Raw genomic sequence first — 57,671 nt, 5'->3', positions numbered from 1 at the left:
ACCACCATAAATCTGACCATCATGTTTAAAAAGACATTTTTCCAAATCCACTGGTTTCTGGGGATTACTGCAGGTTTGATTCTCTCAATTATGGGAGTCACAGGTGCTATTTATTCTTATGAGCCGCAAATCTTAAAATGGATGAATAGCGACAGTTATACTGTACAGGTTCAAGAGCGAGATAAGCTTAGCCCTGCCCAGCTGTATCAGCATTTCCAGACCCAAAACCCTGAAATGAAAATTAACAGTATTACCGTCGCACAGGATCCAAGTGCCTCCAGTACGGTCAATATTGCGAAAGAGGGAGCACGTCGTGGTTATAACATGATGGTCAACCCCTACACGGCTGAAGTATTGCCTGAAATTAAAGGCCGTGAATTCTTCCAGTTTGTACAGCAGTTACATCGTAATTTAACAGTAGGTCCCGTTGGTAAACAGATTACCGGTGCCTGTACCCTGATGCTGATCTTTTTCGTCCTGTCTGGCCTGTATTTACGCTGGCCAAAACGTCATTCAATTAAGCAATGGCTGGCAGTGAAGCCGCAACTGAAAGGCCGTAACTTTATCTGGGATCTGCATGCAGTGGTGGGTACCTGGGTGGTGATTTTCTACCTGATTCTGGCTTGTACCGGTCTTACCTGGTCTTATGGCTGGTGGCGTGATGGTATGTATAAAGTTCTGGGCGTAGAACGTCCACAACCAGAAATGCAGGCCAATGGCGGTCGCGGCGAAGGCGGGCCACGTGGTGAACGCGGTCCTCGTGGCGATGGTGAAATGCGAGGTGAAGGTCGCCAAGGTGGTGAGCGTGGACCTCGCGGTGAAAGTGAAATGCGTGCCGAAGGTCGTTCAGAAGGCGAACGTGGTCCTCGTGGTGAACGCGGACAACGTGGTGAAGGCCGTGAAGAAGCTAGCATGAGTCCAGAAAGTATTTCACGTGCACTGGATCAAAGCTGGGCTGGCTTCAGTACACAATTTACAGGCAAATATTCGACTGTGACATTTAACCTGCCGAAAAAACCGGATGGTGAAATGCAGTTGAGTTTTGTTGACCCTGTGGCACAGCATGAACGTGCCCGCAACAATGCGACTTATAATTATCGCAGTGCTGAATTTACCGAAGTCCAGCTCTATGAAGATAAAAAGCTCAATGAAAAAATCATGAGCAGTATGTTACCTGTGCACCGTGGCAGCTTTTTTGGTCCTATTTACCAGTTCCTGGTCATGATTGCCGCATTATTAATGCCATTGTTCTTCGTGACTGGCTGGATGCTCTATCTGAAACGTCGCAAGCAGAAAAAACTCACTTTGGCGGCACGCCAAGGCGCAACTGCCCTGCCTTTGGATCCAAATGCCAAGCCTTGGCTGATTGCGTATGCTTCACAAACAGGTGTCTCTGAACAACTGGCATGGCGCACAGCTACTGCCTTACAGGAAGCACGTCAACCTGTCAGCGTTAAAGCAGTACAGCAACTAAGCCTTGAAGATCTGCAACAAGCAGAACAGGTTCTATTTGTAGCCAGTACTTATGGCACAGGTGAAGCACCTGACCTGGCCTCCTCTTTCGAAAAGAAAATTCTGTCTGCCAAAGCAGATCTCAGCCATCTCAATTATGCAGTTTTGGCTCTAGGCTCTCAGGAATACCCGGACACCTATTGCAGCTTCGGTCATCGTATTGACCAGTGGTTACAGCAGAATGGTGCCAAGCAGCTCTTCAAGACTATCGAAGTGGATAATGCAAATAATGAGCATATCCAGCAATGGACCAATGCCCTTGCCCATGTGACTCAATTTGAATTGCAGGATATGGGTATCGATAAAACCTTTGATCAATGGACTTTGAGCAAACGTGAATTGCTGAATCCAGACAGTCTGGGTGCACCTGCGTTTAATATTGAACTGGTTCCACAGCATGAAGCCGTGTGGCAGGCAGGCGATATTGCCGAAATCCAGCCAGGAAACAGCCCTGAACGTATCCGTGCATTTATGGAGAAATACCGTATTGCAGCGGGTACACAGGTAGCCTCTCTGAAGCAAAGTATTGAACAGGCACTTTGGGATCGTGATCTGACTCAGGTTGATCCTTTTGATTCAGTAGATGAGCTATTACAGCAATTGCCGGCTCTGGCTACACGTGAATATTCGATTGCCAGTATTCCAAGTCAGCAAGTGCTACGTCTGGTCGTGCGTCAGCAATCCGATGCACAAGGCCAGTTAGGTCTGGGCTCAGGCTGGTTGACACAGCATACTGCCTTAAATTCACCAATTGCCCTGCGTATTCGCAAGAATGAATCTTTCCATCTGATTGCAGATAACCGTCCGATTATCTGTATTGGTAATGGTACGGGAATCGCAGGTTTGATGAGTTTGCTGAGTGCGCGTAACCGTCAGGACTATACTCAGAACTGGCTCATCTTCGGTGAACGTCAGCGCGCACATGATTTCTTCTTTGAAGAAACCATTCAGGCCTGGCTGCAAATGGGTACATTAAAACGACTGGATCTTGCTTTCTCTCGTGATCAGCAGGAAAAAGTTTATGTGCATCATAAACTGCGTGAGCAGGCTGAAGAATTGAAGCTCTGGGTCGCTCAAGGTGCCGTGATTTATGTGTGCGGTAGCATCAATGGCATGGCCAGTGATGTCGATCAGGCTCTGATTGAAATTCTCGGTGAAAGCACTGTAGATCAATTACGTCTGGATGGTCGTTATCGTCGTGATGTATATTAAGATCAGCTGATCTATAAAAGGCCGGGCTTCATGCCCGGTTTTTTATTAATAAGATAGAAGAAGAGATAAGAAGATTAATAAAAATATGAGCATCCGAATATCCAGCCAACTTAAACGAAGTCTCAGCCTGCTCTTTGGTTTGATCCTTGGCATAAACAGCCTCTGGTTAATGAGTCAGGGACAAAGACATTTCGGTGTGCTTTTGCCAATTTTCATTAGCGTAGCACTGGTCCTGTATGCTCTGCTCTTTTCAAGCATTCAACGCTGGAAACAGCATTCCAGATTTAGAATCTGGTTCTGGAATAGCCTCTGGGCCGGATTTCTACTCTGGATAATCAGTGTCGCAATCTTCTTCGCTTATATCCAGATGTCTATTCATTCAAATGAATCTACACAGTCTCCTGCCGCTATTCTGGTTTTAGGCAGCGGGATTTCGAATGGACAGCCGTCACCCATCTTAAAAAGCCGTCTGGATACTGCAGCAAAATATGCAGCACACTATCCAGATGCTTTAATGATCATGACAGGTGGGCGTAATTATCGAGAAAGGCAAAGTGAAGCTGAGGTCATGCAGCACTATATCAATACTAATTATCCGGAACTCATCAACCCTATCCAACTTGAAGATCGAAGCAGAAGTACTGCTCAAAACCTGATGTATTCTCAAGTGATATTGGAACAACAAAATATAAGTCAAAATGATCCGATTGCGATTGCAACCAGTGATTTTCATAGTCCCCGTGCACGTGCCATTGCCAGATACCAAGGCTATCCGCAAGTGATTAGTTTAAGTGCCAGCACTCCTCTTTATCTGCGCTATAACTCCTGGTTAAGAGAATATTTTGCATTTTTGAGTGGTTGGCTGCTCAATGAATATTCACTATTTAAATAAGTGACTTAAACACTAAATTAATTTAAACGGATATGCCTTGGCGAAGGGATCGCTGGATTTTTGAATAGTTCAGGTTTCTGTACATAGACCTGATACAGGTAATTTTTAAGATCCAGCAAAAGTTTTTCAGGCGCAACCAGAATATTCTGCCCTTCCGGTGTCAGATCCAATGACACAATAGTGCTTTCCTGACGTAAGAAAGGAATGACCTTTTCAACAAAATCTTTGAGGGTAATTTCCTGAATCTGGTAATTGGCCCAGTTATCTTTAATGAGTAGTCTGGCCAGACCTTTGCTTTGCCAGGTCGCGAAAGCACGCTGTCCTGTCGGCGTGGCACATAAAGCCCAGCCCTCTTGGTAAAGTGCAAAAATGCCACCTTGGGCAACAATAGCTTCAATAAAATTTTTATAAACTTGTAGCGGATCGTAGGCGGTATTTTGCGATTTGATCGCTGCCTTGCGCTGATATGGATTTCTCATAGTCTGAAATCTTCAAATTATTATAGACTTCGAATTCTATGAAATATTCAGGATTTAGGCAAGAAAGATATGGTGGGCGCTGACGGGATCGAACCGCCGACATTCTGCTTGTAAGGCAGACGCTCTACCAACTGAGCTAAGCGCCCTGAGGAATAAAAACAACACTGTTGTTTTTATGACGCAAGAAAGAAAATCTTGCTTGAAACACATTTTCCACATCAGGGAATGAAAAATGGCGCAGCGGACGGGACTCGAACCCGCGACCCCCGGCGTGACAGGCCGGTATTCTAACCAACTGAACTACCGCTGCATCGCGTATATCTTTAGAAGATATGGTGGGCGCTGACGGGATCGAACCGCCGACATTCTGCTTGTAAGGCAGACGCTCTACCAACTGAGCTAAGCGCCCTTAAAGGGTCAAACTGTTTGATTCTTAGGATGGCGCAGCGGACGGGACTCGAACCCGCGACCCCCGGCGTGACAGGCCGGTATTCTAACCAACTGAACTACCGCTGCATCACAAAAAATCTGGTGGGCGCTGACGGGATCGAACCGCCGACATTCTGCTTGTAAGGCAGACGCTCTACCAACTGAGCTAAGCGCCCTCAAAAGGTCTATCATGTAAATGGCGCAGCGGACGGGACTCGAACCCGCGACCCCCGGCGTGACAGGCCGGTATTCTAACCAACTGAACTACCGCTGCACTTACACAATGTCGCTATTGTGGCAAACGATTCATCAAGAACTTAAAGTGGCGCAGCGGACGGGACTCGAACCCGCGACCCCCGGCGTGACAGGCCGGTATTCTAACCAACTGAACTACCGCTGCACTATAAGTGTCTCAACTTTGAAAGAAGCTTGGTGGGCGCTGACGGGATCGAACCGCCGACATTCTGCTTGTAAGGCAGACGCTCTACCAACTGAGCTAAGCGCCCTTTCAAATCGACTTCATCGCTTGATGAGGTGCATTATAGAGAATCTTCACAGACTGTCAAACGCTTTTCTGACTGTTTTCTGCTTTTTCGGTGTGAGTGATTAAAAAATAGGTTGATTGTTAAAAAAAACAACACTTTTTGTTTATTTTTTAAGTCTATACCGATTTTTTAAGGCCCCTCTCTGAAATTAAAAGCCAGATTTTAACGGTTTTACTCATGAAAATTGAGACCAGAACATGCAACAGACTTCAGTATTGCTGAAAGATTATACAAAGCCTAACTCATCGCAACGTTGTGATCCTGTAATCTTTATTTTAAAAGCTTGCAGCCTTCTAAAAACAAGTTGATGACTTTTATTGGCAGACTATAAATCATGTTTCTAAGTCTATTTGTCTATAAAAGTAGAGTACATAGAGGATCGATGACCTCATATACTTTCCCTTATTTAAATAGAAGATATTTCAATTAATTTTAAATCCATTACAAATCTTCTTATGTCATTTAAACAGTCAGATTCAAAGGCTGTTCTGAAATATAGACCAGCGCATCTTCATTCACCAGTTCAAACAGCTCGGCCACATCCATATTCCGCATGCGGATACAGCCATGTGACATTGCAATACCCATCGGCTCAGAATCAGGCGTACCATGAATATAGATATAACGTTGGTAAGTATCACAGCCCTCGCCCTGGTTAAAACCTTTTTCAAGCCCACTTAGCCATAAGATCCGGCTGAGAATCCAGTCTCGCTGCGGGAACTGCTGTGCCAGTTCTGCATTATAAATTTCACCTGTCGCTTGACGGGCAATAAACACACTATTTAAAGGTGCCTGCTGGCCAAACTTTTCAGCGACTTTATGCCAGCCACGAGGCGTCTTGCCACTATTTTCTGCTTCGCCAATACCATTCTTACCCGTAGAAATCAGGTACTGCTTATTATATTTTGGCAAATATAGTTTTTGTTGGGCGAGATCAATCAGGATTTCTGCCTGATCCAGCTGCAAATGGCTCATGACTTCTCTCTCTCTGACTTGATGGTTTCTAGTTCTACTTTCTTTGTGGCCATGTGTTCTGGATGGATTATGTCCTGAACTGGTTCGGGTCGACGCCATAACCAGATCGCCACAATCAGCATGGTCACATCAGTAAAGATTTTGACTGCCAGCGGTGCTGTCGTAAATAACATGATAATGCCACTGATGAACATCATGATACTGGCCAGCCATTTGGCCTTGCGTGGCACAGTACCATTGGCACGCCAGGCTCTTAAAGTCGGACCATATTTTGGATGATTCAGCAGCCATGCATCCATCTGTGGCCAGCCTTTGGATGCCGCCCAAGCCGCCAGAATTAAAAATACTGTAGTTGGCATGCCGGGCAAGATTGCGCCGATAAAACCCAGTACGACAAATAGTACGACCAGGCTTCGCCAAAACAATATTTTCATAAATCGGTCCTACCCACAAAATTAGGGGTAGTATAAAGTGTTTTTAAAATCTGTCCGTTGTATTTGTGCACTTTTCACAGGATATGCTATGCCCTTTTCCAGTCTAAATCATCATCTTGTAGAAGCATGGCAATATTATCAGCATCCTTTGGTACGGCAACTGGCCTTTGCTGTTGGCAGTCCAAACCTTCTGTCTCAGATTCCGACCGAACTTGAAGTCGTCTATGCTTTCGAATTACATGATTCTGAGACTTGGCAACATCACCTGCAAAATTATCATCCACGTCTGAAATATCTGGACAAGCATCCTGAAGAGCTGGAGCAATTCGTGCAGCAGCTTAAAAGCACCCGGCTGGGTTTGCGCTTTGAAATGCTGGTCTGGTTCTGGCTGCTGGATGATGCCTATCACCCCTATAAGCTTTTGGGTCATAGCATTCAAAAAATTGACGGTGCTAAAACACTGGGTGAACTGGATTTTCTGTTACTCAATACAGAAACTGGTCTGACCGAACATTGGGAAGTGGCGCTGAAATACTATCTCGCAGAAGCTGATTTTAGCCTGCCAAACTGGTATGGCCTGAACCGTACCGATACTTTAATCCGTAAAATGAAGCATTTCACCCAGAAACAGTTTCAGTTTGATGAAGCTTTGAATCAGCAGATTGATCAGCGTTTCTGTATGTTAAAAGGCCAGCTTTATCTTCCACTGCATCGTGCAGATCAGACATTACCTGACTGGGTCAATACCCAACGTCGCATAGGCTTATGGGGTCAGCAGATTCCCAACCCAGCGGCTAATTTCTATCGTTTGCAACGTCATGAATGGATTTATCCCAATGCTCAGATCAGCAGTTCAAGTCCCTATTGGTGGACAAATGGACTTTATAAAAAGGCTGATCAAGAGGATTTTTATATGTATCGCAGCCCGCTTCTACTACCCTTTCCTGCGCATAAACCCTTTTAAAACATTACATTTATTAACCGAAGCACTATGAAAACCACATATTTTTTATGTCGTATATTTTCTAATCTTAGTTCCACATCATAATAATTTTATTATCGATAATACGGAGATGATGATGAAAAAAATTCTTGCTGCTTCATTGGTAATGGCTTTTGTTTTAACTGGCTGTAACACTGTCAAAGGTGTGGGTAAAGACGTTTCTAAAGCAGGCGAAGCTGTAACAGGCACTGCAGAAAAAACTTCTGAAGAAATCCGTCAAAACTAAACTCTTTCTAGCTTCTCCACAAACCCTATCTCAGATAGGGTTTTTTTATGTAGAACATTCACATTACAGGCCATATTCGCCTATCATAGAGCCGACAAATTTATCGACTTATGAATCCATCGTATGACATCTTCCGCGACTCTTGATTTAAGCCTGCAATTATTACGTCAGCCTTCTGTGACTCCTATTGATCATGACTGCCAGAATATCATGGCAGAACGTTTGAAGAAGGTGGGCTTCAATATTGAATCAATGCGCTTTGAAGATGTTGATAATATTTGGGCGCGTAAAGGTACTGAAGGCCCGGTTTTCTGTTTTGCTGGCCATACCGATGTTGTGCCAACCGGCAACCTGGATGCCTGGAACTCTGATCCTTTTGCTCCAGAAATTCGTGATGGCAAGCTTTATGGCCGTGGTAGTGCCGACATGAAAACCGCCTTGGCTGCGATGGTTGTAGCCACTGAACGTTTTGTCGAAAAATATCCAAATCATAAAGGCTCAATTGCCTATCTGATCACTTCAGATGAAGAAGGTCCATCGATCAATGGTACGGTAAAAGTGATTGAAACTCTGGAAGCCCGTAATGAGAAAATTACCTGGTGTCTGGTAGGTGAACCTTCGAGCACCAATAAACTGGGGGATATTGTTAAAAATGGCCGTCGTGGTTCATTAAATGCCAACCTGACTGTTAAAGGCAAACAGGGGCATGTAGCTTATCCGCACTTAGCAGTGAATCCAATCCATACAGCGTCTAAAGCCATTGCCGAACTCTGCGAAACAGTCTGGGATAATGGCAATGAATACTTCCCTGCGACCTCTTTCCAGATTTCAAATATCAATGCCGGTACCGGTGCAACCAACGTCGTTCCGGGCACCATGAATCTGCTCTGCAACTGGCGTTATTCAACAGAAGTGACTGCTGAAGAACTAAAGGCACGTATGCTTGAAATTCTGGATCGTCATGGTGTGGACTATGATATTTCATGGACTTTATCTGGTCTGCCATTCCTGACACCCGTTGGTGAGCTGGTGAATGCCGCTAAAAATGCCATTTTAACTGTGACTGGTACTGAAACTGAATTATCAACTTCAGGCGGCACCTCAGATGGTCGCTTTATTGCGCCTACCGGTGCACAGGTGCTGGAACTCGGTGTACTGAATGCCACGATCCATCAGATTAATGAGCATGTCGATATCGCGGATCTTGAACCTTTGGCTGAAATTTATGAGCAGATTCTAGTAAACCTATTAGCCAATTAATCACAAGATGTAAAAAAAAGGAACTCTTCTGAGTTCCTTTTTTTATGTGCTTTGTAATAAATTACAAGCCAATTGAAGACTGGATATAGCCCATTTGCGGGATGTGAAATAACTGATCCCCCATACGCACATACTGGAATACTGCTGGGTCAGTCACTTGCTGATCAGCATCGACGACTTCAGAAATACGCAGACGAATGGTTTTAGGCATTTCATTGCACATCAGGGCAAAACGCTGATGCACCTCGTCCCCTTCAATCACCAGCGCCACACCACTTTTACGTGTAGGATCATTAACTGCATAAACTGGTAATTGCGCATCATGCCATTCAACTACTTTAACCTGGGTATCACTATCCAGTGCAGACAAGACAATATTTTGTGGTAACAGCATTGGATCTTTGCCGTGACAGTCAATGATATAAGCATCAATAAATCCGGTAGATACCGTAATTAAATGCTGAAGTTCCTGCTGGCTAATCTGATCAGCCATTTTGGCATTAGTCGTATTCTGACTCATTTATGACCCCTGTTTTTCAGCAATTAACTGTTGAATGTTCGCCAGTAATTCAGCTTCCTGGAACGGTTTACCCATGTAGTGGGTTACGCCCAGACTAAAGGCACGTTCACGGTGTTTCTCACCGGTACGCGAAGTAATCATGATAATTGGCAGGTCGCGGTGAATATCGTGGTGACGGACCAGGTTCGTGACCTCGAAACCGTCCATACGCGGCATTTCAATATCCAGCAACATCAGATCCGGACGGACATTTTCAAGCTGCTCAATCGCATCGACACCATCTTTGGCGGTGACAATATCATAGCCCTGACGCTCAAGTAGACGCGAGGTCACCTTACGTACAGTCACCGAGTCATCCACGATCATTACCAGACGGCGAGCACTGCCAGAACGTGAACCATCACGCTGATCCTGCATGTGTTTCACACGCTGTGTACCATGGATCTGACGGGCAATATTCTGACCATCTAGAATCAGACAGACCTGACCATCACCAAGAATCGTCGCACCGGTGACTACACCAATATTGGCGAACTGATGGCCGATTGGTTTCACCACAATCTGTGCACGTGAACCTACTAACTGATCCACAAGTAAGGCAATGGTTTGACCACTGTTGCCTTTAATCAGCAATACTGGCAGTGAATGCGCCACATTATTCAGACGTGGAATTGGCTGATTCGATACGAACTCAGACAGGTAACGCAATTTGTAATTGACGCCATCAATCTTGAAGAAATCGTCTTTACTGTTGAAGTAAGTTTCCAGAGTAGATGGTGCAATACGTACAATACGGTCGATTTGCGCCAGAGAAACGGCGTATTGCTGATCGCCCACTTTTACCATCAAGGCATCGCTGACCGCTACAGTCGTCGGTACGCGAATGGTGAAGGTTGTGCCTTTGCCGACTTCAGAGCTGACAGATACGTGACCGCCCAACGACTTGATCTCGCTTTGTACTACATCCAGACCCACACCACGACCTGAAATCTGGGTTACAGATTTAGCGGTACTGAAGCCTGGATGGAAAATGAATTGCAGTAGCTCTTCCGAGTCCAGTGTCTGATCTTCTTTGATCAGGCCTTGGCTGAGTGCTTTCTCACGAATCTTCTCAGCATCGATACCTTTACCATCATCACTAAATGAGACGATGACATCCGTACCCTGACGGCTGATGTTCAACACGATTGAACCGACTTCTGGTTTGTTCAAGGCAATACGATCTGCCGTATCTTCCAGACCATGGTCAATCGCATTACGCAGCATATGTTCGAATGGCGTTACCAGACGCTCCAGAATATTACGGTCTAATTCACCTTCACTATTCTGAACAATCAGTTCGGCTGGACGGTTCAAGGTTGTAGAAGTCTGACGTACGATACGTTGTAAACGTGGCAACATCCGGTCAAACGGTACCAGACGGGTACGCATCAGACTTTCCTGAATCTCGGCCTGAATCCGTGATTGTTGTAATAACAAACCTTCAGTTTCACGAATCTTGTCAGATAGAGTGCTCTTGAAGTCAACCAAGTCCGAAGCAGATTCCGCTAGCGACTTGGACAACTGATTCAGGGACGAATATTGGTCCATTTCCAGCGGGTCAAAGTCTGCATAACGCGAGTTTTCTGAACCGTGTTTGGCAATAATTTGAGATTCCAGCTCGCCTTCCATTCGGCGCAACTGATCCGCCAGACGCTTGATTGCCAGTTCCATCTCGTTCAGGGTATTACCCAACTGGCCTAAGTCCATCTCGATACGCGAACGGTTAATTGCATTCTCGCCTGACAGGTCGATCATCTTCTCAACCAGATCAGCAGAGATACGGATCATTTCATGGCTGGTATCGGTATTACCGGTATCGATCCACTCACCCATCATACGTGGTGGCTCAGTACCATCACCTTCGACAAACTCGAAGCTATTTTCTGTGACCAGCGTTTCTGTTTTAGCCAGACGTTCCGGCAGCTGCGCAGTAACATCCACATAAGCAATCTTTTTCAGGCTGCTTTGGATCTGTTCAAAATTGCTATAGTCATGCTGGAAGATCGCTTGTCTTAACCAAGCCAGTGTTTTTTGCAGCAGGCCATCATAAGCATTCGAGTTAAAGTGATATACCGCAAACTGTTCGAATGTGGTTTCCAGTTCATACGCAATGCTGGCCACCTTTTCGTTTTCAACCATGCGCGCACCACCCTTGATACTGTGGGCAGCACGTTGTAATTGAAGCAATAAGCTACGGTCACTACGCTGATCAAACCATTGGTTCAGCAGTTTTTCGGTATTGTCGAGAATCTCTTCTGATTCTTCCAGGAAGGTTTCTTCAACAATCGACTTCAGTTCATCTTCTTCAGAGCGTTCTTGTGCTACAACTTCAACTGCTTCAGTTAAGGTTTCTGTTTCAGTAAGCTCAACTTGTTCATCTTCTAAGCCTAAAGCTGGCTCTAGATCTGAATCTGTATTTTCTGATGCAATCTCTTCCGGTGCATCATCTACTGTCTCTACAGATTCAGTAGTAGCTTCTGCATATTCAAATTCGACAACAGGAATTGATGCTTCTACTGGAGCTGCAACAGCTTGACCAGCCACCAATGCCTGAATATTTTGCAGAATCGAAATTGCTTCAACAGCCGGATAATCGATACCTTCATCACGGATCGACTGGATACGGTCAGAAACGTTATCTTGCACCAGACGAATGATTTGAATCAGCGCTGGAGTAACAGCGATCTGCTGACGGATGATTCGCTCATAAATACTTTCTAGTTCGTGCGAAATCGAACCGATATGAGAAGCGGTAATCATGTTTGCACCACCTTTTAAGGTGTGCAAGTGACGCATCAGGTTATTCAGTGAAGTCGTATCATCCTGCTTTTTACTCCAGGTATTCAGATCTTCATCAATACCTACCAGTAATTCATCCGCTTCTTCCAGGAAGATATTCAGTAGATCCTCATCGAAATCACGCTGAGTTTCTGCGCTGTCGATGTACTGGCGGTCAGAGGCAATACGCTGGCTTAAAGCAGCAAAGTCAATGCTGGCTGTGGTTGCAGCTTCAGGAATAGAAATTTCTTCTGATACTTGTTCAGCAGGGACATTGTCTTCGGCAAAGATTTCCAGATCCTGCTGTACGAATGCAGCCAGTTCGCTTAAGGTTTTTTGCGTATCATCATTTAAAATGACACGCTGGCCTGCTGCTAATGTATCGAATAAATGAATGAATTCCTGATGTGCCTGGGCAAACAGCTCATAGGCATAATCGCTGTTCAGCAGTACCGGTTTTTCCAGCAAGGCATCATAGGCAGATTTTAAATCTGTCGTAAATTCATGAATACCCAGTGCGGCACGGTTATCTGTATGTGCAAGCAGCTCGGCAGCCTGCTCGCTTAAAGCCTGAATATATTCCGGATAATCGACTTTAGCCCGTTTATCGAATTCAAATTCGGCATCCAGCAACAGGTCAATCTCCAGTTCAACCAGCTTAGTCACCAGACCTTGGGTTTCAACTGTTTCCGTTTCAGTGGCTGCGAAGCCATAATCATTCCAGACACGCTCAAAAGTCGCATACACTGCTGCCAGTTTGCTGCTATCACCCTGACGTAACAAATGCAGATAGTCACTGACAAATTCAGCATACTGGATTAATACAGCAGTTTCTTTTGAAGTGGATGCAATTTCATCCTGAAGCAGCGTTTTAAACAGATGTTCTACTTTAGAGCTGGCCTCGAAGATTTCTTCGATCTGAGCCATGGACGAACTGCCGCGCAAAGTATGAATAGCACGAATCAATGCATTATAATCCTGCACTTTTTCATTTTCGCTACGCAGGAACTTGGCAATCGTTTCGAGATGCTCTTCCGCTTCCTCGATAAAGATCGCCACGGTTTCTTCTACATCACTACGTGCAGCATCTTCACTATCAGCTTCTTCAAGCTCAAATTCTGTTGTGCTTATTTCTATTGCTGCAGTTGTACCCTGGTCTTCAACCGAATCACCTAGCTCAAGACCTGTGATCTGGCCTTCGGCAGTCAGACTGTCTGCCAGTTGCAAGAGTTCTTCTAAAGCCGGTTCAGGTGTCATTTGTTGTTGTAATTGCTGACCTAAAAGCACGACTGGGCGCAGGTCAACATCGAGTTCCTGCACCTGTTTGAATTTTGGATATAAAGTAAACTGGTAAATATTCAGTACAGCTTTGGCATACTGTTGAATCGTAGGCGTTAACTGGATTGAACCTGAAAGTACCCGGTTTAAGGTATCTTCCACTGCCCATGCAATTTCACCCGCAGATTTAGCCCCCACCATACGGCCTGAACCTTTCAGGGTATGAAAATGGCGGCGAATGGTTTTCAGGTTTTCCTGATGAGCCGGATCACTCAACCATTCTGGAAATAAAGCATTTAACTCAACGAAAATTTCTTCGATTTCCTCGACAAAAATTTCAAGAATTTCTGCATCTTGATCAAGATAACTGTCTTCAGGAAGCGTTGTCGTTTCAACTAAATTTTTTAATATTTCTTTCATAGCTAATGCTTCTTACGTTGTGCCGCCAAGAAGGGCGCTCAAACTTAATTGTGACCGTCACGCGAGACCTATCCTTAATAGTTAGGTCCATCTTGTCGAGGCTTTATCTGTATTTCTGAATGTGCCTCAACCTGGGTTAAGGCACACTCCCCTCATACTTTCTGACTTTATTCGGGTAGTTTAAAGTCAGATACAGATTCACGTAATGCATCGGCCATGTTCGCCAATTCAGATACCGAACGTGCTGTATCGAAGGTTGCACTCGTAGTTTGTGAAGTAATTTCCTGTACGACATTCATCGTGGTCGCAATATGACCTGCAGATGCTGACTGAAGTTTCGCAGCATCGGAAATGTTTGCAATCAGTTTTGCCAGGTTATTCGATACGTTCTGAATCTCATCTAGTGCCACACCGGCATCTTTAGACAGGTTCGCACCACGTACAACTTCGGCTGTGGTTTGTTCCATTGAAATTACGGCTTCGTTGGTATCCGTTTGAATGGTTTTTACCAGGCCTTCAATCTGTTTAGTTGCAGATGCAGAACGTTCCGCAAGACGCTGGACCTCATCCGCTACCACGGCGAAACCACGACCAGCTTCACCCGCCATCGACGCTTGAATCGCTGCGTTCAAAGCCAGGATGTTCGTTTGGTCGGCAATATCGTTAATCAGGGCGACGATGTTACCAATTTCTTGTGAAGATTCACCCAGACGTTTAATACGTTTCGACGTTTCCTGAATCTGTTCACGAATCGTATCCATACCTTCAATTGAACGGTGTACAACGTCTGCACCATTTGCAGCAATTTGTACTGAACGTTCCGCAACGACTGCAGATTCTTCCGCGTTGGCAGATACCTGGTCAATGGACATCGCCATTTCGTTAATCGCAGCAGATGCACCGGCAATTTCTTGTGCCTGGTGTTCAGATGCTTCAGCTAACTGGTTGGTAATGCTTTGAGTTGTCGCTGTATATTGCGCAACTTCCTGAGAAGTTTCGGTAATACGAGATACCAGGTCACGTAACTGGTCGATCGCGAAGTTAATCGAGTCGGCAATCGCACCAGTAAAGTCTTCCGATACTGTTGCATATGAACGCAAGTCACCATCCGCAAGGTCGGCAATCTCGTCCAGTAAACGTAAAATCGCATTCTGGTTACGGTCATATTCTTCTTGAAGACGGGTTACACGCTGTTTATCCGATGCACCACGTAGGGTTAACAGACGGAATACACACAGCAGGAAGCCGATCAATAACAGAATTAACAGAACTGCTGGAACGATTGTTTTCAGACCAGAGTTACCAGATAGTTTGTTCAGGTTATCGAGCAGGACATCCGATTGCGAGAAAATTGACGCAGATGCCTGACGTACTTTTACGATTTGCGCAGAGTTTTTCAGGATTGTCGCAGATGCTGATTCAAGTACATCATCATATTCTGCTTTAATGCCTTCAAGAGACTCGCGCAGGTTTGGATCAGTAATCCGTTGTACACCCAGTTCAGCAGAACCGTTTAACTGTGCATTTAAGTATGAACCGAAAGTTTCGGTATCGGCACTGAAGTCGTCCGCTGATTCACGTGAACCGTCGTTACCGGTCAATACCAAGCTGATCGAACGTAAAATACGTTCCGCAATAAATACCTGGTTTTTCGCAATGACCACCTGGTTTGACGGCATGTCTTGACGCGCCATCTGGTCGACCATCAAGTTATATTCGGCCTGAATCCCCGGGATGGCTTCACCAATTGCGATGTTGGTGTCATATAACTGGTTAATGATTTTTTGTTGCGATGCAATCAGGTCAATACTAGAAGACACTTCTGTCCATTGTTTATCTACTGCTTGTAGCGCTTCATTATTGGAGTGAATATTTTTTACAGTCTCAAGGTTTTCAGCAAAAGCTTTTTGAGAATCTGTCAGGTTTTTCATCGCCTCAGGTGTACCAGAAGCCGTTGCTTCAGTCGCCTGACGAGAAATGGTTTGTGAAAGCAGACGTAAATCACCCAGACTTTGTGTCAGCTGATTGGCACGTGGCACACTGTAGAAAAGATACAATAAAGTGATGGTTGCTGCTAACAGACAGCCGGCTGCACCATAAATAAACGGTTTAGACTTTTCACTATCACCAAATACACGTGACAACTGATCTGTTTGTGATTGAATCTTGGATAAAAAAGTATTGCCACTTTTGCGGCTACCTTCACCTGTATTTTTCTTTTTAAGTTTAAAGCCCATGCAGCCTCTCCCCGATTTACGTCTTTATTACTTTCGTGCGCGACGTTTAATTTATAAATTTTATAGATGCGTTCATAAATTTTGGATTTTGCAACAGACGACTGAATAAGAACACATGCCATTGCTGGTTATGCTGGTGGAAAAATCCCTGACAGTATTCTTGTAAGTTATTATCCAATTCAGTTGTTTTAGAAAAAAAACTTTTCTTATTAAAATGTTGTATACCCAAAACTTGATCAACAACCAAACCGACATATTGGTCATTATGGTGAATACATAATACTTTTTGAGTCGGTGAAAACTGGCTACTCTGTCCTGATACATATTGAGTCAAATCAGAAACTGATAATAACCTTCCCCGAATATTGGCCAATCCTAATACCCATGATTGAGTATTAGGAACTGGCGTATATTTTGGAGGATAGATCACTTCGGATACTTCCCCCAGCGGAGCAACAAAATATTGCCCCATCATCTCAAAAGCAATGCCTGACCATCGGTTGACTTCATTTTCATTAGAAACGTAGTTTTTATTTCCCCGTTTCGCAATGCGAAGCAATTCGATAAATCCATTTGCTGCCATAGAGCTTATCCTGCGTTGAGGTGGTGCTTAATCACTTCAATCAACTGTTTTTCATCTACCGGTTTTGTAAGATAATCTGCGGCACCCTGACGTTTACCCCAAACGCGGTCAGTGGCCTGATCTTTGGTACTTACAATTACAATCGGAATATGCTTGGTGGTTGCACCACGTGCAATTTGACGTGTTGCCTGGAAGCCATTCACGCCTGGCATGACCACATCCATCAATACCAGATCTGGCAACTCAGCCTGAGCCATGGTTACCCCATCTGCACCATTGGATGCTTCAATCACCTCAAAGCCGTGTTTAGAAAGAATCTCTCTAAAACGGAATGTTTCTGTCGGTGAGTCATCTACGATTAAGATACGCGCCATGCCAATTCCCCTAAAAAAATCAATTATTAAGCACTAATATGGTTACGGATTGCGTTAAGCAATTCATCTTTACTGAAAGGTTTAGTCAAGTATTCGTCCGAACCAACAACACGACCTTTGGCCTGATCAAATAAGCCATCTTTACTCGAAAGCATAATCACAGGAATATTCTGATAATTTTGAGAATTTTTAATCAACGCACAAGTTTGATAACCATCTAGACGAGGCATCATGATGTCTACAAATACGATGTCTGGATTGGCTTCTGCGATTTTTGACAAAGCTTCAAAACCATCTACCGCAGTCACAACTTCATATCCTTCGCGCTGTAGAAGAGTTTCTGCTGTACGACGAATGGTCTTTGAGTCATCAATGACCATAACTTTTAGATTTTGGAATTTATCGTCCATTTTGACCCTTCCCATTTTAGAAACGATGTGCCATAAGGCTCATAGGATTATTTTATTACGATCGATAAACATTTTTAACACAAATCTACTTGTATTATCAATGAACATTTTCTACACAAGTGTGCATAAATGGCGGATTTTCATTAACCATTTCACATTTTTATTTTGTCATTGCTTTTTTTTTGACTGTTGGTAGTTTTTAATTCGTGAATTTGAGTCTAATATAGCATTATTATTACTTTAAAATAAGTAATTTAGTCAACTTTCAATTGGGGAGCCAATGATGAGTCAGTTTTCAGAAAAACTTGCTTTCATTGATAAAAATAAAATGACTGGCCGATTCATATTTGCAGTGACACTTTTTCTTCAGGTCACCATTTCTTATGCCTCAACTAACCAGCCACCGAAAGCCACCTGGTACCGCTATTATGATAATAAAGGAGTGGCCAATATCAGTACTAATGTTACCCCCAACCATATCCGCTATGGCTATGAAGCACTTGACCAGAATATGCAGGTCATTAAACGTGCACGTCCTTATAATGTCGATAAAGATATTAAACAGGCACCGCAACGTGCCCAGCAGGCTCAGCGCATTGCAGAAGATCAAAAACTGAAACGTGCCTATACCAATAGCCATGTTGCTTTACAAAAAAAGAATGAAAGTCTGAGCCAACTGAAAAAGCAGATTGCCTTTCAGCAAGAGCAAATGAAACAGTTGCAGCAAGACCGGGTTATGTTTGTACGCCAAGAACGTGAATATTTACGTAAAGGCAATAATCCCCCGGCCTCTTTAAAAGCCAACCTTGAAAACAACCAGAAAAACCTGATTTCTCAAAAAGAAAATATTCAATCTTTACAAACTCGCTATCGAAATATGGAAGCGGAATACGACAGAATTATTGCCCGTTTAAAAGCACTTGAATAAACACAAATAACTTGTTGTTGCTTTAAACGACCACAAGTGAAAAGGATTAATATGCCATTTGCACAGCATTTTCATATTTCAAAGACCCCTTCTTCGCGCTCTGTATTGATGGTGAGTGCACTTTGCTTAAGTCTTTTTCTAAGCGGCTGCAATAAAAATGAATCTACACCGCAAGCCGAAAGTCCCAAAACAATTGAACTAATTCTTCAGGATCTGGTAGCTGTAAAAACAGGTACTTCAATCCAGAAATCCGCATTTACCGGCACTATTCGCGCAGTCAACCAAAGCAGTATTCAAGCGCAGGTTTCGGCCACTGCCACCAGTGTTAATGCTCAGGTCGGTGACAATGTAGCTAAAGGTCAGGTACTGGTTCGCTTAAATAATCAGGACAATGCCGCACGTCTGGCTCAGGCCCGTGCCAATCTGGCATCTACCCAGGCACAGGCCAATCAGGCGCGCAACATGATGCAGCGCAAAAAGCGCCTGCTCGACCAAGGCTTTATTTCTAAAGTTGAATATGAGCAAAGTCAGGTTGACTATCAGGCCCAGGTTGAAAATGTCCGCGCACAGCAAGCCAATGTCGATATTGCCGTAAAAGCCGATCGTGATGGCATTATCACCAGCCCGATTAGTGGCGTGATCACCCAGCGTCAGGTTGAGCCCGGTCAAACCGTGGCGATCGGACAAACCCTGTTTGAAATCGTAAATCCAAACCAACTGGAAATTCAGGCCCGTGTCCCGAGTGAGATACAGTCCAGTCTGCGTTTAGGCAGCAAAATTGAATATCAGATTCAGGGCAATCCAAATACGTATACCGCTGCTATTAGTCGGGTGTCTCCAATTGCCGATCAGGCCAGTCGCCAGATTGAATTCTTCGCCAGACCGAATGAAAGTATTCCCTCTTTAAGTATTGGCTCTTTTGTTGAAGGCAATATTCTGAGTTCTCAACAAGTTTCTGGTCAGATCATTCCCCTAGATACCATTCAGGATATCCAGAATAAACCTTATGTTTGGGTTATTCGTCAAAACAAAATTATTAAAGTGAATGTTCAGGTTCTGGAACAGCGCTATAACCAGAATACGGCAGTGATCCAGGGTCTGGAGACAGGTGATCAGGTCAGTCGCATTCCATTTACCGAGGCAGATCTCAACAAGCCAGTGACGCTGCGTTCCAACTAATCAGACAGGATCATTAATATGTGGTTTACCCGAATTAGTGTGAAGTATCCCGTCTTCACCATTATGATGATGTTCTGTTTGATGGTGCTTGGACTAGCTTCCTGGCAGCGCATGGGTGTAGAAGAATTTCCGGATGTCGACTTTCCCTTTGTGGTGATTTATACCAACTATCCAGGCGCTTCTCCAGAAACCGTTGAATCGGAAATTACCAAAAAACTTGAAGACCAGATCAATACTATTTCTGGTTTAAAACAGGTAATTTCACAATCCAGTGAAGGCCTGTCGATGATTACGGCCGAATTCAATCTGGAAGTTCCTTCTACCACGGCGGCACAGGATGTCCGTGACAAAATTGCCTCAGTCACCGCCGAATTCCGTGATGAAATTCAGGAACCAGTTGTCGAGCGTTATGATCCAACTGCCAATGCAATCATGTCGATCGTATTTGAGTCCGACAATATGGGATTAAAAGCACTGAGTTCCTATCTGGATCAGCGCATTGTTCCACAACTGAGGACTGTTCCGGGAGTAGGTACAGTCAACCTTCTTGGTGATGCACAGCGCCAGATTCGCATTCAGGTTGAACCACAGAAGCTGCAAGCTTTTGGCATTGGCGTGGATAGCGTCATTAATACTCTGAAATCTGAAAATATCGAAGTTCCGGGCGGTACATTAAAATCCGGCAATTCGGAACTGGTGATCGAGATCAATTCTAAAGTCCTGCATCCCCTCGCCTTTGGCGATCTGGTCATTGCCAATAAAAATGGTGCACCGATCTTTCTGAAACAGGTCGCAGAAATTGAAGATAGTCAGGCAGAACTTGAAACTGGTGCTTTTCTGGATGGCAAAGCTGCAGTTGCAGTTGATATACTGCGTAGTTCTGATTCTAATGTTATTGAAGTAGTAGACAGTACCTACAAAACCCTTGAAAACATCAAAGCCCAACTGCCACAAGGCACCACCTTAAAAGTTGTGGTGGATTCTTCAAAAAGTATCCGTGGCACTATTGGTGATGTGGCGCGTACCATTATTGAAGGTGCGGTTCTTGCTGTCCTAATTGTTTTGTTATTTTTAGGTTCTTTCCGCTCAACGGTCATTACTGGCCTCACTTTGCCGATCGCCTTGCTCGGAACTTTGACCTTTATCTGGGCTTTTGGGTTCAGTATTAACATGATGACCCTATTGGCCCTGTCTTTAAGTATCGGTTTGCTGATTGATGATGCGATTGTAGTACGGGAAAATATCGTACGGCATACCGATATGGGTAAAAACCATGTCACTGCTGCGCTGGACGGTACCAAAGAAATTGGTCTTGCCGTTCTGGCAACAACCCTGACAATTGTCGCGGTATTCTTGCCTGTCGCCTTTATGGGTGGAATTATTGGGCGTTTCTTTTATCAGTTCGGTGTGACAGTAAGTACCGCCGTTCTGATTTCCATGTTTGTCAGTTTTACTCTAGATCCGATGCTATCTGCGCATTGGGCAGAAAAGAAGAAAGATCCAAATAAAAAGCCGGGACGAATTAAACGCTTTTTTAACTGGATTTCCGGCAAATTAGACAATTTAAGTCATGTCTATGAAAAGCTGTTGAAACTGGCTTTACGCTTTAGATTCATTACTATTGTGATTGCAGTGGCATCTTTGTTTGGCGCTTTAGCCCTGTCGAAACTGATTGGTACCGAGTTTGTGCCCGTACCAGATAAAGGTGAAATCCGGATCAAGTTTGAAACCCCAGTCGATGCTTCACTGGAATATTCACAAGCCAAACTACAACAGGTCGATAAAATCGTACGTCAGCATCCTGATGTACGTGCAACTTACGGGGTAATTAATGGTGTGACCGATCGCGGTAAAAACCATGTCAGCTTACGTGTCACTGTGACTCCGCGGACTGAACGCGAGAAAAGCTTGAATGATCTCAATAATGAATTCCGTCAACGTTTACAGTCTGTAGGCGGTATTACCATTACCTCAATCGCTTCCGCGGATGAAACCGTATCGGGTGGTCAAAAGCCGATTATGATTTCGATCAAAGGGCCGGATTTGAATGAACTACAAAAGATTTCCGATCGCTTTATGGTCGAAATGGCTAAAATTGATGGCATTGTCGATCTGGAAACATCCCTGAAAGAGCCAAAACCGACCTTAGGTGTACAGATCAATCGCGTTCTGGCCAGTGATCTTGGTTTGTCAGTCAATCAAATTGCCAATGTGGTTCGCCCACTGATTGCCGGTGATGATGTCACCACTTGGCAGGATGAAAAAGGTGAAACCTATGATGTTAATTTACGCCTGACCGAAGACCGGCGCACCCTGCCAAGTGACCTGCAAAATATGTATATCACTTCATCTAAAATGGATGGCAATAATCAGCCGATCTTGATCCCGCTTTCTAGCGTCGCGAATTTTGAGGAAAAACTAGGCGCTTCTCAGATTAATCGTCGAGATCTGGCACGTGAGGTACTGGTTGAAGCCAATACCTCTGGACGCCCTGCAGGTGACATCGGTACCGATATCAGCAGACTTCAGGATAATTTCGACATGCCGCCGGGTTATAGTTTTGATACCCAAGGTGCCAATGCAGATATGGCAGAATCCGCAGGTTATGCGCTCACTGCGATTACCCTGTCGATTGTATTTATTTATATTGTGCTGGGTTCACAGTTCAACAGCTTTATTCACCCTGCTGCCATTATGGCTTCATTACCCTTGTCATTAATTGGTGTATTCCTGGCGCTGTTCCTGTTTAATTCGACCATGAACCTGTTTTCGATTATCGGGATTATCATGTTGATGGGCCTAGTGACCAAAAATGCGATTCTGCTTATCGACTTCATCAAGAAAGCCATGGATCGGGGTGAAGCCCGGTATGATGCGATTCTAAATGCTGGCAAAACCCGTTTACGTCCAATTCTGATGACCACCAGTGCCATGGTCATGGGAATGGTGCCGCTCGCTCTGGGCTTAGGTGAAGGTGGTGAACAAAGTGCGCCGATGGCACATGCCGTGATCGGCGGGGTAATTACTTCTACCCTGCTGACGCTGGTCGTGGTTCCAGTGATTTTCACTTACCTGGATGACCTTAAGAATTTTATGCTGCGCCAAGCCCGTAAAATCATGGCATAATTTAAACCATCACAATGAGGTGACGTTCAAGAATGTTCACCTCATTTTTTATTGTATAATCTCTGCTTTAACGCTTAATTTTTTAGGACAGTTTCCATGCGCGCGAGTCGCTTTTTATTTGCAACGTTGAGAGAAACCCCGAACGATGCTGAAGTCATTTCACATCAGCTGATGCTTCGTGCCGGTATGATTCGTAAGTTGGCTTCAGGTTTGTACACCTGGCTGCCGATGGGCGTTCGCGTATTAAATAAAGTTGCAGCGATCGTTCGCGAAGAGATGAATAACGCGGGTTCACTCGAAGTCTTGATGCCTGTAACCCAACCAGCTTCTCTTTGGGAAGAGTCTGGTCGTTATGTGCAATACGGTCCTGAACTATTACGTTTTAAAGATCGTCATACCAATGATTTCGTACTTGGTCCAACACACGAAGAAGTGATCACTGATCTGGCACGTAATGAGCTAAAAAGTTACAAACAATTGCCTGCAAACTTCTACCAGGTTCAAACCAAGTTCCGTGACGAAATTCGTCCTCGTTTTGGCGTAATGCGCTCACGTGAATTCATCATGAAAGATGCCTATTCTTTCCATGCCGATCAGGAATCTCTGCAAGAAACTTACGACACAATGTACGAAGCATATTGCAAGATCTTTACCCGTTTAGGTTTAGATTTCCGTCCAGTACAAGCGGATACCGGTTCAATCGGTGGTTCAGGTTCACACGAATTCCACGTCTTGGCTTCAAGTGGTGAAGATGATATCGCCTTCTCAACTGAATCTGATTATGCGGCTAACATCGAAATGGCTGAGGCTATTCTGGTGGGTGAACGTGCTGCTCCGACTCAAGAACTGAAATTAGTTGATACCCCAAACCAAAAAACCATTGCTGATGTATCCAATTTCCTTGGTACTGATCCTGCGCATTCAGTAAAGACATTACTGGTTCAAGGCGTTGCAGCTGAAGAAGGTAAAGTAGCTCCTGTCGTTGCCCTGTTCCTTCGTGGTGACCATGAACTGAATGAAATTAAAGCCGAAAAGCATCCAAAAATTGCTGCGCCTTTGGCTTTTGCTACTGAAGCTCAACTTGCTGAACTAGGTTTGACTGCTGGTTTTGTAGGTCCACAAGGCTTAGTAGAAAAAGGCCTAACAGTGATTGTTGACCGTGCTGCTTCTGTACTTTCTGACTTCGTCGCAGGTGCAAACGAAGCAGACAAGCACGCAACTGGCGTGAACTGGGAACGTGATGCGCAGTTTAGTGAAGTTTATGACCTGCGTAATGTGGTTGAAGGCGATCCTTCTCCAGATGGTAAAGGTACACTTCAAATCAAACGTGGTATCGAAGTGGGTCATATCTTCCAGTTAGGCAAAAAATACTCTGAAGCTTTAGGCTGTAAAGTCTTAGGTGAAGATGGCAAACCATTCACTGTAACGATGGGTTGTTATGGTATCGGTGTGACACGTGTCGTAGCATCTGCAATTGAGCAAAACTACGATGAAAAAGGTATCATCTGGCCGGCTGCGATCGCTCCATTTGAAGTAGCAATTGTGCCAATGAATGCGCATAAATCACCTCGCACTTTAGAAGCTGCTGAAAGCTTATATGCAGAACTGCAAGCTGCTGGTTTTGACGTACTGCTTGATGACCGTAACGAGCGTCCAGGTGTGAAATTCTCTGATCTTGAATTGACGGGTATTCCACATCGCATTGTGATTGGTGAAAAAGGTCTGGATGCAGGTACTTTTGAATATAAAGGTCGCCGTGATGCAGAATCAGTAAATCTTTCGAAAGAAGAACTACTGGCAAAAATTGCTAAATAATCTTTTCTGAATCAATAAAAAATCCCGCCTAGAGCGGGATTTTTTATATGTCTGAATTAGCAGAACTTATGCCCGCCAAAGCAGTTTGAGGTCACATTCTGATTCTGTAACAGCTTATCCATTAAGGTTAAAGTTGCAGGAGTACCTGTTGCATAATTGGTAAATTTACCCACATCAATATTCAGTTTACGAACCACGGCTACATTCGCAAGAGATCCTAAAGCTTCACCAACACTGACATCGATCAGGTTTTCAGGACGTAACAGAAACTCAGAAATTGCAGTTGCTACCTGAGGTAACACGAATGAAATATCAACTTCATCTGTGGTTTTTAATACACCCAGTTGAATCGGATCTTTAAACGATAACCACCAGCCTGGTTTGGCAATATCAGCCGCATCCGCACCTTGCCAATGCACATTCTGACTCTGTAAAGACAAATAACCGCCTGTACCATTTAATGGAATATTATGGATCATATTCAGAGCCTGAACAAAGGTGATGTCCATATTCAGGTTATCCAGACTTGAACCAGCACCCATTTGAAAGAAAGAATGTGTTCCTAAATTAAGAAATCCAATTAATGGATCAAACTCTACATACAGCTTATCTTTTGAAAAATCTGGTGTACCAATCACATCACTTGGCAAAGTTGAACCCGTTAAAGCCTTTGCTAATGGAATCGAAGCAATAGTAGAACGGATATTACTTACAGTCGCTGACTTTAAGCGTTGCCCAGTCACGACAGTTTCTGGCATAGTAAAGTCTACCCGCATGGAAGGCACTGTAATCCCGGTATGGCCATCAGCACCTGGCTTACTGGTAAAAGTACGTGTTTGTCCTAAAGCCTTTAGATTCCCTGAGATTTTTTCATCATTTGCAATACCAAAGGTTCCCGCTTTTGTAACAGACTCACCAGTGGTTTGCGCCATTTTCATATAACCACTAAAACTTTTGAGGCCATCATTCGGATTTTCGATGTTGTCAGTCCCCATGGTTAAGAGTCCGACAATTTTATCTGCACCTAGACGAAAACCGACCACTTCACGGGTAGAAGCACTTCCACCATTTTTAATTGCAAACTCAACAAAGGGATTACTCACACTGGCACTGGTATTAGCACGGTCGCCTGAAAAGACAGGGTTACCTTTATCATCAAGAGAGGTATTTAAGCCACTCAAAGCCAAGTTAGAAATATCAATATCACAACCATTAGTATTCCCAATACTGTTATTAGTTCCACCACAACCGAGCTGCAAAGTTTTGATATTAATGTTCAGTTCCATTAAAGCTTCAATACTTAGCTTATGGAAGTTAATCCCTTGTGATGAATCATAAGCATTTTCCAAATTTAATAAGGCCTGTGCATCAACTGCCGATAAAGCCTCATCGTCTAAGGCTGTCATTGCCATCGCCTGTTGAGTAAGGCCCATTAAAGTGACAATCAAGCTATTCAATATTATTTTTTTCATGAAATCATCCCTTATTTCAGCGCGGTGTAATGCCTAGCGTACTGCGCATGGTTCCGCCTGTGAGTGCAATTGTTGCTATATTCTGCATATTGCCATTTGTGGTCATGGCCATGTTGGTTCTAAACGGCTCGATAATCTTCTGATCTTTATTAAATTTAATTTGATTATCTAAAGTAACAGTATCTTCACTCACGCCTATTTTGGTGATTAATCCTAAATTCCCTTCCATACGATTAAAGTTAATCGCAGAAGTATGAACTGCACCTGTGCTATCTACATCTTCATTAATCAGACTAAAATAACTACCAAGATTATTAACATCACCTTTTTCTGTAGAAGTTAATGTTCGGAACTTAAAGTTTGCATCCAACGATAAATAATTTTCGCCTGCTACATCCAGTCCCGGAATAATCATTAACTCACCACTACCATCAAGCATCATGGCAATTGTTGTTAATACATCATCGCGTTTAGAAAAGTTGTCATCAGGAACAAACTGATCACATTTATTGCCTGATACACAGTTATATTTAGATCCCGGTAATTGGCCAATTGCCACTTCAGCTTTAGCTGCGATCAGCAATTTATCAGCTTTTACATAGATGCCTTCATCTTCATAACCAATAACCCCTTTGGATTCAATAAAGGCATCAATATTTCGAAGGCCAGCATAATAGTTTCGCGCATGGCCATTCTCTACACCACCATCAATTAAAAGAATTGAAGTTGTACTTGGTGCTCCAGTTTTGGCATCCTTTCCATAACCTTCAGTTGATGCCATCACGTTATAGGCAATACCATTCTTGTCACCGTCATATTTTGTACCCGACAAGGCAACATTGGCATTCAGGTTGTAAATTGGAATACCAATTCCCCAAGAACCACTATTCCCGGAAATAACACCAGTATCATTAGAAATAAAATTTGCTTTGGCTGCAATCGACTGGAAATCCATACCCCGTATGGCGATTAGTGCAAAGTCCTGATTAGCAGACGTACTGCTTAAAGTTTGCTGCAAAATCGGATTACTTCGTCTAAGCGTTGACTTAATATTGTCATTAACTAAAAATTCTAGGCTCTGTGCCTGAATTGTATTGATATAAATATCGCCAAAATCAATATAAGCATTATTCTTTCCAGTTAATGAACGTAATTCATTAAACTGAACTGCATAGCTTCCTTTACCCGTATGACCAATTTCCAAAGTCGTTGGCTTTAAACCCTGTGCTGCTGCCACTTCCTGATTGGTAAAATCAGCTGATAAACCAAGATGCAAGCCACCTTCACCTGCGTTATAGCTTGAAACACTCTGATCTTGTCGCGTCAGCACACCACCAACTTTATTACTTATATCAAAAGAATTCAGTTTTGACTGATCGGCACCTAACGACAAACGTGCATTACTCACTGCACCCGAAATACCATAGCGCATGATATTTTTTAAATCGCCATCTCCATTCTGATAGCGTAAATCAAAGTTTAATCCAGCTGTTTGCGCACCAGTTGTTCCTACAGCCACTGGTTTTAAATTAATTAGATGGTCTTGTGTGCCACTTTTACTGGAGAGTACGATGCCTTGTGTCGGGTCTATATACATATAGCCCGTACCAGCGAAGTTAAAATTAAAGTTATCTAGAACTAAGCTATTTGTACCTAAAGTATGTTTGATCGTGGCATCTTGCAAATTGAAATCGATAGTAGCTGTTTCATTCTTATTGAATAAACCTGCTGTCGTATGAAGCACCATTTTAAATGGACTATCAATCGCAAGACCTAATTTGCCCAAATTTTGATTGTTTTCGACACAGCTTGTTCCAACACAATCCTTACTCACAAGTTTAAAATCTGCATTGGCACTAAAGGGAGCTACGCTTGCTTCTAGACGGATCCCTGCACCAGCATCGGTCGCACCGACATCAAACTTAAGCTGGCTTAAAATCGCATTTTGATCTTTGCCTAAGATTTCTACTTTATGCAATCCCAGTCCCATCTTGGTATTTACATCAGCATTCGGGTCATACCAATTGAGCTGTTCAACTTCTACTTTTGATACCTCGTGTGTAATCGTAATACCGTCTTGACCAGTGATATGACCCAATTCTTGTTCTTCAATCAGCTCTAGTGCATAACTATGCTGTGCTAAACAGACACATGCCGTTAATAATTTAATTTGTGATTTTATTTTTTTCATTCTTTCATCCCTATACTGCATCCATGCAGTTAGCAACGGCTTTGTGCACTCCCAGCTGAGCAGTTAAAGCCAAATATTTTTAAGTTTCCTGACATGTGCATGTTGCCGTGCATATTGAGACCCATAAACCCCTTCTCACGTCCACGGTCAAATTCCGGAACGTCTGCAGAGGCAGTGGTATATGTACCGTCCGCTTTATAAACACGATTGGTGAAGGTCGTATACTTCTCTGAATTGGCATAGCCTTCTTTATCGCCCTCACCGGTTCCGGTTTCAATAGCCAAAGTATTAAAACCCAAGTTTCTGATTTTTAAAGGTTTATCATCATAAAAAGTGATTTTCATGGCTGTTTGAGGATCGCCTGCCACATTAGTAATTGTAGTGCCATCGATAGAAAACTTATCAATTTGCAGGGTGCCTTGTATGCCTTTAAATACCAGCCATTTTTTATTGCCTTGAGCATCAACATGATTGTTCGGAGAAATAGCCAAGCGACAAAACAAGGTGTTAATTCCACAATCTGTTGTTGGCTTGTAATACACCTCTAACTTATTAGCGACCGTTTCAGAAATTTGAGATTTCGTTAAATCAGTAGCGTATTGATGGTTGAGTGACAAGGTCCAGCTTAAATCTGCTCCGCCTTGACCCGTTTCCGCTGTCATTTGCTGCGGATCAAGACTGACCAAGCCGGCTTGTGTCGCAAAAGAAATCCCAAGAACTGTAGCAAGCATTAACTTTTTCAACATTGCCCTATTCCTTTATAGACCTGTAGTTTTTATTTTTAGATGTTGAATCAACACACCATCAATCACTGCTGAACCAAAATTCCTCATTGAGTTATCAGTAGCCCCCCTAAATACCACACCAGTAGCATTATTATCATCTTTTGCCTTCAGCATATTAGTATTGGCAATACGTTCAACAGAACCAATGGCGATACTACTGTGAGTTGCATCGCGTCCTTGATACAAGGCAATGCTATCTGAAGCTTGAGCTTTAATTTCAGTACCACACGTATATACATTACATGTAGAGCCTAAAAGTGCTTCTGATCCTAAAAAGCCACCTTTTCCATCTGGATAACGCTGATAAATCCGGTTGTAAATATCTGGAATTTTAGGAATACGTGTCACTTCCAAAATAATATTATTTCCTTCCGAACCCACAACAAAAGGCTGATACATACTTCCTAGTACCAAATTGATATTCGGGCTATATAAATACAATCCCTCGGTATCATGAAATATAGGAGCTGCAGAGCCATTTAAAGCAGGAGTCGGACCATCTCCATCAAGATTATTCTCTTTTGCTGCACTACTAATACGAATCCCTTTACTGTTCAAATTGTTTGAATCACTGGTCAAAGTAGAGGGATCATCATTAGTATTGAGTCGGATCAGACTCGCCAGGCCCAAGGTTTGACTATATGCAAGATCAGGCGATGTAAGGGTTTGAAATAATCGGACTTGCGAACCGTTCATGCTCAAGCCATTAGCAATAAACTGTGCACGAAAACGTTCAGAAATATCTAAGCCTGAAGTAGGTGCTCCAGTAGCATAATCTACGGTATTACTTGAATTTAAAGAACGTGAGAAAATATCAGTCCAGAAACCAAGCTTAATATTATTATCTGCTTCATTTGCAGCAACTGTTGCAAGAGGTGCTTCCAAAGCTAGATAGCCAACTTCTTTTCCCGTATCCGTAAACTGTTTTACTGTTTCGGCTCCGGCATGAAATAACCAAGGATTGCTGGCTGTTCCCCAATTAAACCCCTGATTGCTATAGCGGCTACTGAGTGAGTTATCACTTTTTGATAAAGCTAAACCATAGATAAATACATCAGCCTTCGTACGTAGCGTACTGACTGAGGCACCCATTGCAGCTTCTTTGGCCGCTGTTGTTGCGCTCGCTTTAACCGCCTGCTCCATAGCAGTCACTGCATTTTTTGCCTGAATCAGTGCATACCTATCAGCTTCAATTGCTAATTTTTCTTGTGTCGCATTCTCTACAACTGTAGTAACTCTTGAATCAATAGCATTGGTTCGGGTACCCGCTTGTTGAGTCCAAGTATTATTTAATGGAGTGGTTACCTTGTTTCCATATAACAATTCGATCATTTCATAGGTATTTTTTAATGCATATTCGACAGATTTATCTTTTTGCCATGCAGTTAAAGTATGAGATGTTGTTCCGTCACTTTTTAATCCTGTAATAATTGTACCGTCATAATAATCCTCATAACGCTGCTGATAATATTGCTGCATTAATGTCGAATTACGATATTCTTCCACAATACCACTACGCGCACTTGCACCAATTTCATTACGGATTGCAGTTAAAGTCGTATTATAGTTTTGAGTTTTATAGGTACTAACACTATTGTCATAAGTCGTTTGATAAAGATTGGCATTTGCACTGATACCATTTAAATAGCTACTTGCATACACTCGATCATAGACTTTGTTATAGGCACGCTCACCTAACTGAGCATAGTTCTCTCCAGTCGGAATAATACGAATAAAGCCAGTGTCTGCCTGACCTGGATTGGCAATACCTCGTGCATAGCTTGAACCACTGGAAGCATCACTCGGTGCCTGAAAAACCATTTTAAAGTCATCAAGTACCAGGGCAACACCTTCACCGGTAGTATCAGAAAGAGAAGAATCAGTTAATTCCTGCATTGCATGTGCAGATGGCAATAATCCTAAACCGATCATCATTGCCAAATAGCTTTTACGAAATTGAAATTTAGCTTTTATTTGAGCCATCTCGACCTATCCTTCTTATCTGATGCTCCGCATCTTTATCCTTCAGCTTCCCAGCCTTCAATTTTTGATTTTTATGATGCTTGGCACATCTTTTTTATATATTCATTCTTCATTATGCTTATTTTTAGCAGGATTACCAAAGCCAAAAGACTAAAAACCCCGAGTTTCCGATGAATGAAACAGCAAAAAAAATAAGCGAGGCATTAGCCTCGCTTATTAAATGCTTTAAAACTATTAAGCTTTAGGCAAAGTAACGCCTGTCTGCCCTTGGTATTTACCACCACGATCTTTATATGAGGTTTCACAAACTTCGTCTGATTCGAAGAACAGCATTTGAGCGACACCTTCACCCGCATAAATACGTGCAGGCAGGTTAGTTGTATTTGAAAACTCCAGCGTGACATGACCTTCCCACTCAGGTTCAAGTGGGGTCACATTCACGATAATACCGCAACGTGCATAGGTTGACTTACCCAAGCAAACGGTCAGTACATTTCGTGGAATACGGAAGTATTCTACTGTACGTGCCAATGCAAATGAGTTGGGTGGAATGATACAAACATCCGATTCAATATCGATAAAGCTTTTTTCGTCAAAGTTTTTCGGATCGACAATTGCAGAGTGAACATTGGTGAATACTTTAAACTCACGCGCACATCGCACGTCATAGCCATAGCTTGAAACACCATAAGAAATCAGCTTTTGACCATTTTCATCCAGACGAATCTGGTTTTCTGCATACGGTTCAATCATGCCGTGTTTTTCGCTCATTTCGCGAATCCAACGATCAGACTTAATTGCCATTGATATAATCCAAAAATCTTAAAAATAAGTAATTGCGACGTACTTTAACTGAAATTGACACTAATGAAAATAAGCGAAATTCTGACAGCTAAATTTCAGGAAATTTAGCTGCTTTTTCAGGTTTAAAGACTGAGGAGTGCTGAATAGGATAAAGGTACAGAAAAGCTCATTAAAATAATGGAAGCGGTCTTTTGTAAGTTCTTTTGATTCAGCCAGCGATTGTTTTTTCTGGCCAATAAGCTACCTAAAAAAGTCCAGAAAAATGCGATAGGAATAAGTAATGCCAAGAATGCCAGCATATAAGTCACATAATATTGACTGCTTTTCCACACAATGACCGGGAAAATGGCCGAAGCAAATAATAATGCCTTAGGATTCAACAAAGTCGCAAAAAATAGTTCTCGTGCCCGAATCGAAATACATTAAAAGTTTTCATCAAGTTCTGCGGTACGCCATAATTTTAAAGCTAAAAATAGAATATAAGCAGCACTACAGAGTTTGAGAATATGAGGTAATTCCGGTAAATAGACCGAGATTTTACCAATCAAAAAGCCCCAAAATGTAATTGCAATGAGATAGCCGAAAGCTTCTGCAGGAATAAGGCGAAAAGTTTTTCTAAATCCAACTTGAATACCTGACGATGCCAATAAAGTATTGGTTGGGCCCGGTGTTAATAGAATGGCTGCCACTAAACCAATAAATAACCATGAAATCATAGTTTGACCTCGCTCTTAGGTATTAAGCATAAAATAATCTGGTCAAATCTGCAAAAAAATAATTGTAAGAGAACATATTAAAAATTTTTATATTTTCTTATTTTTTTAATTAATTTCATATAATTAGATAGAAATACAAGAAATCTTATTTTCAGTCAATTTTGTCAATTTATAAAGCTATAAGCTCATAATAAAATTGCTATAAAAGTAGAAGTTTCAATAGAGTATTCGGACTTAAAATTCCTGAAATACTAGTCTCTATACCATGAAAGGAAAATCATCCAAAACCTTGAAATCATTATTTCTGGTAACCTTTGATTGAATTTTAACTAACTAAAAATCCCTGCTCTTGCGTATAAACTTTGGGCACTTCTATAGAAAGATTTGATGATGGGAGCAACTTTTACCTAACTCCTAATGATTAAATTTCCACTCTCCATTTAAGATGTCTATCTTGCTCAATTTGTTCAACATATTGATAAAGTAAATTTTTGAAAAAAATGCTATTAAAGGTATTCAGATAAAATAATTGCTGTTAAATTGTACAAGGACAACAATTGATAATTCACATTTTTTTAACATCCAGACGGTTTAGTATATTGTTGTTTTAATTATATTTTAAGAACTAAAGAATAATATCAGGAGTCATATATGAATAAATGGATCAAACTTTCAGTCATGAGTTTAGCGTTAGCAGGCGTAGTTGCTTGCTCTAATGATAATGCACAAAATAAATCAGATAATCAGGCTGCATCTGGCGAGAGCGTAGCTGCAGATAAACTGCAAACCCGATTTGTCAATATTGCGACAGGCGGTGCCTCAGGTCCTTATAATGTCATCGGGACAGGATTGGCTGAAATCTATAACAAGACCTACGGCGTGAGTTCCAAAACCCAGACCACTGGGGCTTCTGTCGAGAATCTGAATTTGTTGAAACAGAACAAAGTTGAAATGGCCTTTGTCATGAGCGACAGCTTAACTGAAGCGATTAATGGCCAAGGCAGCTTTAGCACTAAGATTGACAACGTTCAGCAAATCGCAGCACTTTATCCAAACTATGTACAGATTGTCACTTCAAAGCGCTCTGGTATCAAAAATATTGAAGATCTCAAAGGCAAACGTATTGCAGTGGGCGCCCAGAATTCAGGTGTAGAAGTGAATGCCCGTACTCTATTGAACAGTTTTGGTATCACTTATAAGGATGTCAAAGTAGATTATCTGGGTTATGCTGAAGCGGCGGATGCTTTAAAAGGTGGCAAACTGGATGCAGCCTTCCTGACCAGTGGTCTTCCAAACTCTTCACTGATGGAGCTGCAACAGGGCTTTGATCTACAACTGGTGAGTATTAATCCAGATAAAGTGAAAGCGATTGCCAAAGATCAGGCGTATTTCCTGCCAATGACCATTCCTAAAGGGACCTATGGCAATGCTGAAGATATTCCTACAGCTGCGATCATGAATGCGCTGGTGGTTCGTTCTGATCTCTCTACAGATGATGTATATAAGCTAACCAAGACGTTCTTCTCCAGCTTGGATCAACTCGCCAATTCACATCAGGCTGCTAAAGAAATCACTTTAGAAGGTGCACAAAAAGGTCTGGTTGCTCAACTGCATCCGGGCGCGCAAAAATTCTATGATGAGAATAAAGCGAACTGATGAAATGGATACAAGGTGCAGCGATTGCTGCACTTTTTAGTTTGGCTGCTTTTTTTATTACCTATGTTTGGATGACATTTCCGTATATTTTTGTGGAAGTGAAAGAGCAAAATTTTCAGTGCAAAATTGACCAGAAATCTTTTCAGCTCAGCTGGATGCATTCGGTAGAAAGAACACAGTGGAAAGAACGTTATCTTCTAGACAAGGACCATTTCATTCTGACAGATACTCAGTTCATTTCATTTGGTGCGGGTACACCTGATCAAGGTACTATTACTCGACAGTATGATGGCAACATCCATATGCAAATCAACCGAGAGATGAAAGAACTCAACTGGGTCATTTCACGCAGAATGCAGGGACAAATTGAGAGTGCTGATCGGATCTGGAATATTTATCAGGATTTTCCCGACTACAGCACGGTACAACTTTCTATAAGAAAAGACAGCCTATGGAAAAAAAGAGGTTTAAATGATTGCCTATGAATCCACAAGAAACAAGAAATGTGACCGAAGCACTGGATGATCAACAGCAACAAGAATTATTAGAAAAATTTGACCGTGAATCTGTCACTCGCAACCCGAATAACAAATCGGTTCGCTGGTTTATTGCTGCCCTGGCAATATCCTATTCTTTATTTCATCTTTATATTACTTTTAATCCCTTACCCGAACTGATCCAGCGTGCGGCGCATGTATCCATTGGTCTGGCGCTGATTTTCTTGTTGTATCCAGCACGTCAGGCCAGTAGCCGGCAAAAGGTAGCATGGACGGACTGGATTTGGGTCATTGCCTCTTTTGTTTCTTTCTTTTATTTATTTAAAGAGTATCAAGCGATTATGACCACTCGGGGAGGCATTCCCAATACGCTGGACATTGTCTTCTCGATTATGACAGTAGTATTGGTGGTTGAGGCTGCTCGAAGGGTGATGGGCTGGATGTTGCCGATCCTGGGACTGATTTTCTTGAGTTATCCATTTGTCAGTCATTTTGAATGGATGCCGGATCGCTTGCTGACCCGACCCTATACATTCAGTGACATCTTTGGGCAAATGTACCTAAAAACTGAAGGTTTATATTCCTCAGCCATTGGCGCTTCGGTCACCTTCATTTTCCTGTTTATTCTGTTTGGTGCCTTTCTGGCGAAATCGGGAATGGGAAAATTATTCAATGATCTGGCCATGGCACTTGCCGGGCATAAGCAAGGTGGCCCTGCCAAAGTTGCGGTGATTTCCAGCGGTTTTATGGGCAGTATCAACGGGACGGCGGTTGCCAATGTCGTAGGAACAGGTTCATTTACCATTCCTTTAATGAAGAAAATTGGCTATCACAAAAACTTTGCCGGTGCAGTGGAAGCCAGTGCTTCTGTCGGCGGGCAGATCTTGCCGCCAGTAATGGGTGCCAGTGCCTTCATCATGGCAGAAACCACGGGTGTCAGTTATGGCACGATTGCCTTAGCTGCGGTATTACCTGCCCTGCTGTATTATCTCGGTGTGATGGCACAAGTCCATTTCAGAGCTGGTCGGGATCATCTGAAAGGCGTTCCCAAAGCTGACCTACCACGAGTCAAACAAGTCCTGAAAGAACGAGGACATTTATTATTTCCAATCGTTGCTTTGGTATTCTTTTTATTCCAGTCGATTCCAGTGAGTTATGCCGCTGTTTATACAATTTTGTTGACCATTGTGGTGGCAGCATTCAGAAAATCTACCCGTATGGGACCTAAGGAAATTCTGGAGGCTTTGGCTGATGGCGCCAAGCAGTCACTTTCAGTGATGGCTGCCTGTGCGGTCGTGGGTATCATTATTGGTGTGGTGAGTTTGACTAGCTTTGGTTCTGTCATGACTTCTTCAATCATGAGTATTGGTGCTGGCAGTCTGTTCCTCACCCTGTTCTTCACCATGATTGCATCGATGATTCTGGGCATGGGTCTACCATCGATTCCTGCCTATATCATTACCGCGACGATGGCAGCACCTGCTTTGGCCAACTTTGATATTCCAATCCTAGTCGCGCATATGTTTGTGTTTTATTTTGGCCTGTTTGCCAATATTACCCCACCAGTTGCCTTAGCCGCCTTTGCTGGTGCCGGGATTGCAGGTGGTGACCCAATGCGGACTGGATTCCTGGCCTTGCGCCTATCCCTAGCCGGATTTATTGTGCCCTTCCTGTTTGTCTATAACCCGGCGATGCTGATGATTGATACAACAGATATTGCCGTGAATGCCAAAGAATTTGCCTTACCGGCATGGAATGTCATTTTAAGCATTACCGTAACATCCATTGTCGGCATTCTGGCACTTGGCGCTTCAGTCGAAGGGTATTTTAAAGCTAGCATGAACTGGTTCTGGCGCATTTTCTTGGGGGTTGGTGCACTCATGATGATTGTCCCTGAGACCATGACCGATATTATCGGCACCATCATGGTGATTATTGCGATAGGCTTTAATATCCTTCAGGCAAGAAAAGAAAATACAATCACGACTAAAACCTCATAAAAAAAGAGAGCCTCGGCTCTCTTTTTTTCACTATAGAATCTTAGAAAATACGAGTTTTATCTTTTTCTGCTTTTGGCAATTTTGCTGCAATTTTCTGGGCAATGGCCATATAACTTTCAGCAGCATCATCTCCAGCAATCACTGAAGGCTTACCGGCATCGGCATTTTCACGAATCACTGCATTCAAAGGCAAGCGGCCGAGCAATGGAATATTGTATTGCTCTGACAGTTTATCACCGCCGCCTGTACCAAAGATCTGTTCTTCATGACCGCAGTTCGAGCAGATATGGGTCGACATATTTTCGACTACCCCCATCACTGGAATCTGCACACGGTTAAACAGTTCAATACCTTTAGTTGCATCCAGCAATGCCACATTTTGCGGTGTGGTCACAATCACTGCACCCGTTACCGGAATACGCTGAGCGAGCGTTAACTGGATATCACCTGTACCTGGTGGCATATCAATCATCAATACATCCAGATCTGGCCATAAAGTTTGATTGAATAGCTGCATCAAGGCACCTGTTGCTTTCGGACCGCGCCAAGCAACCGGCGTATTATTATCACCTGTTAAGTGACCAATCGACAGCACTGCCATACCATAGGCATCGAGTGGGACAAACTGTTCGGCTTCGATCATCGGGGTTTTGCCGGCATTGCCGAGCATCGTTGGAATACTTGGACCATAAATATCCGCATCCAGTACACCCACTTTCAAACCTAATTTTTGCAAAGCTAAAGCCAGGTTCACAGTTGTGGTTGATTTACCAACACCGCCCTTGCCTGAAGAGACCAGAATGACATTCTGAATGCGTGGATGTTTGGGTACATCTCGTTGCTGTGGAGCAGCTTTCTGGATCGGTGGATTATTTGGATCAGCTTCTGCTTGAGCTACGCTGCCTGAAGCATCAACTACAGGTGGCAGATTCGATTTTGAAGCAGCAGTTTGCGGCTGGCTGGAACAGCTCTCGCCTTCTGCATGATGATGTCCACAACCGCCTTCTTTTTTATGACCCGTCTTTTGCTGAATCACATGCAGGTTTAGTTCTTTAATACCACATTTCTCTAGCGCATCCGCCAGTTCATCATGAATCTGCTGTAGCTGCTCTTTTTCTTCCGGATAGGTATTAATGGTGATCTGTAGTATCTCACCTTGCACATTGACCTGAGTAATCCGGTCTTTCAGTGCATTACTAGAATTTGGCAAGATATAATTTTGCAGTACGTTCTGCACAGCTTCTTCGTTCACCTCCTTGGAAGGCGAAAAAACCGATTTAAGCGAAGAAAGCCAGGACATAGGTTACTCCAAAAAATATAGATAGACATCTGAATAGCTTAGTTTAACGAGGTTTTAGGCTCAGGTTAAGCGATCTGTATTCAGAAGCCTGAAAGACAAATATAATTTCCAACTATTTTACTTGGTTTTAAAGAGTTACAGGGAAGAAAATTTATAAAGTCAGCATTACATCTTATTTATTGTTTTATATTATTGATATTTTAAAATTTTAAATAAAATTAACTAGATAGTATCCATTAAAAAGCCACTTCATTCAAAAATTAAATGAAGTGGCTTTCAACATGAAATGATTATTTATGATTTTTATCTTGATCGGTCTTGTTTTGCCCAGATTGATCAGCCTTATCCTGATCCTTTTTAGCATCATTTTTGTTATTGGTCTGATCTGAATTTTGGTCCTTATCCTTAGCCTCTTTAGATGAAGAATCCTGATCCTGCTTTTTTGAATCACTTGACTGAGATTGATCATCGCCTTTCATTTTAGTCATGGTTTCAGCCGCCATCTGTTTCAACTCATTTAGTTTCGTAGCAGCTTCATTCACCAACTCACTAATTTTGACCTTAGTATCTTCAAACTTATGTAGCGCTTCATCTTTTAAATTTGCCATACGATCCTGGTCAGCCTGATTTGCCGATTTATCTCCAGAACTTTGATCCTGTGCCTTTTTCGAATCATCTGAACCTTGCTCGCCATTTTTCTGGCTGTCTGATTTGCCATTTTTTAGCTCATTCAGAATCTTTTCGCCTTTTTGCAACAGCTCTTCACCGATCGCGATGGCTTTCGCTTTTAAGTCATCCATTTTGGTACTTTCAGCTTTTTTATCTGATTGATCACCATGATTAGATTGGTCATTTTTAGACGCATCTTTTTGCTCTGATTGCTGATTACCAGATGCTTTAGAGTCTTGCTGATGACCAGACTTTTCATCAGCACCATTTTTTTGGGCTTCTAGGACTTCTTCATGTTTCTGCTTATGCTGTTTATCAATCTCATTCTGCTTTTGCTCTTGTTCAATCTTGTCATGCAGCTCTCGTGCATGTTGTTCTTTATCTTGATTCTGTTTTGAAGTACTTGTCTGGTTATTCTGAGTCATGAGTACCCTCCTAAGGCGTCATAATAAAAATGATCAGCCAAATTTTTAGCACAAAGCATGCAATGACGTGGGGGAATTAAGCAAACTGCAACAAAGCCTGTACATGTTGTTGCTATTGCTTGCAGGAAGTAGCATCAACTTATCTCAATCGAATTTTTAAGGGTCAATTTCCCGTCTATAGCCAGTTTTTGTATTCTGAATATTCAGCCTGATTTATTCCTAACGCTTATGTAAAAGCATTTCTTTGTAATCCCTTCTGCATCATGTAAAATTATGGCCCATTGCATAATGAATACGAATGAGAGAGTGAATCCGTGCGTAAAATCCTAGTCACCAATGCCCTTCCTTACGCCAATGGCCCGATTCATATGGGTCACTTACTCGGCTATATCCAGGCTGATATATGGGTACGTGCGATGCGTGCAATGGGTCATGACGTGACGTATGTCTGTGCGGATGATGCTCATGGTACAGCGATCATGCTGCGTGCTGAGGCAAATGGCATTTCACCTGAAGCACAGATCGCCAATGTGCAAAAAGAACACATTCGTGACTTTGACGGTTTCGGTGTGCATTTCGATCATTATGACTCTACCCACAGTGATACCAACCGCGCCCGCGCTTCAGAAATCTATATCAAAAACCGTGAAGCCGGCAATATTGCAGTTCGCCCTGTAACCCAGTTATTTGATCCTGAAAAAGGCATGTTCCTGTCAGACCGTTTTATTAAGGGTACATGCCCAAAATGTAAGGCAGAAGATCAATACGGCGATTCATGTGAAGTTTGTGGTACGACTTATAACGCGACTGAATTATTAAATCCAAAATCGACTTTAAGCGGTGCGACTCCTGTTGAGAAATCTTCGGATCACTACTTCTTTAAACTGCCAAATTTTGGTGAATACCTGCAAAAATGGACCCGTGACGAAGGCCGTCTACCCGTATCTATCGCCAACAAACTGGATGAATGGTTTGACAATGGCTTGAACGACTGGGACATCTCACGTGATGCACCGTATTTCGGCTTTGAAATTCCTGATGCGCCAAACAAATATTTCTATGTGTGGGTGGATGCGCCAATCGGCTATATGTCGAGCTTCGAGAATTACATCAAAACTAAACGTCCTGATTTAAGCTTCGATGATTTCTGGAAAAAAGATTCTAAAAATGAAGTCTATCACTTCATTGGTAAAGATATTGTTTACTTCCATGCCCTGTTCTGGCCTGCAATGCTGGAAGGTGCAGACTACCGCACCCCAACCGGTTTATTCGTGAATGGCTTCCTGACTGTGAATGGTCAGAAGATGTCGAAATCACGTGGTACCTTCATTAAAGCTGAAACTTATTTACAGCATTTGAACCCTGAATACCTGCGTTATTACTTTGCTTCTAAACTTTCTGACAAGGTTGAAGATTCTGACCTGAATCTGGATGACTTCGTTCAGAAAGTGAATTCAGACCTAGTGGGTAAAGTCGTAAACATTGCAAGCCGTTGTGCAAAATTCATCAATACCAAGTTTGATAACAAGTTAAGTGCAACTTGTGCTGAGCCTGAACTGGTTCAAAGCTTTATTGATGCTGGCGATTCGATTGCCAAAGCTTATGAAACCCGTGAATTCTCGGCAGCGATCCGTGAAATCATGGCGCTTGCAGATAAAGCCAACCAGTACATCGATGAGAAAAAACCTTGGGCTTTAGCGAAAGTTGAAGGTGAAGAACAACAGGTTCACGACGTGTGTTCTGTAGGTATCAACCTGTTCCGTCAATTGGCTGTGTATTTAGCTCCAGTGTTACCAACCTTGGCTGCTCAAGTTCAAGACTTTCTGAAACTGGCTTCTTTCGACTTTGCTTCTCGTACAGAAATTCTAACTGGTCATGAAATTGCACTGTTCCAGCCATTGATGCAACGTGTTGATCCAAAAGCTGTGGCTGCGATGGTCGATGCATCTAAAGATTCTTTAGCTGCACCTGCTGCTGAACCAGCAAAAGCTGAGAAGAAAAAAGAGAAAGCCAAAGAGAAGAAAGCTGAACCTAAAGTCGGTGAAGCTGAAATCATCACGATTGATGACTTCATCAAAGTTGACCTACGTGTCGCTGAAGTTCTAGAAGCTGCAATTGTTGAAGGTTCTGACAAGCTACTGCAATTGACTTTAAATGTTGGAGAAGCTGAATCACGTAATGTGTTCAGTGGTATCCGTGAGTTCTATAAACCGGAAGACCTGAAAGGCAAACTGGTGGTAATGGTGGCTAACCTTGCTCCACGTAAAATGCGTTTTGGTATTTCAAACGGTATGGTACTTGCGGCTGGTAATGGCGAAGGTGTTTGGGTGATTTCACCTGAATCTGGTGCTAAACCGGGTGATAAAGTGTCCTAAGATTTAGGCCTTAGATAGAAAAAAGCCTCTACGTTGTAGGGGCTTTTTATTTTTATAACTATATTTTTAAGATATTAACTTAAAAATATAGTTATGTTATTTTCATCAAACTTATCAATTTTATTAAGTTCTTTGAAATAATATTCATAATCCAATTTAGCCATTTCAAAAACTTGTTCTAATGTATTTGCCTCTAACATTCCACATGAATACTCTACAACAGCATTAATAGCCTGATCCAAATAATCATGAGAATTTTCTATTAAAGTATCAATATAGGGTAAAGAATTTCCACTATGTACTATTAAGTTTCTAGTACGATAAATTCTTCTTACCTGCCATCTAACCTTCTTTTCATGCAATGTAATTCTTTCAATAACACTTTCTGGCTTTTTTAATATTTCATACATCTCGAAACATCTATATCTCAAAAGATGAAAATTTTCTAATTCCTGATATAATTTTTTTCTTAAATTATCATATTTTTCTAAACATATTAACTCTAATACCAATTGAGTTAATTTTTTCATTTTATAATTATCAATACTTTTTAATATATTAGTTAACTTGGTACGACTCCATTTTATAAGATCTTTAACCAAATTAACTATTAACCTCTGGATATAATTTTTCAATAAGATAGGCTCTAATGCATTACATATCTTTTTCACCTTACCTCCTCCATTAATAGTAGAAGGAATCAAAGTCTCAATTGCTATCCATATATTAATTAATTGATTCTCAGGTAAATCACTATCTAATGCAGCTGAATGAAGATCAACAACACGATTAAACTTAATGATCGCATCACGTCTTAAGCTAATATTTTCTAAAAAATAATTAAGTTTTTTAGAGGCTAAATGAGGCTTTAAATCTACACATTTGTTCATTGGACTCTTAGCAGTTTTAATAACTCTATCTACATCTTCACAACATTGTGTGATAATAGCTTCGGATCTCCATTTGATTTTAGCTTTATGCGAATATAGAGAAAATAAATCACTAACCATTTCCAAACTATTTTCAGCTGAACGTCTAGCAGTATGCCTATCATAAGTTTCAATAGAATCAATTTGTACCCAAACTTCAGATTTACTTTTTTTAAGTTTTTGTTCTTTAGCTAATTTTTTTAAATTATTAGGCAATTCGTTGATAATACTTATGTCAAATATTTTTATTGCCTCATCTACCTTTAAAATTTCGTTCGAAACTAAAAAAAATATTTCAAACTTATGATGTGTTAGAGATATACTTTCAAAAAAATTAATTAAGTCCTTAACAGATTCAATCTCTCGATCGCTAAAAAAGAAATCTTTGGTTTTCTCATAAATATGTTGCTTAGAAATTCCAACATTTATTAATAATGAAGCTAATAAAGTAGCCAATTTACTTATTTTTTTCTTCGAACCAGAATTGGATATCTGATGAAATATCATTGAACAGCATATATTAAAATATTCTATTGGATTCAATAGCTTTTCTAGAACTTCCAGCCTTAATTTTAGATCACTTAATTTAGTATCTTCACCATTCAAAATAAAAGTTTCTATTTCTAAAGCAAGTATTTCTTTCACTACTAGGTCATTTCTTAATGCCCATTCCAGCTCCTCCAAAACAAAACTTAAATTATTTCTATCTATAGTTTCATTTTCTACTTCATTAATTAAGGCAAGAGCTTCTCTACAAATAAATGTAGGATTTAATGCAGGGGGTTTATATGTATCTAAAGTATAATCAAAGAATAGTTCATCTAATCGCTGCCCAAAAAACAAAACCAAACTTAAATTATCTTTTTGATGCCAAACATTCGTACTTTTAAAAAGCATATTCCCCTCTACCCAAAATCATATAAAATAAAAGCTAATTATTATAATTTGAAAAATTCCTATGAAAAACTTAAAACTACTCCTCGTTACCTTAATTCTTAGTTCAACAGCCATCACAATTGCTCAGAATACAGAAACCAAATCTATCCCTCACCAAAAACAGGTCGCTGGCTATTACCATTATTAGATTAACAATACCTAAATTACAGCCAGTCTCTAAGGTACAAAATACTTGGATCAATCAATACTTAAAGACTTATACACTACATAGAAAAGCCTCTATCTTTAGAGGCTTTTTTAGTTCGCTCTATAAATCAGATAGCACTTATTTATCGAGGAAAAATTCCCAGATGACATAGCCAATGCCGAAGCCTAGCAATGAATATAAGGTTATAATGAAAAATACAAATGCTGCATTATTTTTCTTTTTCCAAAAACTCATAGCGATACCCAAGGCTGTTTGCAATACCCCATGTTAACGGGCTTTTTTATAAAAGTGAAATTTATCTAAGTAATTTATTTATAAAAATATTTTTAGATAAAAAAACTTTTATTTCCTTATAAAATCAATATACAGATTCAAACTGAATGCCTAGTACAGATATTCAATTCCTCTTCTCTCTTTAAAAAATGGTAAATATTTTTATATTCTATTTTCATGCTTTACATGCTAATACATAGCATAAACTTCACAACCATAAGAATTGCCATGAATATTTTAAAGATATCCTTTCTCACTTCTTTACTTTCATTTTCTGTTTTAGGTGTAAGTGTGAGTCAGGCTGCTGAACCTGCAACGATTGCTTCACAAAAACAAGTCGCTGGCTACTACCATCACCAAATTGGTAATACTCAGATTACTGCCCTGCTCGATGGTACTAACTACTTAAATCCATCGATGTTTAAAGGCCTAAATGATGCAGAAAAAACAGAAATTTTGAAGAAGTATCATGCCGATCAAGCCAAAGGTATACAAACATCTGTCAATGCTTTCCTGATTAATACAGGCAATCAACTACTCATGGTGGATAGCGGTGCTGCAAGTTGCTTTGGTGCACACTTAGGATCAATTTATAACAATCTCAAAGCATCAGGTTATCAGCCTGCGCAAGTGAGTGGTATTTTCCTGACTCATCTCCACCCTGACCATGTTTGTGGCATTTCAAATAACGGCGCAGCAAATTATCCAAATGCCACTTTATATATTTCCAAAACCGAATATGACTACTGGCTGAGTCCAAATACTGTTAAAAAACTACCGAAAGACCAGCAGGAAAGTTTCTTAGGTACCGTAGAGAAAATTAAAGCAGCCCTTGCACCCTATGAAAAAGCTAAAAAAGTAAAAGTCTTTTCTGATAAATCTTTAGCCTTTGGTGGGATCGAGTTTAAGCCATCCTTTGGTCATACCCCAGGGCATTACAGCTTTAAACTTAAAGCAGATGGTCAAGAAGTGGTTTTTGTGGGTGACATCGTCCATTCACATACCTTGCAATTCGACAAACCTGAAACGGCAATAGAATTCGATGTTGATCCTAAAACTGCGGTAAAAACCCGTTTAAAACATTTCGCTGAATACGCAAAGCAAGGTCAGACCATTGCAGCGCCACATTTACCCTTCCCTGGAATCGGTCATATTTACTCACAAGATGGAAAGAACTATCAGTGGATTCCTGTGCATTTTAAAGATTAATTGAATACTTCAGATTTTAGCTCCGGATGAAACCCTAATTCGTTAGGGTTTTATTTATTGGAGATATAGCTAATTAATAGCCTATATGACTTCTAAAATTTAAAACCATGATGTACTTTTGCAATTCAAAATAACCATTCACTTAATTTTTTTAAATTTTTTCTTAAAAATCCTTTCACTTTTCATGTGCACCTTTAGCACACATTTTTAACACACCATTTCTCGTGTTAAAGCTAAATATCTAAAAAACAAAATATAAATTTAAATTTTATCTTTTCTTATGATGTCTTAGTTTGGTGCATAAAATTCTATTGTGCCTTATATCGAGTCTTGTCAGTTTCAAGAAATTCTTTATCAAAATTTCCCTTGCTAGTAACTCTTTTCGAATCAGTTTGCCTCTATATACTGGATTTCTTTTGTGATTCTATGCACTAAATTGGAACGCACAATGCAAAATATAGACTTATTATTTCTCCTTCTCGGTGCAGTTCTAGTGCTTGCCATGCATGCAGGATTTGCGTTTTTAGAACTAGGGACAGTTCGCCATAAGAATCAGGTCAATGCCTTAAGTAAAATTCTCACTGACTTTTCCCTATCTGCCATCGCTTACTTTCTGGTGGGCTATTATATTGCCTATGGTCAGCATTTTTTCCACGATGCCTCTACTTTAGCGGCCGATCATGGTTATAACCTGATGCGCTGTTTCTTCCTGCTGACCTTTGCCGCAGCTATTCCTGCAATTATCTCGGGAGGCATTGCTGAACGGGCTAAAATGCGTTCGCAGGCTTTAGCGACATTATTTTTAGTTGCTCTGATTTATCCATTTTTTGAAGGGATGATCTGGAATGGCAACTTTGGTTTTCAGGACTGGTTGGCAAATACCTTCGGTGCCAGCTTCCATGATTTCGCCGGCTCTGTGGTTGTGCATGGCATGGGGGGCTGGATTGCTCTGGCTGCGGTCGTTTTACTTGGTGCGCGTAATGGACGTTATAAAAATGATGGCCGGATTACTGCACATCCCCCTTCATCTATCCCTTTCCTTGCTTTAGGCTCATGGATTCTGATTGTTGGCTGGTTTGGCTTTAATGTGATGAGTGCACAGCGCCTGGATGCCATTTCTGGGCTGGTTGCGATTAACTCTCTAATGGCGATGGTCGGTGGAACTATTGCGGCAAAAGTAGCGGGTAAAGATGATCCTGGCTTCTTGCACAACGGTCCATTAGCCGGACTGGTTGCCATCTGTGCAGGCTCTGATGTGGTAAATCCACTGGGTGCGTTATTTATCGGGATCAGCGCAGGCGTGATTTTTGTAAAACTCTTTACCTATACCCAAAATAAACTCAAAGTCGATGATGTATTAGGGGTCTGGCCTTTGCATGGCGTATGCGGTGCTTTCGGTGGCCTAGCTGTCGGTGTATTCGGTCAGCAATGGCTCGGAGGCATGGGTGGTGTTTCTATCATTTCACAATTATTCGGTACAGTTCTGGCGATTGTAGTGGCTCTGGCAGGTGGATTCCTGGTTTATGGCTTACTGAAAGTATTGATCGGTATTCGTCTGAGTCAGGAAGAAGAATTTACTGGTGCGGATTTGTCCATTCACCGGATCTCGGCTAATTCCGAAGAAAATATTTTTTAAGCACCAGATAAAAAAGCCCCGAATCATCGGGGCTTTTTATAGTCTGCGATAATTGGAAAATTACTTCATCCCAAAAATCAGCTTTAAGCCAAGCACGGTCATGACCGCCCCTGCTGCACGGTCAAAGCCAGCTTTAAACTTCAAATATACTCGACGTGGCTTTTCAGCAGAAAGTGCAACAGCCACCAGCGAGCACCAGCCTGCATCAATAAAGAAACATAAAACTGGCAATACAAAGTAAAAGTAGGTTGGAATTTCTTTAGGCAAAAGTGCAGTAAAAATACTGGCCAATACAATGGCAATTTTTGGGTTAGATAATTGGGTAATCAAACCTGTCATATAAGCACGACGTAAGGACATCTGAGTTTGACTGTCATCGCCTGCATCGATCGGTTCTTTGGCATGCTTGATAATTTTAAAAGCCAACCAGAGCAGATATAAACCACCACAAATTTTAAGCGCCAGATAGGCAGACGGCACAGCCAGCAAGAATGCCTGTAAACCTAGGACTGCTAGCAGACCAAAAATAGCCGCCCCAGTACCAGTCCCTAAAGCTGTAAATAAGCCATGCTTACGTGAGATCGCAATTGAATTTTTCGCTACATAAATAGATGTTGGTCCTGGGCTCATTGCACCTAACATGAGGGCAAAGGCAATTGAACCTAAAATCCAAAATGATTCCACGTGACCATCCAAACTTAAAATGAATGGCTTATTTTAAGTAAAAATAATTTATTTTGCTTTAATATTTCTACACAAATGATGCAATATTTGTGCGAAATCCTGCTATTTCTTCAGTTGGTCTTGAACGGTGAGGGATGAATCAAGCATCTTATAATCATGGTCATGCACCGGAACTCCGCCAATGATCATGCTTCGTGTATCAGTTTTAGGTTTATTCAGCGGATCATCACAGCCAGATAAGACTACTAAGAACAATACACTTAAAATCGTACAGGATAGTATTTTCATTATTCTATCCTCCTCTAAGTTCCCTATAAGATTCAGATTAGCAAATTTGTTTAAATTTTCAGCATATAAATTGTGACAATCTACGAAATTTTATTCTTAGTTTAAGGAGCTCATGATTCTGTCATCCTGCTGATTCTATTTCGCTATAATTTGCTCATTCTTAGCCTATGAAAATACCATGTTTGAAAAAATCGCCCAGCATATTCCAGACCAGCGCATCTGGCTGAAAGACAGGCTTGTAACCATACGCCGTCTGGATCTGGTGCATCCGCAAATATCAGGCAACAAGTTTTTTAAACTGAAATACAATTTTCTGGAAGCACAGCAACTTGGCTTTAAAAAGCTGCTTACTTTTGGTGGCGCTTATTCCAATCATATTGCCGCAACGGCGTTTGCAACACGGCAGTTTGGCTTTGAGAGTGTCGGCATTATTCGGGGTGAGGAACTGGCCCATCAGCCTTTAAATCCTACTTTAGCGTTGGCACAACAATTTGGCATGCAGTTACATTTTGTGAGTCGTGAAGAATATCGACGTAAACAGGACGCTAATTATCTAGAAGCGTTAGCACAAAAGTTTCCTGCACATTACATCATTCCTGAAGGCGGTACTAATGCATTGGCGATTCGGGGATGTCAGGAGATTCTAAAGGACGGCGATGCACAATTTGACGTGATCTGCTGTGCTGTAGGCACTGGTGGCACGATTACAGGTTTGATTGAAGCCAGCCAGCCTCATCAACAGGTAGTAGGATTTTCTGCCTTAAAAGGCGATTTCCTGAATAAGGAGGTGGCTAAGCTGACCACGAAAAGAAACTGGTCCATTCTCGATGATTATTGTTGCGGTGGCTATGCCAAAACCACTCCTGAACTGATCCAGTTTATACAGCACTTTGAAGCTGAATATGATATTGCCTTAGAGCAGATTTATACGGGAAAAATGCTGCAGGGAATTTCTGACCAGATTGAAACAGGCTATTTTCCAGCAGAAGCAAAGCTACTAATCCTGCATACTGGTGGACTACAAGGTCGTAATATTTAATTGCCTTAAAGTACTGATCGAAACTTAAATGCCTATCGGATTATTTTCGTTTAATGCTATCAGCCCTTTTACCAGTCGATAGACATGCCAGACAAAGACCAAAAAAATAATCACAAAACCAATCAGAATTACAGTGAGCAAACCACCCAGAATATAACCCAGCAAGCTGAACCAGAAAGTTTTAATCTGCCAGTCCACATGACTTTCTAGCCAGGTGCCCCGCATTTCATCACGTTTGATATAATTCATGATGATGGCGATTAATGGGGTTATTCCCAGGAAAAAACCCAGTAGATGAAGAATATAGCTGATCAGATTATATTGTTTGTATGCTGCCGTATCCGTCATAAATTATTCCTTTCATTGTGATTATTTTTTAGGCATGACAAAACTATGCATGAATCCGCCAGCTGCTTCAAATTATTTATGATAAATATTCGCTAATACGTTGTAATTCGGGCAGCGCCCTTCAGGAATAGAGAAAGCTGAAATAAAATTGTCTATAATGCTCCCCTTTCTTCTCCCTTGAGTGTGTCATGTCTGTTCAGCAATACGATGTTTTGGTCATAGGTGCAGGTGCATCAGGTTTAATGACGGCCTATATGGCAGCACAACGTGGTCGAAAAGTCGTAGTCGTTGAAAAAGCCAATAAGGTGGGTAAGAAAATCCTGATGTCCGGTGGCGGCAAATGTAATTTCACTAACCTCTATGTCGAACCTGAAAATTTCATCTCGCACAATCCGCATTTCGTGATTTCAGCACTGACCCGCTATACCAACTGGGATTTTATTGGCATGGTCTGCGAATATGGCATCGAGTATGAAGAACGTAAACACGGACAGCTATTTACCTTAAATGGTGCCAAAGAAATTCTGGCGATGCTGCTGTCTGAATGTGACAAAACCGGTCTGGTCGAGATCAAAACAAACTGCGAAGTGAAAGCTGTCAATGCTGTAGACGATCAGGGATTTCAGGTAGCCACTTCTTTAGGATATTTTGAAGTGGAATCGGTTGTGGTTGCTTCAGGCGGCTTATCGATTCCCACTCTAGGCGGTTCAGGCATCGGCTATGAGATTGCCAAACAGTTTGGACATCATGTCTATCCAACCCGTGCTGGTCTGGTGCCCTTTACTTTCTCGGATAGTTTCAAGGAAGTTACCACCCGTCTGAGTGGTAATGCAGTCGAAGCCACTCTGTCTAATAATTTAAACAGTTTTACCGAAGCCCTGCTGTTTACCCATCGTGGTCTGAGCGGTCCTAGCTCCCTACAACTGTCAAATTACTGGGATGTTGGTCAAAGCTTTAAGGTCGATTTCTTGCCAAGTGTCGACCTGTTTGATTTCTTTAAATCTAAAAAACAGAGTCAGCCTAAAGTATTGCTACGTACACTATTGACCGAACATTTACCAAAGAGCGTAGTACTAGAATTACAGAATCTGATCTGGCCTGAAATAGCTGAAACATCTATTGGCAATATTAGTGATGACAAGCTCGAACAGATTGCCAAGCGTTTAAGTGGCTTTGAACTGAAACCTTCTGGGACTGAAGGTTACCGTACAGCCGAGGTGACTTTGGGCGGTGTGGATACAACCGAAGTTTCATCTAAAACCATGGAAAGCAAAAAGCAGAAAGGCTTATATTTCGTGGGTGAGATACTGGATGTGACTGGTCATTTGGGAGGTTTTAACTTCCAATGGGCATGGTCATCAGCACATGCCGCATCGGAATATGTTTAATACAAAGATAATCTGGGAAGAGAAAATACTTCGCTTATTCCAGATAATCCGTTTTAAACAGGTTGAGATTGGCCGTATTTTCTAAACGGTCAATCGTCAGTTGCATTTTCTGAGCCGCTTCCTGCAGATGTGATGGTACTTGATCTGCCATAGGCGCTATGAATTTATGCTGCAATGTTTTCCACATCTTATTGATCTCCTTTTTCTTTATATTTTTAATGCAAGAAAAATACCAAAATCATTTTAGTATTCACTTGAATATTCTATATTTTTTAAAAAATAAATTCTATGTGTAGTGACTGAGCTGTGTTCTGGTTTAGTTAAATTCGTCTGGATCAGGTATTTTCTTATCCAGCTCTTTTTTGGCCTGCTCATCCTGTTTGCTTTTCACAAAGACAAATCGATAAGCAGCTGTAAAAAAGCCAATGGTAATGCCTGCTATCACTAAGGGTGCTAACAGATTATTCGGTTTCTTGGCATTCATTCAGATTTCCTCATAATTAAAAAAATCGACCACTCAAGCGTGGCCGATTTTGTTTAAATAGAACAGGTTAATTCGGGTCATCTTTTTTTGGATGACTATCGACATCCGGTTCTTCTTCACCTGTAGAACCAAATGGATTATTCGCTGGCGGATGAGTTGGATCAACTTGAAGAGAATCCGGTACAGCCTGATCGACATCTGGTGTTACCTGGTCTACACCTGAAGCTTCATCATCCTGTGGTGCAGTGGTCAAGGTCGCTGGCGTACTATTGGATAAATTGGTACGCATTGGCGCATTGTCATCTTGTGATTGATCTTGATTCGGCACAATATTTTCTCCTGTAGTTGAACTGCCTGCACCTGTAGTACCACTGACATCAGCACCTAAACCTGAAGTCATGATATTAGTTTCATTTTTCAAAGGATTTGGTTCTTTAGCTTCTCGTTTAGCTTTATCGATCAAATCAGTCAGTACACGTTCTGCTGGTTGACGACCACCGAGACCAAAGGCCAAGGCAAAGGCCACTGCAACAGCACCCAAAGTTAAACCGAAGGCCAGATTCACGATCGAATCAGCAATGCCCATGGCACGTAGACCCATCGCAATGACCAGCCCCATGATCAATACACGAACCAAGTTCGCTAACCAGCGTGAACTGTTGTATTCACCACGTTGCACAATATTGGCAACTACATTGGCCAGCCAGAAGCCGATCACTAGGATTACAGCACCTAGCAGGATGTTTGCACCGAAGTAGATGAACATCGCAATCAGGCCACTTACCTGTTCAAAGCCTAAACGGTCCGCTGCTTCAGAAACCGCAAATAGCATGGTGAACAGAACAATCAGGTAACCCACCAGACTTGATAGTTTGGTTTTGCCCAGGAAGCGTTGTAGATCCAGTTTAGCTGGAACCTCATCTACGCCTGTTCCGGCAACGACTTCAGTCACCAGACGTGCTACCAGTCTAGACACCACATAAGCCAGGATCAGTATCAGTGCAGCTGCAATGATATTTGGAATGGCATTCATGATTTCATACAGCATTGCAGTTGCTGGTTGAGAAATTGCTTCAATACCCAGTGCTTCAAATGCAATGATTAATGACGTAATAATTACGACTGCGAAGATGAATGAACCAATCAGTTGAGCGACATTTGAGTTTTTGAAAATGCCGACTTTCTCAGCTTGATGTTGAATATTCAAGCTGTTGAGCAAACCTTCAACTATACCGCGAACGATTTTTGCCAGAATGTATCCGACAAATACAATAACTGCAGCAATGAAGATATTAGGCAGATAACTTACGACATCAGTTAGCATGTTCTGCACAGGTAGTAGTAAACCGTGTAGACCTAGAATCGACAAGACGATTGGCAAGAACAGCAGTAAAATCAGCCAGTAAACAATTTCACTGATATTTTGGCTAATCGGACTGACACCGACTTCAGCACTCAGCTTTTCATCCAGCTGGGTTCGGTCAAGCATTTTTTGCAAGCCGACTTTGACCAGATTCGCCACAATCCACCCAACAAAGGCCACAGCAATAGCCGCCAGCAATTGTGGAATAAAGAGCAGGAACTGCTGGATCATATTACTGAATGGTCCGCTCACTGCTGTCAGATTCAGTACATTAAGCGCACCGATGACCGCAATAATCAGAATAATCCAGAACACAACACGAGCGATAATACTCTCGACATTAGAGCGATGTCCTGTCGCTGCATTTAAGTGTGTATTGGTCCCTAGTTTTTGCAAGATTTTTTTAACACCTGCCGAGACGAGTAATGCAATAATCCAACCTAGGACTAATATGGCAATTGCACTAAGAATTGGATGAAACTGATCCCAGTAGTACATGGCATCATAGCCACCACGTGGGCCTCTCATATAATCATTCATGTTTTCTGCCCTCTTTGTTATTACGCTATTTATCTGAATTCACGAGCTTATTTTTGAAATCTTCAGCTCTTTCCGATTGTTTATAAAGTTTGGACTTCCTGTGCTTAGCTTGCCTGGAGATACAGAACTTTGAAAAACATCACCACCTATTGCAAAAAAGCCCTAGTCATTAACCAGAGCTTTTTTTAACAATCTCAATTATTGGGTGGCCTGTTGAGCATCAGTTGCAGTAGCTTCTGCTGTATCTTGTGACATTTCGCCTACAGTGGCTGTTGCTTCTGTCATCGCATCATCTGCAGTAGCCATTGCTTCATTGCTTTCACCGCCTGGAGTAGCCGCCGGACTACCATTATTGGCAGGGGCTTCAGTCGCTGGTACTGGTGTATTAGGCTGGGTCGCAGGCGCATCTGGCTTCACATCTGCAAACATATAGAACAGGACTGCCAGTAAAAAGATACCGACCAAAATCAGGATATAGACAGGAATGCGCTTCTTCTGCGTAATTGCTGCCTGATCATGCAAAGGTGGTTTTTTATTAAAATCATCAACCATGACCATTCTCACTCTTTCTTATTCATAAGTAGATTTTTATCATAACAAGCAGTTATCACAGCTTCTGTGACAAAAGATGGTGAGATAGTGAATGGATGTAAGTTATATGTATGAGTCTGATGAACTTGGTATTAGTTTCAAAAAAAGGCATTTTCTAGCCTGAACATACTATGGTCTTATGGTTAGAAACTCTCTTCCGAGACAATTGATACTGGCAGTTTTTAGCTGATTCATCAGGAATTGAATTGTCTATAAAATAAACAATATACCACTATGATTTTATTAAATTTTAAGCACATTTTAAGTGGGCTAAAACATGCTGTAAAAATACCATTTTTCAATATACCTGCTACTTTGCGCAAAATACGTTATAATTATCCACCTTATTTTTCATGCACCTGAGTTTTATGGCGTATCGTCAACAGAGTGTATCGCTTGATCTTGACACTGACGTCACACATCAATGTGCTTTGCACTACACTCGTGATCAGCATCTGATTGGAATCATTGAATTTAGCAAACCAAGTTTTATGCTACGCTGGCAGGATCTGGAATATTTCCGCCGCCGTACTGAAGAGATGTCGGTGATGCCTTTTCCGGACTGCATTAATGCCATGGTCATTGATGTACGGAATGTTGCGGCCTGGTTAGATAATGACGTTCCGATTATTCCATGGCGCTTACTGGAAGAAGATTGTCCGGTACGTTTAGTTGTGCCTGCGGATCGGATCGAGCATTATGCTGGTTTCTTTGAGCCGACCTGGTTAACGACTGATACAGATACTGCCATTCAGGAAATCCGTGACTTTATGGATATGTTTGTACATTAATTCCTGAATAGTAAAAAAACCTCCATGACGGAGGTTTTTTTGTGCCTAAAAAAATAAAAGTCCCCCTTTAACAAAGGGAGATTTAGGGGGGATTCTTTTTAACTTGAAAATATTTTCAGTTTTAATCCATTTCTAATTTAAAGAAGGATGTAACTCCCTTTCCTTTTAAGCGATGAGCAGCACTGCTGCGCAAGGGAGAGGTAAAAGCCCCTCCTTTGCAAAGGAGGGGTTGGGGAGGATTCAAGAACTGACAAATAATCTAACTTCAATCCCTCCTAACCTCCCTTTTAGAAAGGGAGAAACTCTAAAGAAATTACCAATAATTCTCTACCGCAATATTTCCTTCACCACGACGGTTCATAGTCAGGCCACGTGCTTTTAGCGCTTCTTTGGTATCTTCCACCATTTCCGGATTACCACAGAGCATCACGTGACTGGTTTCAGGATTAAGCTGAAGTCCTGCTGCCCGTTCAAGTTCCCCATTCTCAATCAAAATAGGTAAACGATGGTGAAGTGCTGCTTCAGGATCACGGGTAATGATTGGAATAAATTTAAAACCTGTATGACCTTCACCAAAGCTCTCGGCAATTTCCTGAATACGGTCGACATAAGCCAGTTCGTCTTGCGTACGGACGCTATAAACCAGGTTAATATGTTTATATTTATTCCAGGTTTCAAAGTCTTGCAGCATGGATAAAAATGGTGCCAGACCCGTACCAGTACCAAGCAGCCATAAATCTTGTGGCAATGGCAATTGATAACGTGCAAGCGTCAGATAACCATAGGGAATTTTCTCTAAGTAGAGTTCATCGCCTACTTTAAGATGTTGTAAATTCGAAGTAAATTTCCCTTCCGGAACCACAATCGAAAAAAATTCCAGCGTTTCATCAAAAGGCGATGACACGACTGAATATGCCCGAACGACTAGTTCATCCCCCACTTTCAAGCCAATACGCGCAAACTGTCCTGCCGTAAACTTGAAATGCGCAGGTCTGGTCATGGTGAAACTAAACAGCGTATTGGTCCAACGGTGTACAGATAAAACCTTTTCTAAGCTAAATTTTTCAATAGACATGATTCAAACGTGGCATCAAAGACTATGCTCATGGTAGCATGACAGCATAATTTATTAATATTTTTTAAATGTTAAGGCTCTATTCATGCGCATGACTTTACGCCAGTTGGCTGTTTTTGTAGCAGTTGCTCAAGAAGGCACCGTCACCAAAGCCAGTGATGCAGTCAAACTCACCCAAAGTGCGGCGAGTATGGCTTTAGCAGATTTAGAAGATGGTCTTGGCGCGCCTTTATTCGACCGTCTTGGTAAGCGTTTACAGCTCAATGACTTAGGTCGTTTTCTTCTCCCGCAAGCTCTTGAAATCCTTGGCCGCTGTGAAGCTTTCGAGCAGGCAGCCAAAGGTGAACTGCAAAGCATTGACCTTCGTCTCGGTGCGACGCTGACCATTTCCGACTATCTGATGCCAGATCTGATGGCGGATTTCCTGAAAATCCAGCCACAGGCTCACTTGCAACTGCAGGTCGGCAATACCCGTCAAATGATCGAAGCCGTAAATCAGTTCCAGCTAGATTTGGCCCTGATTGAAGGTTCTTGCCATTTACCACAACTGCAATGTATTCATTGGCGCGATGATGAACTGGCAGTATGCTGTGCGCCGGATCATCCTCTAGCTCAGCTAAACCGTCCGCTCACTGCTGAAGATTTTAAATCGGTTGAATGGATTTTACGTGAAGAAGGTTCAGGAACTCGTGAAGTCTTTGATAATGCCATTTTAAAAGATGTACCTGATGCCAATATTCGTCTGACTCTAGGTCATAATGAAGCGATTCTGAAGATTGTGGCAGGTGGTTTAGGGATGTCCTGTATTTCCAAGCTGGCGATTGAACCTTTGCAGGAAAAAGGTCAACTGGTCATTCTGAATACTCCATTCTGGTCACTCACCCGTCCTTTATTTATGCTGGTACACCGCCAAAAATATCAAGGACCAGGTCTTAAAGCCTTTATGAAATTCTGTGAAGCATAAATTTCACTTTCAATAAAAAAAAGCGCCTTTTGGCGCTTTTTTTTATTTACCGATGTCCAAATTGGCTTTCACATGGGATCCCATCGCCATCACCATCCATTTTGGTATTTGGACAATTTCTTAAAAAGTATAAAGCTTCTTCATATGAACTCATTTGACTACAATGCTGTCGTCCATCACAGCTAAAATTCTGCTGTACTTGTGGTTCTTCAACTATACGTTGCACTTCTACTGGCTGTATTCTGCTGCTTTGCCAATCCTGATATTTGTTATAAACCGCATAGGCTAAGCCAATCATAATCAGAAGTCCAATGTAAGTGCTAAAGCTACTTTTCTTCTCTTGAGATTGTTTTCGTTGAGTAATACGAGGCTTATTTTCTAATGCTCGTGACTGAGGCGTATGTCGAGGGGTTTCCGTTTTGAGATCCAAACGCACAATATTGTCTGCTTTAAACTTGCCTGCATCCTGTACTTTGAGAAACTTTAACCTTTCCCCAACTTTTGGTGGCACATTCTTATTTGGAAAGTCTTTAATATGGAAGAATAAATCTTTTGACTCACCCGCTATCTCAATAAAACCAAAACCTCGTTCTTCGTTATAGGTCTTGATCTTCCCCTCTAAAAACATAATTCACTCTATTGTTTGATATTTTTAACTATTGTATTCAAAAAGCGTTTTAAATTCTAAAAATAAAAAAGCACCGTAAGATGCTTTTTTTATTTGAAGGATGAGACAAATATCTTAATAAATGAGAACCTAACTTAAATTTCTCCAAAAATTATAAATCCAATCGCTGTTACCAGAATCAACCAGAGTGTGGGACTAAAGAAAATAGTATTGCGTGCCGGATTGACTATTGCAGAAGTAGAAGCTAGAGATGGTAATACAACTACTTCAGAAACGAACTCTTCCTGATGCTTGATATCCAGACGTACCATATTCTCCAGCTGAATCGTATTTTGCTCTTCAATTATTCTAAATTTAAGTCGTTCTCCGACTTGAGGCGCGATTTCAGGTGAAGGTAGTTGATCTAACTGAAAATTAAGCTCCTGTGCATTATTTTTTAGTTCAATACTCCCAGTCCCACGTACAGCATCATAGGTTTTAATTCTTCCATCTGTAAACATGATATGTGTCCCTAGATCATTCAACAGATGCGTAGTTTATATGGAAGGGATTAAAGGATATTGTTGAGCTTTGGTGGGTATTTTATTGTTTTCGCAACATTTTATAAGGTTCTGATTACACAAGATTCCTACAACTTACGTAAACTCATAACTCAAATAAAAAAAAGAGGCCCTAAGGCCATTGCTGTCCCACAATTTTTCACAAGAGGAAGCTCAAATGAGCTTCCTCTTGTTTTATGGGTATTTTATCGGGTGAAAATAAAGCTTTTAAAGTTCTTCTTTCAAACAAATTCACTTGAATTATTC

The 57,671-nt window shown here is 41.8% G+C and carries 48 protein-coding genes, 8 tRNA genes and 1 pseudogene; 20 read left to right on the top strand and 37 right to left on the bottom strand.

Annotated features, from left to right (window positions below):
• Positions 1-21: 21 nt before the first annotated feature.
• Positions 22-2,724: a sulfite reductase flavoprotein subunit alpha gene (locus FTU00_RS12110; protein WP_180179781.1), complete on the top strand. Its 2,703-nt coding sequence runs from the start codon at positions 22-24 to the stop codon at positions 2,722-2,724.
• A gap of 97 nt (positions 2,725-2,821) precedes the next feature.
• Positions 2,822-3,616, top strand: coding sequence for a YdcF family protein (locus FTU00_RS12105; RefSeq protein ID WP_180179783.1), 795 nt, complete (start codon positions 2,822-2,824; stop codon positions 3,614-3,616).
• A 17-nt stretch (positions 3,617-3,633) separates the two neighbouring features.
• Here FTU00_RS12105 and FTU00_RS12100 read toward each other — a convergent pair whose 3' ends face one another.
• From FTU00_RS12100 to FTU00_RS12050, 11 genes are all read right to left on the bottom strand, one after another.
• Positions 3,634-4,095 carry a DUF2750 domain-containing protein gene (locus tag FTU00_RS12100; protein ID WP_004784968.1) on the bottom strand — a complete coding sequence of 154 codons (462 nt, stop codon included), beginning with the start codon at positions 4,093-4,095 and terminating at the stop codon, positions 3,634-3,636.
• Between the two features lie 70 nt (positions 4,096-4,165).
• A tRNA-Val gene (locus FTU00_RS12095) sits at positions 4,166-4,241 on the bottom strand.
• Positions 4,242-4,328: 87 nt separating this feature from the next.
• Positions 4,329-4,405 (bottom strand) — tRNA-Asp (locus tag FTU00_RS12090).
• Positions 4,406-4,428: 23 nt separating this feature from the next.
• Positions 4,429-4,504, bottom strand: a tRNA-Val gene (locus tag FTU00_RS12085).
• A gap of 30 nt (positions 4,505-4,534) precedes the next feature.
• A tRNA-Asp gene (locus FTU00_RS12080) sits at positions 4,535-4,611 on the bottom strand.
• A gap of 13 nt (positions 4,612-4,624) precedes the next feature.
• Positions 4,625-4,700 (bottom strand) — tRNA-Val (locus tag FTU00_RS12075).
• Positions 4,701-4,721: 21 nt separating this feature from the next.
• Positions 4,722-4,798: transfer RNA gene (locus tag FTU00_RS12070), tRNA-Asp, on the bottom strand.
• Positions 4,799-4,847: 49 nt separating this feature from the next.
• Positions 4,848-4,924 (bottom strand) — tRNA-Asp (locus FTU00_RS12065).
• A 30-nt stretch (positions 4,925-4,954) separates the two neighbouring features.
• Positions 4,955-5,030, bottom strand: a tRNA-Val gene (locus FTU00_RS12060).
• A gap of 501 nt (positions 5,031-5,531) precedes the next feature.
• Entirely contained in the window at positions 5,532-6,044 is a 513-nt protein-coding gene (gene elsL, locus FTU00_RS12055; protein ID WP_180179780.1) for a cell wall-recycling L,D-carboxypeptidase ElsL, read from the bottom strand.
• Positions 6,041-6,478, bottom strand: a complete 438-nt coding sequence (locus FTU00_RS12050) for a YbaN family protein (RefSeq protein WP_180179779.1) — start codon at positions 6,476-6,478, stop codon at positions 6,041-6,043. The genes elsL and FTU00_RS12050 overlap by 4 nt, the downstream gene beginning before the upstream one ends.
• Positions 6,479-6,566: 88 nt before the next feature.
• Between FTU00_RS12050 and FTU00_RS12045 the strand changes: the two genes are divergently transcribed.
• The 3 genes from FTU00_RS12045 (at position 6,567) to dapE (ending at position 8,967) form a co-directional block, all read left to right on the top strand.
• Entirely contained in the window at positions 6,567-7,442 is an 876-nt protein-coding gene (locus FTU00_RS12045; protein WP_180179778.1) for a DUF1853 family protein, read from the top strand.
• A 115-nt stretch (positions 7,443-7,557) separates the two neighbouring features.
• Positions 7,558-7,707: an entericidin A/B family lipoprotein gene (locus FTU00_RS12040; RefSeq protein WP_004784975.1), complete on the top strand. Its 150-nt coding sequence runs from the start codon at positions 7,558-7,560 to the stop codon at positions 7,705-7,707.
• A 123-nt stretch (positions 7,708-7,830) separates the two neighbouring features.
• The gene (dapE, locus tag FTU00_RS12035) at positions 7,831-8,967 is read left to right on the top strand and encodes a succinyl-diaminopimelate desuccinylase (RefSeq protein WP_180179777.1); all 1,137 of its coding nucleotides are present in this window, start codon (positions 7,831-7,833) and stop codon (positions 8,965-8,967) included.
• Positions 8,968-9,028: 61 nt separating this feature from the next.
• On the opposite strand, the gene FTU00_RS12030 is transcribed toward dapE, so the two are convergent.
• The 6 genes from FTU00_RS12030 to pilG all read right to left on the bottom strand — a co-directional run bounded on the left by FTU00_RS12030 (position 9,029) and on the right by pilG (position 17,609).
• On the bottom strand, positions 9,029-9,487 hold the full coding sequence (locus tag FTU00_RS12030; protein ID WP_004784978.1) for a hypothetical protein: 459 nt from the start codon (positions 9,485-9,487) through the stop codon (positions 9,029-9,031).
• Positions 9,488-14,005 (bottom strand): Hpt domain-containing protein, encoded by a 4,518-nt coding sequence (locus FTU00_RS12025; RefSeq protein ID WP_180179776.1) that lies wholly within the window; start codon positions 14,003-14,005, stop codon positions 9,488-9,490.
• Positions 14,006-14,172: 167 nt separating this feature from the next.
• Positions 14,173-16,242, bottom strand: coding sequence for a methyl-accepting chemotaxis protein (locus FTU00_RS12020; protein ID WP_159123372.1), 2,070 nt, complete (start codon positions 16,240-16,242; stop codon positions 14,173-14,175).
• Between the two features lie 46 nt (positions 16,243-16,288).
• Complete coding sequence (locus FTU00_RS12015; protein ID WP_159123371.1) at positions 16,289-16,825, bottom strand: chemotaxis protein CheW; 537 nt, start codon at positions 16,823-16,825, stop codon at positions 16,289-16,291.
• Between the two features lie 5 nt (positions 16,826-16,830).
• Positions 16,831-17,199, bottom strand: coding sequence for a response regulator (locus FTU00_RS12010; protein WP_004784985.1), 369 nt, complete (start codon positions 17,197-17,199; stop codon positions 16,831-16,833).
• A 26-nt stretch (positions 17,200-17,225) separates the two neighbouring features.
• Positions 17,226-17,609 carry a twitching motility response regulator PilG gene (gene pilG, locus FTU00_RS12005; RefSeq protein WP_004784987.1) on the bottom strand — a complete coding sequence of 128 codons (384 nt, stop codon included), beginning with the start codon at positions 17,607-17,609 and terminating at the stop codon, positions 17,226-17,228.
• Positions 17,610-17,892: 283 nt separating this feature from the next.
• Here pilG and FTU00_RS12000 point away from each other — a divergent pair, with 283 nt between their 5' ends.
• From FTU00_RS12000 to FTU00_RS11985, 4 genes are all read left to right on the top strand, one after another.
• Positions 17,893-18,537, top strand: coding sequence for a hypothetical protein (locus FTU00_RS12000; protein ID WP_180014553.1), 645 nt, complete (start codon positions 17,893-17,895; stop codon positions 18,535-18,537).
• A 51-nt stretch (positions 18,538-18,588) separates the two neighbouring features.
• Positions 18,589-19,716 (top strand): efflux RND transporter periplasmic adaptor subunit, encoded by a 1,128-nt coding sequence (locus FTU00_RS11995; RefSeq protein ID WP_180179775.1) that lies wholly within the window; start codon positions 18,589-18,591, stop codon positions 19,714-19,716.
• A gap of 18 nt (positions 19,717-19,734) precedes the next feature.
• Complete coding sequence (locus tag FTU00_RS11990) at positions 19,735-22,842, top strand: efflux RND transporter permease subunit (RefSeq protein ID WP_180179774.1); 3,108 nt, start codon at positions 19,735-19,737, stop codon at positions 22,840-22,842.
• A 96-nt stretch (positions 22,843-22,938) separates the two neighbouring features.
• On the top strand, positions 22,939-24,657 hold the full coding sequence (locus FTU00_RS11985) for a proline--tRNA ligase (protein ID WP_180179773.1): 1,719 nt from the start codon (positions 22,939-22,941) through the stop codon (positions 24,655-24,657).
• A 56-nt stretch (positions 24,658-24,713) separates the two neighbouring features.
• Here the strand turns inward: FTU00_RS11985 and FTU00_RS11980 are convergent, their stop codons facing one another.
• The 6 genes and pseudogenes from FTU00_RS11980 to FTU00_RS11955 form a co-directional block, all read right to left on the bottom strand.
• A complete protein-coding gene (locus FTU00_RS11980; protein WP_180014546.1) occupies positions 24,714-26,129 on the bottom strand; it encodes a hypothetical protein in 1,416 nt (471 codons plus the stop codon).
• A 16-nt stretch (positions 26,130-26,145) separates the two neighbouring features.
• The gene (locus tag FTU00_RS11975; protein WP_180179772.1) at positions 26,146-28,320 is read right to left on the bottom strand and encodes a DUF6160 family protein; all 2,175 of its coding nucleotides are present in this window, start codon (positions 28,318-28,320) and stop codon (positions 26,146-26,148) included.
• A gap of 29 nt (positions 28,321-28,349) precedes the next feature.
• Positions 28,350-29,066, bottom strand: coding sequence for a hypothetical protein (locus FTU00_RS11970; protein ID WP_159123364.1), 717 nt, complete (start codon positions 29,064-29,066; stop codon positions 28,350-28,352).
• 12 nt (positions 29,067-29,078) lie between these two features.
• Positions 29,079-31,088: a hypothetical protein gene (locus tag FTU00_RS11965; protein WP_180179771.1), complete on the bottom strand. Its 2,010-nt coding sequence runs from the start codon at positions 31,086-31,088 to the stop codon at positions 29,079-29,081.
• Positions 31,089-31,322: 234 nt separating this feature from the next.
• Positions 31,323-31,892, bottom strand: a complete 570-nt coding sequence (gene dcd, locus FTU00_RS11960) for a dCTP deaminase (RefSeq protein WP_004785008.1) — start codon at positions 31,890-31,892, stop codon at positions 31,323-31,325.
• 122 nt (positions 31,893-32,014) lie between these two features.
• A pseudogene (locus tag FTU00_RS11955) lies at positions 32,015-32,608 on the bottom strand (LysE family translocator).
• A 651-nt stretch (positions 32,609-33,259) separates the two neighbouring features.
• Between FTU00_RS11955 and FTU00_RS11950 the strand changes: the two are divergent.
• From FTU00_RS11950 to FTU00_RS11940, 3 genes are read left to right on the top strand one after another with little or no spacing between them, the layout of a single operon-like run.
• On the top strand, positions 33,260-34,264 hold the full coding sequence (locus tag FTU00_RS11950) for a TAXI family TRAP transporter solute-binding subunit (RefSeq protein ID WP_180179770.1): 1,005 nt from the start codon (positions 33,260-33,262) through the stop codon (positions 34,262-34,264).
• Complete coding sequence (locus FTU00_RS11945; RefSeq protein ID WP_180179769.1) at positions 34,264-34,749, top strand: DUF1850 domain-containing protein; 486 nt, start codon at positions 34,264-34,266, stop codon at positions 34,747-34,749. Before FTU00_RS11950 ends, FTU00_RS11945 begins: the two co-directional genes overlap by 1 nt.
• The gene (locus FTU00_RS11940; RefSeq protein ID WP_180179768.1) at positions 34,746-36,761 is read left to right on the top strand and encodes a TRAP transporter permease; all 2,016 of its coding nucleotides are present in this window, start codon (positions 34,746-34,748) and stop codon (positions 36,759-36,761) included. Before FTU00_RS11945 ends, FTU00_RS11940 begins: the two co-directional genes overlap by 4 nt.
• 40 nt (positions 36,762-36,801) lie before the next feature.
• Here FTU00_RS11940 and apbC read toward each other — a convergent pair whose 3' ends face one another.
• Both apbC and FTU00_RS11930 read right to left on the bottom strand, forming a co-directional pair.
• Positions 36,802-38,061 carry an iron-sulfur cluster carrier protein ApbC gene (apbC, locus tag FTU00_RS11935; RefSeq protein WP_159124392.1) on the bottom strand — a complete coding sequence of 420 codons (1,260 nt, stop codon included), beginning with the start codon at positions 38,059-38,061 and terminating at the stop codon, positions 36,802-36,804.
• A gap of 290 nt (positions 38,062-38,351) precedes the next feature.
• Positions 38,352-39,155 (bottom strand): hypothetical protein, encoded by an 804-nt coding sequence (locus tag FTU00_RS11930; RefSeq protein WP_180179767.1) that lies wholly within the window; start codon positions 39,153-39,155, stop codon positions 38,352-38,354.
• A 314-nt stretch (positions 39,156-39,469) separates the two neighbouring features.
• Here FTU00_RS11930 and metG point away from each other — a divergent pair, with 314 nt between their 5' ends.
• Positions 39,470-41,530: a methionine--tRNA ligase gene (gene metG / locus FTU00_RS11925; RefSeq protein ID WP_180179766.1), complete on the top strand. Its 2,061-nt coding sequence runs from the start codon at positions 39,470-39,472 to the stop codon at positions 41,528-41,530.
• Between the two features lie 74 nt (positions 41,531-41,604).
• Here metG and FTU00_RS11920 read toward each other — a convergent pair whose 3' ends face one another.
• Together FTU00_RS11920 and FTU00_RS15700 are read right to left on the bottom strand one after the other, a co-directional pair.
• Positions 41,605-43,356, bottom strand: coding sequence for a hypothetical protein (locus FTU00_RS11920; protein ID WP_180179765.1), 1,752 nt, complete (start codon positions 43,354-43,356; stop codon positions 41,605-41,607).
• A 325-nt stretch (positions 43,357-43,681) separates the two neighbouring features.
• Complete coding sequence (locus FTU00_RS15700; protein WP_373683639.1) at positions 43,682-43,798, bottom strand: hypothetical protein; 117 nt, start codon at positions 43,796-43,798, stop codon at positions 43,682-43,684.
• A 267-nt stretch (positions 43,799-44,065) separates the two neighbouring features.
• Between FTU00_RS15700 and FTU00_RS11915 the strand changes: the two genes are divergently transcribed.
• Both FTU00_RS11915 and FTU00_RS11910 read left to right on the top strand, forming a co-directional pair.
• Positions 44,066-45,046, top strand: a complete 981-nt coding sequence (locus tag FTU00_RS11915; RefSeq protein ID WP_180179764.1) for an MBL fold metallo-hydrolase — start codon at positions 44,066-44,068, stop codon at positions 45,044-45,046.
• Between the two features lie 448 nt (positions 45,047-45,494).
• The gene (locus FTU00_RS11910) at positions 45,495-46,682 is read left to right on the top strand and encodes an ammonium transporter (protein ID WP_180179763.1); all 1,188 of its coding nucleotides are present in this window, start codon (positions 45,495-45,497) and stop codon (positions 46,680-46,682) included.
• Positions 46,683-46,742: 60 nt separating this feature from the next.
• Here the strand turns inward: FTU00_RS11910 and FTU00_RS11905 are convergent, their stop codons facing one another.
• Both FTU00_RS11905 and FTU00_RS11900 read right to left on the bottom strand, forming a co-directional pair.
• Positions 46,743-47,366: a LysE family translocator gene (locus FTU00_RS11905; RefSeq protein WP_004785033.1), complete on the bottom strand. Its 624-nt coding sequence runs from the start codon at positions 47,364-47,366 to the stop codon at positions 46,743-46,745.
• Positions 47,367-47,468: 102 nt separating this feature from the next.
• Entirely contained in the window at positions 47,469-47,654 is a 186-nt protein-coding gene (locus tag FTU00_RS11900) for an NF038215 family lipoprotein (RefSeq protein ID WP_180179762.1), read from the bottom strand.
• Between the two features lie 178 nt (positions 47,655-47,832).
• On the opposite strand from FTU00_RS11900, the gene FTU00_RS11895 reads away from it, so the two are divergent.
• Positions 47,833-48,693 carry a 1-aminocyclopropane-1-carboxylate deaminase/D-cysteine desulfhydrase gene (locus tag FTU00_RS11895; RefSeq protein WP_180179761.1) on the top strand — a complete coding sequence of 287 codons (861 nt, stop codon included), beginning with the start codon at positions 47,833-47,835 and terminating at the stop codon, positions 48,691-48,693.
• A 24-nt stretch (positions 48,694-48,717) separates the two neighbouring features.
• Here the strand turns inward: FTU00_RS11895 and FTU00_RS11890 are convergent, their stop codons facing one another.
• Positions 48,718-49,041 (bottom strand): hypothetical protein, encoded by a 324-nt coding sequence (locus FTU00_RS11890; RefSeq protein ID WP_004785040.1) that lies wholly within the window; start codon positions 49,039-49,041, stop codon positions 48,718-48,720.
• A 188-nt stretch (positions 49,042-49,229) separates the two neighbouring features.
• Here FTU00_RS11890 and FTU00_RS11885 point away from each other — a divergent pair, with 188 nt between their 5' ends.
• A complete protein-coding gene (locus FTU00_RS11885; RefSeq protein WP_180179760.1) occupies positions 49,230-50,429 on the top strand; it encodes an NAD(P)/FAD-dependent oxidoreductase in 1,200 nt (399 codons plus the stop codon).
• Between the two features lie 34 nt (positions 50,430-50,463).
• Here the strand turns inward: FTU00_RS11885 and FTU00_RS11880 are convergent, their stop codons facing one another.
• The 4 genes from FTU00_RS11880 to FTU00_RS11865 form a co-directional block, all read right to left on the bottom strand.
• The gene (locus tag FTU00_RS11880) at positions 50,464-50,616 is read right to left on the bottom strand and encodes a hypothetical protein (protein ID WP_180179759.1); all 153 of its coding nucleotides are present in this window, start codon (positions 50,614-50,616) and stop codon (positions 50,464-50,466) included.
• A gap of 129 nt (positions 50,617-50,745) precedes the next feature.
• Positions 50,746-50,913: a hypothetical protein gene (locus FTU00_RS11875; RefSeq protein WP_180012014.1), complete on the bottom strand. Its 168-nt coding sequence runs from the start codon at positions 50,911-50,913 to the stop codon at positions 50,746-50,748.
• 67 nt (positions 50,914-50,980) lie between these two features.
• Positions 50,981-52,816, bottom strand: a complete 1,836-nt coding sequence (locus FTU00_RS11870; protein ID WP_159124398.1) for a mechanosensitive ion channel — start codon at positions 52,814-52,816, stop codon at positions 50,981-50,983.
• 198 nt (positions 52,817-53,014) lie between these two features.
• The gene (locus FTU00_RS11865; protein WP_034702043.1) at positions 53,015-53,368 is read right to left on the bottom strand and encodes a hypothetical protein; all 354 of its coding nucleotides are present in this window, start codon (positions 53,366-53,368) and stop codon (positions 53,015-53,017) included.
• Positions 53,369-53,775: 407 nt separating this feature from the next.
• Between FTU00_RS11865 and FTU00_RS11860 the strand changes: the two genes are divergently transcribed.
• Positions 53,776-54,198 carry a hypothetical protein gene (locus FTU00_RS11860; RefSeq protein ID WP_005237048.1) on the top strand — a complete coding sequence of 141 codons (423 nt, stop codon included), beginning with the start codon at positions 53,776-53,778 and terminating at the stop codon, positions 54,196-54,198.
• A 313-nt stretch (positions 54,199-54,511) separates the two neighbouring features.
• Here the strand turns inward: FTU00_RS11860 and FTU00_RS11855 are convergent, their stop codons facing one another.
• Positions 54,512-55,273, bottom strand: a complete 762-nt coding sequence (locus tag FTU00_RS11855) for a ferredoxin--NADP reductase (protein ID WP_180013600.1) — start codon at positions 55,271-55,273, stop codon at positions 54,512-54,514.
• Positions 55,274-55,358: 85 nt separating this feature from the next.
• On the opposite strand from FTU00_RS11855, the gene gigC reads away from it, so the two are divergent.
• Entirely contained in the window at positions 55,359-56,237 is an 879-nt protein-coding gene (gene gigC / locus FTU00_RS11850; protein ID WP_159124400.1) for a LysR family transcriptional regulator GigC, read from the top strand.
• 46 nt (positions 56,238-56,283) lie between these two features.
• Here the strand turns inward: gigC and FTU00_RS11845 are convergent, their stop codons facing one another.
• Positions 56,284-56,865, bottom strand: coding sequence for a cold shock domain-containing protein (locus tag FTU00_RS11845; protein ID WP_180159266.1), 582 nt, complete (start codon positions 56,863-56,865; stop codon positions 56,284-56,286).
• Positions 56,866-56,999: 134 nt separating this feature from the next.
• Positions 57,000-57,365, bottom strand: a complete 366-nt coding sequence (locus FTU00_RS11840) for a hypothetical protein (RefSeq protein WP_004785062.1) — start codon at positions 57,363-57,365, stop codon at positions 57,000-57,002.
• Between the two features lie 63 nt (positions 57,366-57,428).
• Here FTU00_RS11840 and FTU00_RS15500 point away from each other — a divergent pair.
• On the top strand, positions 57,429-57,671 hold a 243-nt coding region (locus tag FTU00_RS15500), incomplete at its 3' end, for a hypothetical protein (protein WP_218951793.1).

The sequence above is a fragment of the Acinetobacter sp. YH12041 genome (assembly GCF_013419975.1).
In the GTDB taxonomy this organism is placed as follows: Bacteria; Pseudomonadota; Gammaproteobacteria; order Pseudomonadales; family Moraxellaceae; genus Acinetobacter.
This window is presented reverse-complemented; position numbering and strand designations above follow the sequence as displayed.

Bases quoted from the DNA above. Each gene is read 5' to 3' on its own strand.
- FTU00_RS12110 (WP_180179781.1), top strand. From the start codon at position 22: ATGTTTAAAAAGACATTTTTCCAAATCCACTGGTTTCTGGGGATTACT.
- FTU00_RS12100 (WP_004784968.1), bottom strand. From the start codon at position 4,095: ATGAGAAATCCATATCAGCGCAAGGCAGCGATCAAATCGCAAAATACC.
- elsL (WP_180179780.1), bottom strand. From the start codon at position 6,044: ATGAGCCATTTGCAGCTGGATCAGGCAGAAATCCTGATTGATCTCGCC.
- FTU00_RS12050 (WP_180179779.1), bottom strand. From the start codon at position 6,478: ATGAAAATATTGTTTTGGCGAAGCCTGGTCGTACTATTTGTCGTACTG.
- FTU00_RS12045 (WP_180179778.1), top strand. From the start codon at position 6,567: ATGCCCTTTTCCAGTCTAAATCATCATCTTGTAGAAGCATGGCAATAT.
- FTU00_RS12040 (WP_004784975.1), top strand. From the start codon at position 7,558: ATGAAAAAAATTCTTGCTGCTTCATTGGTAATGGCTTTTGTTTTAACT.
- dapE (WP_180179777.1), top strand. From the start codon at position 7,831: ATGACATCTTCCGCGACTCTTGATTTAAGCCTGCAATTATTACGTCAG.
- FTU00_RS12030 (WP_004784978.1), bottom strand. From the start codon at position 9,487: ATGAGTCAGAATACGACTAATGCCAAAATGGCTGATCAGATTAGCCAG.
- FTU00_RS12025 (WP_180179776.1), bottom strand. From the start codon at position 14,005: ATGAAAGAAATATTAAAAAATTTAGTTGAAACGACAACGCTTCCTGAA.
- FTU00_RS12020 (WP_159123372.1), bottom strand. From the start codon at position 16,242: ATGGGCTTTAAACTTAAAAAGAAAAATACAGGTGAAGGTAGCCGCAAA.
- FTU00_RS12015 (WP_159123371.1), bottom strand. From the start codon at position 16,825: ATGGCAGCAAATGGATTTATCGAATTGCTTCGCATTGCGAAACGGGGA.
- FTU00_RS12010 (WP_004784985.1), bottom strand. From the start codon at position 17,199: ATGGCGCGTATCTTAATCGTAGATGACTCACCGACAGAAACATTCCGT.
- pilG (WP_004784987.1), bottom strand. From the start codon at position 17,609: ATGGACGATAAATTCCAAAATCTAAAAGTTATGGTCATTGATGACTCA.
- FTU00_RS12000 (WP_180014553.1), top strand. From the start codon at position 17,893: ATGAGTCAGTTTTCAGAAAAACTTGCTTTCATTGATAAAAATAAAATG.
- FTU00_RS11995 (WP_180179775.1), top strand. From the start codon at position 18,589: ATGCCATTTGCACAGCATTTTCATATTTCAAAGACCCCTTCTTCGCGC.
- FTU00_RS11990 (WP_180179774.1), top strand. From the start codon at position 19,735: ATGTGGTTTACCCGAATTAGTGTGAAGTATCCCGTCTTCACCATTATG.
- FTU00_RS11985 (WP_180179773.1), top strand. From the start codon at position 22,939: ATGCGCGCGAGTCGCTTTTTATTTGCAACGTTGAGAGAAACCCCGAAC.
- FTU00_RS11980 (WP_180014546.1), bottom strand. From the start codon at position 26,129: ATGAAAAAAATAATATTGAATAGCTTGATTGTCACTTTAATGGGCCTT.
- FTU00_RS11975 (WP_180179772.1), bottom strand. From the start codon at position 28,320: ATGAAAAAAATAAAATCACAAATTAAATTATTAACGGCATGTGTCTGT.
- FTU00_RS11970 (WP_159123364.1), bottom strand. From the start codon at position 29,066: ATGTTGAAAAAGTTAATGCTTGCTACAGTTCTTGGGATTTCTTTTGCG.
- FTU00_RS11965 (WP_180179771.1), bottom strand. From the start codon at position 31,088: ATGGCTCAAATAAAAGCTAAATTTCAATTTCGTAAAAGCTATTTGGCA.
- dcd (WP_004785008.1), bottom strand. From the start codon at position 31,892: ATGGCAATTAAGTCTGATCGTTGGATTCGCGAAATGAGCGAAAAACAC.
- FTU00_RS11950 (WP_180179770.1), top strand. From the start codon at position 33,260: ATGAATAAATGGATCAAACTTTCAGTCATGAGTTTAGCGTTAGCAGGC.
- FTU00_RS11945 (WP_180179769.1), top strand. From the start codon at position 34,264: ATGAAATGGATACAAGGTGCAGCGATTGCTGCACTTTTTAGTTTGGCT.
- FTU00_RS11940 (WP_180179768.1), top strand. From the start codon at position 34,746: ATGAATCCACAAGAAACAAGAAATGTGACCGAAGCACTGGATGATCAA.
- apbC (WP_159124392.1), bottom strand. From the start codon at position 38,061: ATGTCCTGGCTTTCTTCGCTTAAATCGGTTTTTTCGCCTTCCAAGGAG.
- FTU00_RS11930 (WP_180179767.1), bottom strand. From the start codon at position 39,155: ATGACTCAGAATAACCAGACAAGTACTTCAAAACAGAATCAAGATAAA.
- FTU00_RS11920 (WP_180179765.1), bottom strand. From the start codon at position 43,356: ATGCTTTTTAAAAGTACGAATGTTTGGCATCAAAAAGATAATTTAAGT.
- FTU00_RS15700 (WP_373683639.1), bottom strand. From the start codon at position 43,798: ATGAGTTTTTGGAAAAAGAAAAATAATGCAGCATTTGTATTTTTCATT.
- FTU00_RS11915 (WP_180179764.1), top strand. From the start codon at position 44,066: ATGAATATTTTAAAGATATCCTTTCTCACTTCTTTACTTTCATTTTCT.
- FTU00_RS11910 (WP_180179763.1), top strand. From the start codon at position 45,495: ATGCAAAATATAGACTTATTATTTCTCCTTCTCGGTGCAGTTCTAGTG.
- FTU00_RS11900 (WP_180179762.1), bottom strand. From the start codon at position 47,654: ATGAAAATACTATCCTGTACGATTTTAAGTGTATTGTTCTTAGTAGTC.
- FTU00_RS11895 (WP_180179761.1), top strand. From the start codon at position 47,833: ATGTTTGAAAAAATCGCCCAGCATATTCCAGACCAGCGCATCTGGCTG.
- FTU00_RS11890 (WP_004785040.1), bottom strand. From the start codon at position 49,041: ATGACGGATACGGCAGCATACAAACAATATAATCTGATCAGCTATATT.
- FTU00_RS11885 (WP_180179760.1), top strand. From the start codon at position 49,230: ATGTCTGTTCAGCAATACGATGTTTTGGTCATAGGTGCAGGTGCATCA.
- FTU00_RS11880 (WP_180179759.1), bottom strand. From the start codon at position 50,616: ATGTGGAAAACATTGCAGCATAAATTCATAGCGCCTATGGCAGATCAA.
- FTU00_RS11875 (WP_180012014.1), bottom strand. From the start codon at position 50,913: ATGAATGCCAAGAAACCGAATAATCTGTTAGCACCCTTAGTGATAGCA.
- FTU00_RS11870 (WP_159124398.1), bottom strand. From the start codon at position 52,816: ATGAATGATTATATGAGAGGCCCACGTGGTGGCTATGATGCCATGTAC.
- FTU00_RS11865 (WP_034702043.1), bottom strand. From the start codon at position 53,368: ATGGTTGATGATTTTAATAAAAAACCACCTTTGCATGATCAGGCAGCA.
- FTU00_RS11860 (WP_005237048.1), top strand. From the start codon at position 53,776: ATGGCGTATCGTCAACAGAGTGTATCGCTTGATCTTGACACTGACGTC.
- FTU00_RS11855 (WP_180013600.1), bottom strand. From the start codon at position 55,273: ATGTCTATTGAAAAATTTAGCTTAGAAAAGGTTTTATCTGTACACCGT.
- gigC (WP_159124400.1), top strand. From the start codon at position 55,359: ATGCGCATGACTTTACGCCAGTTGGCTGTTTTTGTAGCAGTTGCTCAA.
- FTU00_RS11845 (WP_180159266.1), bottom strand. From the start codon at position 56,865: ATGTTTTTAGAGGGGAAGATCAAGACCTATAACGAAGAACGAGGTTTT.
- FTU00_RS11840 (WP_004785062.1), bottom strand. From the start codon at position 57,365: ATGTTTACAGATGGAAGAATTAAAACCTATGATGCTGTACGTGGGACT.